A 56,286-nucleotide genomic window follows, 5' to 3' on the forward strand; every position below is an offset into this window, starting at 1 on the left:
AGTCGGCAAAGCGCTCGGGGTGGCTGGCCACGAACAGCAAGCGGCCACGGGAATTGAGTTCCGACCACGGCGAACCAACCAGCGCAGGCTGCACGTAGAAACTGGTGAGCAGGCTGTTGCCGGTGAGGTCATGGCACTGGGAAAGCACGTGGATCTTGTTGTGGATCTTCAGCTCGCGGGAAGCGTGCACGAAGGTCTCGTTACGAAAGCTGTAGAACGGTTCGGAGTAACCGGCCGACGCGACGATGGCCGAGCAGCCGGCGAGCTTGCCGGTCTCGGTGTCTTCGAGCACGAAGAAATAGCTTTCTTCACCGTTGAAACTCACCTCGGCCGCGAAAGACGCTTCGCTGGCAGCGATTTTATCGCTCAGGCGTTCCACATCGTCCGGCAAGGAGGTGACACCAATCGGGCTGTCCGCAGCCAGACGCTGTACCTCGCCCAGATCAGCCATTTGCGCGGGGCGCATCACCAGCATGGTGTCACTCCTTAACTCGAAAAACTCATAGGGGAAAAAATGCCGGACAGGTTTTCAATCAGAGAGGGCTTGTGTGGCGAGGGAGCTTGCTCCCGCTGGGCTGCGTAGCGGCCCCAAGATTTTGGGAGCGCTTCGCACTCCAGCGGGAGCAAGCTCCCTCGCCACACAAGCGGCTCCCACATTTGATCCGGTCCGGCCTTTAGAATTTTTGTTCGACGCCCGGATCACCAGGCGCCAAGCGGTCCATCAAGCTTGCGTCAACGTCTTCACAGCACGCTCGAAGCGGTCCAGGCCTTCGTTGATATCCGCCTCTTCCACCACCAGGCTTGGGGCGAAACGCACCACGTCCGGGCCGGCTTGCAGGATCATCAGGTTTTCTTTTTCGGCCGCGTTGAACACGTCCTTGGCACGGCCTTTGAACGCGTCGCTCAGCACGCAACCAATCAGCAGGCCCATGCCGCGCACTTCGGTGAAGATCCCGTATTGCTTGCCGATCTGCGTAAGACGCGCCTTGAACAGGTCGTGCTTGGCGTTCACACCGGCCAGTACTTCTGGGGTGTTGATCACGTCGATCACCGCCTCGGCGACCGCACAGGCCAGCGGGTTGCCGCCGTAAGTAGTGCCGTGGGTGCCGACCACCAGGTGCTTGGCCAGGTCTTCACGGGTCAGCATGGCTGCGATCGGGAAACCACCGCCCAGGCTCTTGGCGCTGGTGAGGATGTCCGGCGTCACGCCGTAATGCTGGTAGGCGAACAGGTGGCCGCTGCGGCCCATGCCGGTTTGCACTTCGTCGAACACCAGCAGCGCATTATTGGCGTCGCACAGTTCGCGGGCGCCTTGCAGGTAAGCCAGTTCGGCTGGCAATACGCCGCCTTCGCCCTGGATCGGCTCCAGCACCACGGCGCAAGTCTTATCCGACACGGCCGCTTTGAGCGCGTCCAGGTCGTTATAAGGCACGTGGGTAATGCCGGTGATTTTAGGCCCGAACCCATCGGAGTACTTGGACTGGCCACCGACGTTGACGGTGAACAGAGTACGGCCGTGGAAGCTGTTCAACGCGGCGATGATCTCGTACTTCTCGGTGCCGAAACGGTCGAACGCAACGCGACGGGCCAGCTTGAATGCGGCCTCGTTGGCCTCGGCGCCGGAGTTGCAGAAGAACACGCGTTCGGCAAAGGTGGCGTCGATCAGCTTATGGGCCAGGCGCAACGCCGGCTCATTGGTGAACACGTTGGAGACGTGCCACAGCTTGTTGGCCTGTTCGGTCAGTGCACCGACCAGCGCCGGGTGGGCATGGCCCAATACGTTAACCGCGATGCCGCCGGCAAAGTCGATCAGCTCGCGACCGGCCTGGTCCCAAACGCGCGAACCTGCGCCACGCACGGGAATGAAGGCGGCAGGTGCGTAGTTGGGCACCATCACCTGGTCGAAATCGGCACGTTGCACCGGGGCTTGCTCAACGGACATCGGAGTCTCCTGAAGAGGAACGCCTGCCTGGAACTGGCGGGCGATGCAGGGATTGTAAGGACAGTTTTCAGCGCGGCCTTGCCGCCAAGCGACAACTTCTTATAGCGCCAACCCGCGTTTTTGGCGGGTTTACGCCAATGCGACAAATAGCGTCGCAATGGCGCAGTTTAAACGTTGCATCGTTTGAGAGGCAGGGGCATCGCCTGCTGATTTCGAAGGTTGTATTAACTATCTGCCCCCTGTACGCCAATCAGACTTGCTGTGATGACGGTGACTCAACCCACTGAAGGATCAGCCACGTGCCTCCCCTGACTCAAACCACGCTCACCCAACACCTGACACTCACCGCCAGCAGGGTGCCCGCCGGGGCTCACACCCGCCTGCCGCAATGGCTGGGCAACGCCTCAAGCGCGCGGCGCGAGACTTTGAAAAACACCCGGCTTGAGTTTGCCGATTGGCAGGCCGACACCCGCCGCCAGCAACAAGCCCCCCTCCAGCAAGCCATGGCCGAGAGCTGGGCCACGCAAAACCAGCTCGACACCGCCCTGGCAGCGCTGCAAGCGCCCCAAGCGTTCGCGGCACCCTTGCTGCAACAGGGTCTTACTTCCCGCTTTGGCATTGAGCTGGATGTCACCGCCACTTACCTGCGCCTTTACGCCCCCGTGACGGTTCCGCTGTTCCCTGTGGACTTGGGAGGCGTCAAGGCCTGGACCGTGTCGCTGGTGGACGCAGCGCTGCACAATTTCGACGCCGCCGAAGGCGAAAAAGCCGCTTACACCACCGACTCCACCTTCATCACCCAACCCTCAGCCGCTGGGCAATTCGACACCCTGCCCGCTGTGAGCGAAAAAATCAGCATCGCGCAATTCGTCGGACTGTGCCGCGAGCTGGACATCGGCGCGCAGTACCAACGCTACCTCAAAGGCTTTTTCGGCTTCCAGAACGCCACGCTGCAGGCATCGCTGCGCAGCAAGGTAATCGCCAATCTCAAAGCCGAGGCGCAAACCTGCGTGCACATGGCGCGCCTGAAAAAAGACGCGAGCGAATCGACGCTGCGCACACTCCAGGCGCAGCTCGACGGCCTCAGAGGCTTGACACTCCAGGGCAAGGTACTGCTCAACCACGACCTGAGCCTGATGGGCGCACCGCTGACCGGCATAGTGCTGTTCGCCGCCGACCTGGAGCAGCACCGAAGCGCAGTCCCCATAGTGGCGTACATTCCCGGCGACCCACTGGCGCCCCTCAAGTATTACCCCGACGGCACAGCATTCATGCGCGACCTGGCCGACAAGCTGCGCGACGCCGACTACCAGGCGTTTTTCAGCCGCTTCGTCAACCAAGAATACCGCGGCTACTTCTTTGCAGACCTCAACAGCCGGCTATCCAAAGTCGTCTGGCACTCGCCGCAGCCCGGCGACTCACGCCCCGCCTGGCGCGACGAACCGGTGGTCAACCCGAACCTGCAGTTCTATGCAACGAAAATCACCGGTGATCTTTACGAACACCTGTACGAGACCAAGCTCGACAAGCTGCTCAATGACGCTCGGGTAACCGCCATCTCCACCGCAGACGCCGACAGCAAGGCACGCTGGCAACGCTGGGACATTGTGCAGAAGGTTGCTAACGCCATTCTCGAAGTCGCCGCCTTCATCGTGACCCCTTTCCTTCCACCACTGGGCGCGCTGATGCTGGGCTACACCGCTTACCAACTGCTCGACGACGTATTCGAGGGCATCATCGATTGGGCTGAGGGCCTCAAGCGTGAAGCCTTCGGGCACCTGATGTCGATCCTCGAGCAAATGGTGCAACTGGGTATGTTCGCAGTCGGCGCACCGATTGCCGAAGATTTGCTGCGACAGGCACTGCCCAACGAACTGTGGCGCTTTTTTGAGCGGCTCACCCCGGTCACAACTGACGGCAAGACCCGCCTGTGGAAGCCCGACCTGGCGCCCTACACCCATGACATTCAACTACCGCCCGAGTCACGCCCCAATCACGAAGGGCTATATGCCCATGCGGATAAACAGATCCTGACACTCAATGGACGACACTTCTCCATCAAGCAGCAATTGGGTAACACTTTCCTTGCCCACCCTACCCGCGCGCACGCTTACCGCCCGCAAATCATCAGCAACGGCAAGGGCGCCTGGCTGACAGCAACAGATCGCCCACTGACCTGGGATCGCAGCACCTTGCTGCGTCGACTCGGCCCACCGGCTGACACACTCAGTGAGACGCGCCTGGAATGGGCGCATCGCATCAGCGGCGCCGACGATGCCGCCCTGCGCAAGCTGCATATGGACCGCCAACCACCGCCTCCACTATTGGCCGACACCCTCAAGCGCGTCGCCATTGATCAGCAACTGCAAGACTTTATCGACCAGATGAACAGTGACGACCCTGCGCAGTATCAAAAAGCCGACCCGCAAACCCAGCTTTGGCTGTTGAGTCAGACCGGCCTGTGGCCCGAGTCCAAGACCTTGCGCTTTCTCAACGCGAAAGGTGAGACCGTCTGGGAGCATAAAGGCCAGGAAAACTCGGCGGTGGCGCAGATACATGAAGCCCAGATGAAAAATGGTGATTTTCTCAAAACGCTGCTGGAAACCCTGGACGAATCAGAACGCAAAATCCTGCTTGAGGAAGAATTCGGCACCCCCGCCACCCAACTGCACGTGCGCGCGGCCAAATTGCGTAAACAGCTGGCACGCCAAGCCCAGGCCAAGCGCGCTTCATTGTTTGACTCCCGCTACCGAGGGCTGGAAACCACCGATGACCCGCGCCTGCAAAAAATCATCGACAGTGCGCCCGGCCTGCCCACCAGTGCGGCGCACGAGGTGCTGTTCGGCGCCAGCGGCCAAGACCTGCTGGCCATGGATCAAGGTAGTCTGCCAACGCATCTGGTGGAGCGCGCACGCTGGGCTGCGCATCAGGTCAGGATCAGTCGAGCGTATGAAGGGTTGTACATGGATGCCCTGGAAAGCAACGACACAGAACAACTCGCGCTGCATTCCCTGGAAAAGCTGCCGGGGTGGTCGCCGCAGGTACGCCTGGAAGTGCGCGACTTCAGCCGCACCGGTACGGTACGGGACACCATCGGCCCGTTGCAGGCACCGATCCAACGCACCTTGGTGCGCGCCATTGATGGCGGTTACGTTCCCGAAGACGGCAAGGGCACCCTGTTCGGCGAAACCGACCTCTATACCGCTGTGCTCCAGGCACTGCCCGACGCGCAACGCGACGCGCTGGGTATCCACATTGGCCAAGGCCCACTGCTGAAACAGACCTTGCGCCAGTACGCGCTGGCCCGTGAGCCGCTGGGGGAGCTGCTGGCAACTGCGCCAGTGCGCAAGCCCTTTTACGACCCCAAGCTGATGCGCTTGCCCGGCGGCATGGAGGGTTACGACGCGAGTGCCCCTGGCAACACAAATAACCTTGAGGCGCTGTTAGTACACGAACTGTATCCCCGCCTCGCCCCAGCAGAAGTGGACTATGTACTGAACGCCATGCGAAGCCACCCTGGCTCGCCCTTACAGACGCTTCATTATTTGAAGGCTGAATTTTCACGACTGGAAACCGACCTCGCGACCTGGCGCTCCAACCTCTCTCAAACCTTCCTCAACACCGAAGTACCGCTTTTCTCCTCAACCGTTGCCGAAGAGAAACTTAATCGCTGGATCTGGACCCACCAACTGCTCCGTGCCTGGCGGCACGAGACCCCGGAGGACGGCGAGTTTTCTCTTGGCCGCCAATTGCACCTCGACGCCCCCTTGCAAAGCGAACTGCCCACCATCAGTGCCAACTTCGACCACATCTGCAACCTGAGATTGAAAGGTTATCCCACCACCCAAGGCGTACCCGCCTTTTTGGCCCACTTCCCCAACCTGCGCACGCTGGATATCAGCGACATAGCACTCAACACACTGCCTCCCGAAGTCATGGCGCGCACCCAGCTCAATCGGCTGACGCTGAGCAATTGCAACCTTAACCTGACCACACAAAGCCGTGCACAGCTTGCCACTTTGAGCCAATTGAGAAGCCTGGACCTTTCCCGCAACTACCAGCTGTCACTTTCTCCCAACCTTGGGCAAATGCCTGAGTTGCAGACGCTGAACCTTAGCCAGACGCATATTTCGCTATTCCCCGAACACCTGATCAATCGCCCTCAGCTCACGAGCGCCGACCTCAGCGGCAACTACCTGAGCAGGCTACCCGACGCGCTGTTCAGCCTGCCCGCCGAACGGGCTAGAGCGTTTGATTTGTCGGGCAACCCCCTTTCACGCGCCACCCTGGAAAAGATCAAACGTTACTGCCAGAGAACCGGCGAACACTTCGGCGCAGACGCCAACCCATTCGAGCGTCGCTTGGTTCATGAGCTTTACCCCACCTTCACTGACGACGAGGCGAATAACTTTATCTTCAGGTTGCCCGGTGAGCTGAATGACTCAATGCCCGCACTCCTGCGCTTGAAAACCGACTACGAGCGACTGCAAACAGACTTGCAGGAGTGGGCATTGGATATACCTGAACGGTACCCGTTCATAGACACGCCCATGGACGAAGGCGTACGAGCGCAACAGCAACTGCTTCGCCACCAGCTCAAGGCCTTGCTGGAGGAGAGCTGGCGACGGGAGACCGGTCTGGATTCAAGCCAGGAGCCGCCGACCACCGATCATGAAATGGCGCTGAAACTGCCTTTACTCGGCGATTTACCGGTGCTGAATATGGACTTTAAACATGTGTCGAAACTGGAGTTGAGCGCAGAGCAAGCCACCTCAATTCCCGAAGGCTTTCTTGTGCGTTTTCCCAACCTGGAAACCCTGCATATTCATCGTTATGCCCTGCCGGACATTCCCGCCGATGTGTTCAAACTGACCAAACTCAAGACACTGATCCTGTCCCATAGCCGTATGCGGTTGACCGCAACCAGCGCCGACGCCTTGAGCGACCTGCAAAACCTTGAGTACCTGGACCTCAGTGGTAACCCACTGGGCATCACGCCCGACGTCAGCAAGATGTCCGGGTTATCCACCCTGATCATCGAAAATGCCGGTCTGACCGAGGTACCCAACGGGACGTTCAACTTGCCATCCCTCGATCAACTGGACCTGAGAAACAACCGGATAACCGAACTTCCCACCGACCTGCTTGAGGTGGCGCCGGACAGGGCCGATGGGTTCGTTCTTGGCGGCAACACGTTCTCGCCTGAAACGATCGCCCTGCTGGTGCCGTATTACAACCGCACCGGAGTGGACTTTGGCATCCCGGAGGTCAGGCAGCGCGCGCAACTCAGCCCAGCGTCGTCAACCGACGTATCAGAAGAAGAAACCGAACAATAAAGGCCACTCAACCACGCTCGGACGGCACCGACGACAATTCAAACGGGCTGCTGCTACGCCGCTGGTTACGGTCTTCACGCGGGGTGGCGCCAAAGAAGTTGCGGTAAGCGCTGGAGAAGTGCGGCCCCGAGGAGAAGCCGCACGACAGGCCGATCTGGATGATCGACTTGCTGGTTTGCATGAGCATCTGGCGGGCCTTGTTCAGGCGCAGTTCCAGGTAATACTGGCTGGGAACGCGGTTGAGGTATTGCTTGAAGATCCGCTCGAGTTGTCGTCGTGACACGCACACATGCTGGGCGATTTCGTCGGTGGTCAGCGGCTCTTCAATATTGGCTTCCATCAGCAGCACGGCCTGGGTCAGCTTCGGATGGCTGGAACCCAGGCGGTTTTGCAGTGGGATGCGCTGGCGCTCGCCGCCTTCGCGGATGCGCTCCACCACCAGTTCTTCGGAGACAGCACCGGCCAGTTCGGCACCGTGATCACGGGCCAGCACCGCCAGCAGCAGATCGAGTACCGACATGCCGCCACAGGCGGTCAGGCGGTCGCGGTCCCAGTCAAACAGATGGCTGGTGGCGATCACCTTGGGGAAGCGCTCGGCGAAGTCGTCCTGCCAGCGCCAGTGCACGGCGGCGCGGTAACCGTCGAGCAAACCCAACTGAGCCAAGGGATACACACCGGCCGACAACCCGCCGATCACGCACCCGGCGCGCACCAACTGCTTGAGTGCAGTACTGAGTTGGGACGCAATGACGGTAGGTGGCTCGTCCGCCAGCAGGAACAGCTTCTGAAAGCCTTCAAGCTTGCCGGCCCACGGTTCGCCCGGTAATTGCCAGGCACCTTCGGTGCGCGGCTCGGCCTGCAAGAACGACAGTTCGTACACAACGTCCGGATGCACCCGTTGAGCAACGCGCAAAGCCTCCTCAGCCAGCGCAAGCGTGAGTGCTTTTGTGCTGGGCCAAATTAGGAAACCAATTTTATGGGCGGTCATTTAGGGGCTATCCGAAGCGAGTAACAGTAATGAAGACAAGGGCCAATGCTAGCCGGTAAACGAACACAAATCTCAAAACATATGGAGAACCAATGTGGGAGCTGGCTTGCCTGCGATGGCGGTGGGTCAGTTGCCACACTGGTTACTGATATATCGCTATCGCAGGCAAGCCAGCTCCCACAGGGAACGAGGCGACCTCAAGGCTGCGAAATATGCACTATTTGAGTGCACAAAAGCAGTCTTGATTATTTCAAGCTACCGGAAAGAAACTGCTGCAACCGCTCGGACTGCGGGTTCACCAGCACTTCACGCGGGTTGCCACGTTCTTCGACGATGCCTTTGTGCAAAAACACCAGTTGGTTCGAGACTTCACGGGCAAAGCCCATTTCGTGGGTCACCACCACCATGGTGCGGCCTTCCTGGGCCAGGTCCTGCATCACCTTGAGCACTTCGCCGACCAGTTCCGGGTCGAGGGCCGAGGTCGGTTCGTCGAACAGCATCACCTCCGGCTCCATTGCCAGGGCGCGGGCGATGGCCACGCGCTGCTGCTCGCCGCCGGACATGTGGCCGGGGAACGCATCCTTACGATGGCCCACACCAACTTTGGCCAGGTAGTGCTCGGCCTTTTCACGCGCGTCTTTTTTCGACATGCCCAGCACGTGCACCGGCGCTTCCATCACGTTTTCAAGCGCAGTCATGTGCGACCACAGGTTGAAATGCTGGAACACCATGGACAGGCGCGAACGCATGCGCTGCAGCTGTTTCGGGTCGGCGGCCTTCATGGCGCCGTCCTTGTTGGCCACCAGTTTCAGCTCTTCGTTATTGAGCAGAATCTTGCCGGCGTGGGGTTGCTCCAGCAGGTTGATGCAGCGCAAAAAGGTACTTTTGCCCGAACCACTGGAACCGATGATGCTGATCACATCACCGGCCGCGGCGGCCAGGGACACGCCTTTGAGCACTTCATGACTGCCATAGCGTTTATGCAGGTCTTGGACTTCAAGTTTGTACATGCGGTCGGTTCTCACAAAAACAGGTGGTCAGTCGTTGAGCAAGCGCCCGTGGCGCAGCGCTTCGCGCCCCGCCACCTTGGCCAGCCAGAAACCCGCTTGGGCATAACGTAGCCGTTCAACGGCAAACAACACCCCGGACGTCCCCGCGCAAACAATGCTGACGCGGTCGGTCAGAGGGTCAATCACTTCAAAAATCTCATCGCCCGCCTCTACCCGGTCACCGGCTTTACGCAGGTAACTGATCACACCGGCATGGGGCGCAAACAGCAACTCGGTACCTTCGAAGGGCAAGCCTTCGCACGCGTCGTATTGCGGCGCCGGCCATTGGCCGGTGATCAAGCCTTGCTCGGCGAGGAACGCGAGGATGCCTTCGGCGTGGAAAATCGCTTCATCACGGCCGGTGTCGGCCTGGCCGCCCAATTCCAGGGTAGTCGCCAGGCACGCCAGCGGAACCTGTGCTTCGGGGAACGCCTGTGACAGACGCAACCACGGCAGCGAGCAGGCTTCATCAAACGAACTGCCGCCGGAGTCTTCCGCCAGCAGGCCGACTTTCACACCCAGGTGCGCCGACAACGAGCGCCACTGCGGCCAGTGCTGGGGCAACGCATACATGTGCAACGCGGCTTCGGCGTCGCAATGCAGGTCCAGGACGATATCGGCGGTGCAGGCGTGGCTCAGCAAGATGCGCTGCATGCCTTGCAGCTGGCTGCTCGGCGCGGGCAATGCATTGAGTGCGTCGGTCATCGCCTGGCGGATCATGCGCACATTCGCGTGCGGGTCATCGCCTAGCTTGCCCTTGAGCAACTCGGCAACCGGCGCGCTCAGCTCGACGAAATCACGGTTGAAATTCTTGCCGCTGCCGACTTCGAAACGCCCCTGGTGGCTGCCTTGCAGCAATTGGCCCAGGCCCATCGGGTTGGCCACCGGCACCAGCTCGATCACCCCGTTGAGGGCGCCTTGCTGTTCCAGTTCAGTGAGGCGCTTTTTCAGCTCCCACGCGGCGCGCATCCCCGGCAATTCGTCGGCGTGCAGGCTGGCCTGGATATAGGCCTTGCGCTCGCCACTGCCAAAACGAAACACGCTCAGTTGGCGCTCGCAGCCCAGGTGGCCCCAGGGCAACAGGTGATCGATACGTTCCATATCAATGCTTCCGTGGAGCCAGGTAGCTCAGCCAGCGGCGCTCGGCCAACTTGAACAGGCGCACCAGGATAAAGGTCAGGCACAGGTAGAACACGCCGGCGGTGATATAGGCTTCGAACGGCAAGTAATACTGGGCGTTCACGGTGCGTGCAGCACCGGTGATGTCGATCAAGGTGACGATGGACGCCAGACTGGTGGTCTGCAGCATCATGATCACTTCGTTGCTGTACTGCGGCAGCGCGCGGCGCAAGGCCGACGGCAGCAGGATGCGGCGGTACAGCTTGTAGCGCGACATGCCCATGGCCTTGGCCGCCTCGATCTCCCCGTTCGGCGTGGCCTTGAGGCTACCGGCGATGATTTCGGCGGTGTAGGCGCTGGTGTTGATCGCAAACGCCAGGCATGCGCAGAACGTAGCGCTCGACAGCAGCGGCCACAGGAAGCTTTCGCGCACGGCTTCGAATTGCGCCAGGCCGTAGTAGATCAAAAACAGCTGCACCAGCATCGGCGTGCCGCGGATCACGTAGGTGTAGAGCCAGGCCACACCGTTGATGACCGGCTGCTTGGACACGCGCATCAAGCCCAGCGGCAAGGCGGCGAGCAGGCCAAAGAACAGCGAAATAGCCAACAGTTTCAGGGTGGTTACCAGGCCGCCAAGGTACAGCGGCATGGCTTCCCAGATGACGTTGTAGTCGAAGATCATAGATCAGCCGCCCTTACGCCTACCGAGTAGCGCTTCTCAAGATAACGCAGGGCCAGCAACGACACGCTGGTGATCACCAGGTACATCGCCGCCACTGCGAGGAAGAAGGTAAAAGGCTCACGGGTGGCGTCTGCCGCCTGCTTGGCCTTGAACATCATGTCTTGCAGGCCCACCACCGAGATCAGCGCGGTGGCCTTGGTGAGTACCAGCCAGTTGTTGGTGAAACCAGGGATCGCCAGCCGGATCATCTGCGGCACCATCACCCGGAAAAACACCTGGAAACTGCTCATGCCATACGCAAGGCCGGCCTCGGCCTGGCCCTTGGGAATGGCCATGAAGGCGCCACGGAAGGTTTCCGAGAGGTAGGCGCCAAAGATGAAACCCAGGGTGCCGATACCGGCGGCCAAGGGGTTCAAGTCGATATAGTCGTCATAGCCGAGCATCGGCGCGACGCGGTTTAACAAGTCCTGGCCGCCGTAGAAAATCAGCAGAATAAGCACCAGGTCGGGGATCCCGCGGATCACCGTGGAGTACAAGTCACCCAGCCAAGCCAACCAGCGCACCGGCGACAGGCGTAACGCGACCCCGATCAGACCCAGAACAATGGCCAAGGCCATGGACGACAAGGCGAGCTGAAGCGTCAACCATGCGCCATCGAGGATGACAGCCCCGTAGCCGTTCAACATGATTCAGGTCCTCGAAAAGGGGGATGAAAAAATGGCGCAAACTTCAGAATCTTCTGTTGCTTGCGCCATTTAGGACAGACAGCTGCGACGAGTTACTTAGGGTCAGCGCCGTAAATATCGAAGTCGAAGTACTTGTCCTGGATTTTCTTGTATTCGCCGTTGGCACGGATCGCGGCAATCGCAGCGTTGATCTTGTCCAGCTCGGCCTTGTCGCCTTTACGCACAGCGATACCGATGCCGTCACCGAAGTACTTGGCGTCGGTGAACTGTGGGCCCACGAACGCGTAGCCTTTACCGGCAGGGGTTTTCAGGAAACCGTCTTGCAGCAGGGTGGCGTCGGCCACGGTGCCGTCAAGGCGACCGGCTTCCACGTCCAGGTAGATTTCGTTCTGCGAGCTGTAAGGCACAACCGTGACGCCTTTAGGGGCCAGGACTTCCTTGGCGAAACGATCGTGGATCGAACCGCGTTGCACGCCGATTTTCTTGCCTTTGAGTTCATCCAGGCTGTCGCTGACGGTGGTGCCTTCCTTCATCACCAGCTGCGCTGGGCTCAGGTAGTAGCGGTTGGTGAAGTCCACAGACTTCTTGCGGTCTTCAGTGATGGACATGGACGACAGGATCGCATCGATCTTGCGCACTTTGAGCGCAGGGATCAGGCCGTCGAATTCTTGCTCGACCCATACGCACTTGACCTTCATCTCTGCGCACAGCGCGTTACCGATGTCGTAGTCAAAACCAACGATGCTGCCATCCGGCGCCTTCGAGGCAAACGGAGGGTAAGCCGCTTCGATACCAATCTTCAGGGGCTTTTCATCAGCGAAGGCCTGCATGGACAGCACGGACAGCGCCAGGGCGCCCAACAGCACAAGTTTCTTCATCTTGGGACTCCATCGGTATAGGGCAAAAAGCAGAATGAGCCGTGGCCCACGATGCGACTTAAGTGAAACCGAATAGCGGTGCTGCGTCCTACCCTGAATTGATACAGGAGACGACGAGCGAGTGATCGGCATTCTAACGACAGGCCGGAAGCCGATATTTCCTCAATGCGACAACAATTTACAGAAGCACTGAGAAAGCGGTTCCAGCACATTGACAGCCTCTGGATTTTATGCAGAGACAAAAGATATTAAACCTGTTGATGCTGCAAATTGCGGGCCTATTATTCGCAAACCCTTCTAGCACGGCAAGTCTGGCGTTTAATCTTATTTCTGAGGGTGTCTAAAACGCGGGTTTTCGGGGCGCAGGCGTAGCACATTGCCTCAGGATTGGGCGTGGGGTTACACATTTAGGCTGGACGGTAACATTCAGAAACCTCCTACGAAAGAAACCGATATTTATTGGCCTACACACTGATCGTTCCCACGCTCCGCGTGGGGATGCATCCTGTGACGCTCTGCGTCACGCCTCAAGAGCAGACGCGGAGCGTGGGAACGATCAGACTCCGGCCATGAAACACATTCCAAATGTGGGAGCTGGCTTGCCTGCGATAGCGGCCTGTCAGCTAACCCACCTGCGCCTGATACGCCCTCATCGCGGGCAAGCCAGCTCCCACAGTGATCCGGTTTCGCCAGTGCTATCGAAATCAAACCCCACAAAAAAGCCCCACCCGGCTCACGCCGAATGGGGCTTTATCTGACCCAAGCCCGCCTTACGCGACGTTCATGGTCTTGTGCGTCTCAATCAAATGCGCCACCACACCTGGGTCGGCCAGGGTGGAGATATCCCCCAACCCGTCATACTCGGCCGTGGCGATCTTGCGCAGAATCCGGCGCATGATTTTACCCGAACGTGTTTTCGGCAAGCCCGGTGCCCACTGGATCACATCCGGCGAGGCAATCGGCCCGATCTCTTTGCGCACCCAGTTTTTCAGCTCCAGGCGCAGCGCTTCGTTCGGCTCTTCGCCATTCTTGAGCGTGACATACACATAGATGCCCTGCCCCTTGATGTCATGGGGCACACCCACCACCGCCGCTTCAGCGACTTTCGGGTGCGCAACCATAGCGCTTTCAATCTCGGCGGTGCCCATGCGGTGGCCGGAGACGTTCAACACGTCGTCCACGCGCCCGGTGATCCACCAGTAGCCGTCTTCATCGCGACGCGCACCGTCGCCGGTGAAGTACATGCCACGGAAGGTCTTGAAGTAGGTGTCGACAAAACGGTCATGGTCGCCATACAGCGTACGCGCCTGGCCTGGCCACGAATCGAGGATCACCAGATTGCCTTCGGCAGCGCCCTCGATGATGTTACCGAGGTTGTCCACCAGCGCCGGCACCACGCCGAAGAATGGGCGTGCCGCCGAGCCAGGCTTGAGTGCGTGGGCACCCGGCAGCGGGCTCATCAAGGTGGCGCCGGTTTCGGTCTGCCACCAGGTGTCGACGATCGGGCAACGGGATTGGCCGACGTTCTTGTAGTACCAGTCCCAGGCTTCCGGGTTGATCGGCTCACCCACCGAACCGAGCAGGCGCAGGCTGCTGCCATCCACACCTTCACAGGCGGCGGTGCCCGAAGCCATCATCGCGCGGATCGCGGTCGGTGCGGTGTAGAGGATATTGACCTTGTGCTTGTCGACGATCTTGCCCACCCGCGTGATATCCGGGTAGTTCGGCACGCCTTCGAACAGCAGCGTGGTCGCGCCGTTGGCCAGCGGTCCGTAGACAATATAGGTGTGGCCGGTGACCCAGCCGACGTCGGCGGTGCACCAGTAGATTTCGCCCGGGCGGTAGTCGAACACACGTTCATGGGTCAGGGCGGCATACAACAGATAGCCGCCGGTGGTGTGCTGCACGCCTTTAGGCTTGCCGGTGGAGCCCGAGGTGTAAAGGATGAACAGCGCTTCTTCGGCGCCCATCTCTTTAGGCGCGCACACAGTGCCCGCCACTTTCATCAGGTCTTCGTACCAGATGTCGCGATGCTGGTTCCACTTGATGTTGCCATTGGTGCGCTTGCACACAATGACTTTCTGGATGCTGCTGGTTTCCGGGTTGGTCAGCGCGTCGTCGACGTTGGCCTTCAGCGGAATTTTCTTACCGGCGCGGATGCCTTCGTCGGCGGTGATCACCACCTTCGACTTACAGTCGATGATGCGACCGGCCAGGGCTTCCGGTGAAAAACCGCCAAACACCACGGAGTGAATCGCACCGATGCGGGTACAGGCCAACATGGCGACCACGGCTTCGGGGATCATCGGCATATAGATAGTCACCACGTCGCCGCGATGCACATCCTGGCCGCGCAGGGCGTTGGCGAACTTGCAGACTTCTTCATGCAGCTCGCGGTAGGTGATGGTGCGGCTTTCGGAAGGGTCATCGCCCTCCCAGATGATCGCAGCCTGATCACCACGCTCGGCGAGGTGGCGGTCCAGGCAGTTGTAGGAAACGTTGAGGGTGCCGTCGGCAAACCATTTGATGTCGACATGGTGGTCGTCGAAAGAGGTCTGCTTGACCGCAGTGAAAGGCTTGACCCAGTCAAGGCGCTTGGCTTGCTCGCGCCAGAAGCCATCCGGGTTGACCACCGACTGCTGGTACATGGCCTTGTAGGTCGCCTCGTCGGTCAGCGTGTTGGCTGCTACTTCGGGGCGAACGGGGTACAGGGAAGCCGCACTCATCTTTCTTACCTCGGTGACAATAGTTGTTTTTGTATGCCCTGTTGTAGCCGGGGCGCCCCCATAGAACCATTCGACGATGGTAGTAACAAGCCCCTACAAAATGCCCTGCTATGCCCTTTCAGGGCTCTGGCCCACGGCCTGCGCGGCTTTGGCGCCTGATGAAAAAACCTTTACCACGGGATTGTTACAAAAACCGCCAATAGTGTTTATCAAAAGCACGGGTATATGAATAAAACCCACAGGCCTAAAATCAACTCCGCCAACAAGGCAACGTGATTAACACCGTAACAGCCCCCACGAAGGCAACGTTAATCCGAACTTCCCAACTCTTAAGTTACACACGCGGCCTCATAAGGGCCCCGTGACCCCTTTCGCCCTGAAGAAGGTAAATACAGTAATGAAAGCTCTCGTAGTTATGGCCCTCAGCAGCTTGTGCGCCACCGCCGCCCTGGCCGATGAGGCCCCGACCGAGCTGGCCGGCCAGAACGCCCCGATTGTTGAAGATTACACCTACAGCACACACTTGGATGTGGCCAAAGTATTGTCCATGAGCAACATCCCTGATGTCTGCAACGTTGTACCGGTACAAATGGAATATGAAGACTCGCAAGGTCAGCGTCATATTCTTAATTATCAAGTGATGGGCAATGGTTGCTCTAACGGGTAATAACTTTTTCAGTAAGATTTAAACCCGGATCTTGGTCGCCGCAAGAAATCGTTCTTGCGGCCAAGAACCGCCCTCTGGCCCACCGCCACCCCAATGTGGGAGCTGGCTTGCCTGCGATGGCGATCTCAGCCAAACACCCCCCCTACAGCCCTCCTCAATTCCCCCTCCCACAGCCCTACAAAAACTATCCCACCGCCCGTCAAAAAATTCCTACCCCAGCAAAGCCTTGCAAACACACGCTCTGGCCGAAAACCACAGCATTTTGGCCCTCCATCGTGACCATCGGCCGCAACACAAAGCCGATTTTTTCCCTATAATGCGCGGGTAAATCGGGCCTGCAATATCCCTTTACACCGGGATGAAGAGCCAGACCTGAGGCCTTCGCGCAAGCACGCACCTGTCGCTGCGCACCTCAAGCCTCAAGCAGAACCCGTAACCCTTATTCCGTTTAATTGCCTGCGCGAGCTGTTGCAACAAACGATTCCTTAAGATCCACCGCGGCCTCTGGGCCGTGTGAACACCCAACCATCCGGTTTCACACGGGCACCTTTGAGCCCTCACGCAGGAGACGACACGTCATGCTGAGCTGGGACGAATTCGACAAAGAAGAAGAAGGCGAAGTAGCCGCTAAAGGCGCCAACGCCGGCCACGCCACCGAAGCCAACATGGACCGCCTCGACGGTGCCGGCGCCGCCGCCGCCATCGAAGCCCGCGCCGTCACCGCCAACGACTCCGCCGCCATCGTGCGCGCCAAGGCCGCCCTGGACAAACTCGACGTCGCCGAAGGCCTCGCCGAGCTGGAAGGCTCCGCCGCCCGCGTCGCCGTTGACGAAAAGCGCATGATCAACTGCCGCGCCGACCTCAACCAACTCGTGCCCTTCAAGTACGACTGGGCCTGGCAAAAGTACCTCGACGGCTGCGCCAACCACTGGATGCCGCAAGAGGTCAACATGACCGCCGACATCGCCCTGTGGAAAAACCCCGAAGGCCTCACCGACGACGAGCGCCGCATCGTCATGCGCAACCTCGGCTTCTTCTCCACTGCCGATTCGTTGGTCGCGAACAACCTGGTGCTGGCCGTGTACCGCCTGATCACCAACCCGGAGTGCCGCCAGTACATCCTGCGCCAGGCCTTCGAAGAAGCGATCCACACCCACGCCTACCAGTACTGCATCGAATCGCTGGCCATGGATGAAGGCGAGATCTTCAACATGTACCACGAGATCCCATCGGTGGCTAAAAAAGCCGCCTGGGGCCTGAAATACACCCGTTCGATCTCCGATCCGAAGTTCGAAACCGGCACCGTCGAAACCGACAAAGAACTGCTGCGCAACCTGGTCGCCTACTACTGCGTGCTGGAAGGCATCTTCTTCTACTGCGGCTTCACCCAGATCCTGTCCATGGGCCGTCGCAACAAAATGACCGGCGTGGCCGAGCAGTTCCAGTACATCCTGCGCGATGAGTCGATGCACCTGAACTTCGGTATCGATGTGATCAACCAGATCAAAATCGAAAACCCGCATTTGTGGGATGCTGAAATGAAGGAAGAAGCGACCCAGATGATTCTGCAGGGGACGCAGCTGGAGATTGAATACGCGCGGGATACCATGCCGCGTGGGGTGTTGGGGATGAATGCGGCGATGATGGAGGATTACCTCAAGTTTATCGCGAACCGTCGTCTGTCGCAGATTGGCTTGAAAGAAGAGTATCCAGGCACCACCAACCCGTTCCCGTGGATGAGTGAGATCATGGACTTGAAGAAAGAGAAGAATTTCTTCGAAACCCGCGTGATCGAGTATCAAACCGGCGGCGCGTTGAGCTGGGATTGATTCCTAAGCCAAGCAACATTAAGAAGCCCTGAATTATTCAGGGCTTTTTTATGCCCCCTTGATCTGTATAGGAGCCGTCTTACACCAAAATCATCCATAGAAAGGTTGATACGAATTTCGATGCTGAATAGTCTCGTCTACCGGTGCCTAAGAAACGCCCAACGTAGCTGCTAGCCTCACTCACACAGTCAAGAAATCGCATGGCTAATCATGCGGAATGAATACTGTATCGAGGCCAAGCAAGTTGGAGTTTCTTAAAACCCGCTCTCTACGTTGGGTTCCCACCCTTCTGTAAATCACGTAGAGGTCATAGGAAGTGTCTAGCCAATATCTACTCAACTTGCCTAACGCTGAAGGTATGCTCACATCCGAGCTTTCAATCGCCTTAGTTTTTACTCGTCATAATCTTCAATTACATGCCCTCCTTCTAGAAAACCAAGCGTGGTTCTGTGCGCGTGACCTTGGACGTTTGATGGGGTGGTTCTTAGACGAGCGCACGACTCGCAAGCTCGATGAAGACCAACGAAGAACTCTAAAACTGCTGTTCCACGGTCAGCCCGAAGAAATGCTGATGATCAGCGAATCCGGTGCTTACGCGCTGTTGGTCTATCACTACACACCCGGAAACCGCCTGCTGCGTAGTTGGCTCACTCATGAAGTGGTTCCAATGTTGAGGGACGAGCGTCAGCCACGAACGGTGGAACGACCGTTGTTGAGCATGTTGGATTGGCCGGAGATGTCGTTGAACCTGCTGCATTGGCAAGATGAAGGCTGGATAAGGCTTCGGGATATGCCGTATCTACTGGTTAACCGGACGTACCGGAGGGAGACCATAAAGACTCCATGGTGGCGAAAGCTCACCCAAGTTTTCCGAATAAAGCAGCGAATGTACTGACGCAAACGAACGGCAAGTCCCACCGACTCGTAGGAAATTTCGTAGACGCAATAATGGCTACTCAGTATCGTCCGAGGGTTTTCTACCCTCGGCGGCTGTATGGATACGAAAAAAAGTAATACCGGATGGAGCGACCAGGAGCTTGAAGCGTCCGTCGATGCCTATCTGAAAATGTGGACCCTTGAACGAAGTGGTCAAGCCTTTAAAAAATCAGATGAGAACCGGTTACTGCGAGAGGGGCCACTCAACCTGCGCAGCGCTTCGTCAATTGAATATCGCATGCAGAATATCTCTGCGGTATTTGAACAGCTGGGTTTGCAACGTATCACTGGCTATATGCCTGCGAAAAACATCGGTGCCGGAGTGAGTGAGCGTATTCGCAAGGTGCTAGCAACAAAACCTGGCCTGCACGCTGAGCTTGGTCTGGCAGCCGTAGATAAGCCACTGCCCGACGAGCGCCCCATTTTTTCGAAGCCTTTCCTTGTAATCGAGCCACAAGGCATTCTGAATCCACGGCAGTTGTTTACTGTCAGTCTTTCTTACGCACGCGCCGAGCATGTGCGTAAGCTGGTTCGACAGTTTGCGAATGGGGTCTGCGAAGGCTGCGATTTGCCAGCGCCATTCGCCGGAATTGATGGCCAGCCATTTCTTGAAGTACATCACGTCAAGCACCTCGCCCAGAAGGGTTCGGATCGCACGACCAATGCTGTAGCCTTGTGCCCCAATTGCCATCAGCGTTGTCACCGGTCGAGTGACCGGGAGGCTTTCACTGAGGAGCTTTACTCCAAAGTCGGAAGATTGGCACGGGAGTAAACTCCAGTGGTCACACCTGATGAACGCTCAAAAAACACTAGATAGGACCGAGGCCAACCCGTGAACCCAGACATGCTCGAAGCCGGCCCCATCGACGCCAAAGTACTCTCCGTCTTTGACTTCGACGGCACCCTCACCCACCACGACAGTTTCGTGCCCTTCCTCAAATTCGCCTTTGGCCCCGGCGAGTTTTACGGCCGGATGGTCAAACTCGCCGTGCCTGGGTTGCGCTTTTTGCTGCAGCAGATCAGCCGGGATGAGTTGAAGGCGCAGTTGATCCGCACCTTTATGACGGGCGTGGAGAAGGCGTGGGTGCAGCAGCAGGCTGAGGCGTATTGCCAGCGTTATTGGACCAAGTTGATGCGCCCCAAGGGCTTGCAGTCGGTGGAAGATGAGGTGAAGTCCGGGGCGGTGGTGACGCTGTGTTCGGCGTCGCCGGCGTTGGTGTTGCAGCCGTTTGCGAATCGGCTGGGGATCAAATTGATTGGCACTGAGCTTGAGGTGGTCGACGGCGTGTTGACGGGCAAGCTCACGGGGAATAATTGCCGTTGTGAGAACAAGGTGCTGCGGCTTGAGGCGGTGTATGGGGATTTGGGCGAGTATCGGCTACGGGCCTGGGGCGATACGCGTGGGGATCGGGAGTTGTTGGCGGCGGCGCAGGATGCGCATTTTCGGCATTTTCATTCGAAGAAGAAGCGCGCCAAGTTGCAGCGGTGATGCGGGTGGGTGGGGTCGGCGGGTGGACCGAGGCGATCCTATCGCTGCCTCGCTGGGGCTCGAGAGCTCCCACAGGTTGATCGGCGTCAGGCTGGACGCACTTAGCATGGGTGCCAAGAGGTCAGCTCACACCCAATCTTCTACCCGCAATCCTGGCACGCGGTCGAACTCGCGTCGATTATTCGTGACCAAAATCAGACCCTGCGAACGGGCATGCCCGGCGATCATCTGGTCATAGGGACCTATAGGAGTACCCGCTCTAGCCAGCTCTGCGCGAAGCTGCCCAGTATGTATCGCGGCGTCTTGGTCGTATTTTAAAACCTCCAGGCGCGCAGCAAACCCTTCTACGTCGGCGAGGTTTCGCTCCGGGTTAGCTGATTTTTCAGCACCGTAAATCAACTCCATCAGGGTCACTGTACTAATACCCAGTTGGCCATGGTGCCTTTTGAAGGTTTCACGCACCTGTTGGGGTTTGTTTTTGATGGTGAAGATGCAAATGTTGGTATCTAGCATGAACTTGAGCATTAAAAAGATTCCCGCTCTTGTTCCGCTGGTTGCTCGCGGTCGGTCATGAAGTCAGGCGTGACCCCCTCGCCATCAAACCAGCTGTCCCATGACTCACCGGCTGGGGTGATGATTCTGGCTCTTCCGATAGAGATAACATCTACGCGCTTTACATCGTCCGGCATGGCAGCAGCTTTTGGCAAACGTACCGCTTGGCTGCGGTTGCTTTGGAATACAGAACCTTGGTCCATGATGGCCTACCTCTAGTGATCGTTTAATATCGCAACGCTACACCACAGCCTGGATATGTCAACGGGATATACATTTCGTTACGGGTCGAACCGCTGGTCATACCCTGCATTCACGAAAACACCAAAGAGCATTTGAATTTGATAAAAAATTCACTCTTCGCGCCAAAAACGTTAATGGCTTACTGAGAGGTGATGCAGGTAGGTGGGGTCGGCAGGTTGACCGAGGCGATCCCATCGCTGCCTCGCTGGGGCTCGAGAGCTCCCACATTTGAGCTTTGTTGAGGCTTAGGCCGGCGTCTTCAGGTCCACGCCCAGCGCTGTTGCAAAGGCTTTCACCATCGGGCTTCTCGGCGCGTTGTGGCGCAGGATCAGGTTGAATGCCGTGCTCAGGTAAACCTGTTCCGGGCACAGTGCGCGCAGGCGCCCTTCCCTTACCAGTGGCGCTGCGTAATGTTCCGGCAGGAAGCCCAGGAAGCGGCCGGTGAGGATCAGGATGGCGACGGCTTCCACCTGTGAGGCCGAGGCGGACTGGCTGTCGTAGGTGACGAAGTTGGCTTTGTCGCGATGGATCGCGTACCGGTGGTTGACCACTTCGTACTGGCGCAGCACGTCTGGGGTGATGTCACTCGCGTTGAACAGCGGGTGTCCTACGGCGCAGTAAGCGTGGGCTTTTTCTTCGTAGAGGGGGAAGTAGTCGAATTCTTCACGGCGCTGGTACACCGGCACGATGCCGACAATCAGGCGGCCTTCCACCACGCCGCGTTCAACTTCGTCGAGTTGCGAGGCATGTAGGCGCAATCTAATTTTTGGCGATTCGCTGTGTAGTTTCCCCAGCGCGGTAATTAGCGGGGAATTAACGTCGGACACGGTGTTATCAATTACGCCGACACTAAGGTCACCAATAAGCTCGTTTTGCGCCGAACTAAGCTTGTCGCGAAAACTGTCCACCGAGGTAAATAACTCGATGGACGCTTGATACACTAACTTGCCTTCTTCGGTCAGGCCGAACCCTTCGCGGCCCCGCGTACACAGGCGCATGCCAATGCGAATTTCAAGGTCGGAGATCTGTTTGCTGATGGCCGCCAGGCCCACGTTCAGCTCGTTTTGCGCGGCGCTGAAGCCGCCGGCTTCGACCACGGCCATGAACACGCGCAGCAGTTTGAAGTCCAGCCCGCTCAGTTGCAGGGGCGGTCGTGTGCCGGGTTTTGGCGGTATGTTTCCAGAAGTGGAAAGTGGGGTTTCCATAATACGCGTTGACCTCAAGTGCCATATTCAACAGGCTTCAACCCAGTCCTTGAACATAGCCAGGCGGCGATAATGAACATAAACATCCGCCCTTGGCAACCTTGAATACGGCGCGTCAGACGCTGGTTCAGTCTAGTTGAAATCTTATTTTTACTGCCTCCGACTCTTCTAAAAACAAGCGTGAGGAATACCGATGTCCCAGCCCACCGATCGCCTTTGGGGCGCTCGTTTCAAGACCGGCCCGTCTGCTGCTTTGGCCGCGTTGTCGCGTTGCCCTGAGCGCTATTTCCGCCTGACGCCCTACGACCTCGCTGGCTCCCGTGCCCATGCCCGTGAGTTGCAGCGCGCCGGTTTGCTGGATGAGTCGGAGACCTTGCGTACCCTTGAGGCCCTGGACCGTATCGGTGAGGATTTCGCCGCCGGGCGCCTGCATCCAACCCTGGATGACGAGGACGTGCACACCTTTATCGAACGCGTATTGACCGAGCGCCTGGGCGCCTTGGGCGGCAAGTTGCGCGCCGGGCGTTCGCGTAACGATCAGACCGCCAATGACCTGCGCCTTTTCCTGCGCGACCATGCGCGCACCCTCACCACCGAGGTGTTGGGCTTGCAGCAGGCGCTGGTGGAGCAGGCCGAGCAACACATCGACAGCATTTGCCCAGGGTTCACCCATTTGCAGCAGGCGCAACCGATTGTGTTTGCCCATCACTTGTTGGCCCACGCCCAGTCGATGTTGCGTGATGTGCAACGGTTGGTGGATTGGGATGCGCGTACGGCGTTGTCGCCGTTGGGTGCGGCGGCAATGGCCGGTTCCGCAATTGCACGCCAGCCTGAGCATTCGGCCAAGGAAATGGGCTACACCGGGCCGTGCGAAAACTCCATTGATGCTGTTGCCAGCCGTGACCATGTGGCGGAATTCCTGTTTGTGGCGGGCATGCTCGGGGTGAATATTTCGCGGCTGTCGGAGGAGTTTTGCCTGTGGTCGTCGCGCCAGTTTCGCTGGGTGGTGCTGGACGATGCCTACGCCACCGGCAGCTCGATCATGCCGCAGAAAAAGAACCCGGACATTGCCGAACTGGCGCGGGGCAAGGCTGGGCGTTTGATTGGCAACCTGACCGGGTTGATGTCGACGCTTAAATCCTTGCCGCTGTCGTACAACCGCGATTTGAGTGAAGACAAACACAGCGTGTTGGACAGCGTCGACACCTTGCTGCTGGTACTGCCGGCGATGGCCGGGATGGTGGCGACCATGAAGGTGCAGGTCGAGGAGCTGCGACGTCAGGCGCCGATGGGCTTCACCTTGGCGACCGAGGTGGCGGATTGGTTGGCCACCCGTGGCGTGCCGTTTAAAGAGGCGCATGAGATTACCGGCGCGTTGGTGCAGGCCTGTGAGAAGCATGAGATTGAGTTGTGGGAAGCCTCGCCGGCGATGTTGGCGCAGGTGGATGCGAGGTTGCTGCCTGAAGTACGTGAGTGCCTGACCCTGGAGGCCGCGATTGCGGCGCGCAGTGGGTGGGGTGGCACGGGGCCGGAGCGGGTGCGGGAGCAAATTGGGCGGTTGAAGGTGGCGTTGGCAGCTCAGCAAAAATGGGCTGAGAGTTACACCGGATTCCGAATCTGATCGTTCCCACGCTCTGCGTGGGAATGCCGCCCAGGACGCTCCGCGTCCCGTTGCATGGCTCCAATTCTGCGCAATGGTGACGCGGAGCGTCACGGGATGCATTCCCACGCAGAGCGTGGGAACGATCGTGCAACACCTATATTTTTTGGAGTAGCACCATGAACCAAACCCCGGCGGAGCGCTTGGAAGCCGAGCGCAAGTTGTCCGAGAACAAGTTCGATATTACGCAGTACGAGCATGTGCCGCGGCGGTATTACGGGCGGATGTTTTTTGCCACGTTGATCGTGATCGCATTGGCCGCGCTGTTGCGCGCATTTGCCAATGGCCAGATCGAATGGTCTTACATCGGCCAGTTCCTCACGTCTGAGGCCATCCTCTGGGGGCTGGTGAATACCATTGTCATGTCGATTTTGGCGATGGCGCTGGGCGTGGTGATCGGGGTGATCACAGCGATCATGCGCATGTCGGCCAACCCGATCCTGCGTTATGTGGCCATCACTTACACCTGGCTGTTCCGCGGTACGCCACTGATTTTGCAACTGCTGCTGTGGTTCAACCTGGCGCTGATTTTCCCGGTGATCGCGATTCCCGGCCTGTTCAGCATCGACACCGTCGACCTGATGACGCCGTTCGTGGCCGCCCTGCTCGGCCTCAGCATCAACCAGGGCGCGTACACCGCCGAAGTGGTGCGCGCCGGTTTGCTCTCGGTCGACACCGGCCAGTACGAAGCCGCCAAGTCTATCGGTATGCCGAGCCTGCAAGCATTGCGTAGGGTGATTCTGCCGCAGGCCATGCGGGTGATCATTCCGCCTGTAGGTAACGAGTTCATCAGCATGGTGAAAATGACCAGCCTGGCCAGCGTGATCCAGTACTCGGAGCTGCTGCACAACGCGCAAAACATCTACTACGCCAACGCGCGGGTCATGGAGCTGCTGATTGTGGCCGGCATCTGGTACCTGGCGGTGGTGACTGTTCTTTCATTTGGTCAGAGCCGCCTCGAGCGTCGTTTTGCCCGCGGCGCCGGCAAGCGTTCGTAAGTTTGGGTTGAGGAGATTTGCCCCATGAGAAGCATCGTCAAGGCCGTCAACCTGAACAAGTATTACGACCAGTATCACGCGCTGCGCGACATCAATATTGAGGTCGAGCAAGGCGAAGTGATGTGCATCATCGGCCCGTCCGGCTCGGGTAAAAGTACGCTGCTGCGTTGCGTCAACCAGCTGGAAAAAATCGACAAGGGCGGCCTGTGGGTCGACGGCGAGCTGGTCGGCTACCGGGTGGTCGGCAACAAGCTGCATGAGATGAATGAATCGCAGATTGCCCGCCAGCGCCTGGCCACCGGCATGGTGTTCCAGCGTTTCAATTTGTTCCCGCATATGACCGTGTTGCAGAACATCATCGAAGGCCCGGTGCAGGTGCTCAAGCGCTCACCCAAGGAAGCCATCGAAGATGCGCTGGAGTTGCTGGCCCGCGTGGGTCTGGCGGACAAGCGCAATGCATACCCGGTGGAATTGTCCGGCGGCCAGCAACAACGTGTGGCTATTGCTCGCGCCTTGGCGATGCGCCCCAAGTTGATGTTGTTTGACGAACCCACGTCAGCCCTCGACCCGGAGCTTGTGGGAGAAGTGCTGTCGGTGATGCGTGATTTGGCCACCACCGGCATGACCATGATCGTGGTCACCCATGAGTTGGGCTTCGCCCGCGAAGTCTCCAACCGCATGGTGTTTATGGATGCTGGCCAGATTGTGGAAGCCGGCAGCCCCGAAGAAATTCTAATAAGCCCACAAAACCCGCGTACCCAAAGCTTTATTTCTGCCGTTCGCACTTAACTAAAAAACTAACGAGAACGCCCCCATGAAAAAATTGTTTATCCCCACGTTGCTCGCAGGCCTGATGGCCTCCACCTGTGTATTCGCGGCATTGCCGGCAGCAATCAAGGAAAAAGGCGAGATCAGCGCGGCCATCGTGCCGAACTACCCGCCGATGGATTTCAAGGACACCGCCACCAATAAACTCACCGGCCTGGACTTTGACCTGGGCAATGCCCTGGCTGAGCGCCTGGGTGTGAAGATCAAATGGCAGGAAACCGGCTTCGAGCAGATGCTCAGCGGCCTGACCACCAAGCGCGTCGACATTGTGCTGTCGGGCATGAGCGACACCGCCGAACGCCAAAAGGCCGTGACCTTCATCGACTACTTCACCAGTGGCCCGCAGCTGTACACCCTGGCCAAGCGTGAAGACCTTCAGGCATTGACTGACCTGTGCGGTAAAAAAGTCGGCACCAGCCGCCGTACCACCTGGCCGTCGGAGATTGCCGCATGGAGCAAGGAAAACTGCGAAGCGGCCGGTAAGCCAGCCATTGTGGTGATCGGCACCGAAGGCTCGGCAGATGCGCGCGCGCAGTTGCAGCAGAACCGTCTGGATGCGGCGATGCAGGGCAGCGAGACCATTCCTTATCTGATGGCGCTGGACAAGGGTAAGTACAAGCCGGTGGGCCTGGCGATTTCCAAGCAGTTCACGGGGCTGGGGATTGAGAAGAGCAACACGGAGCTGGTGACGGCGATCAGTGAGGCGCTGCAGGGCATGATTGAGGATGGCACCTACGGCAAGATCCTCAAGAAGTGGGATCTGGAGCAAGGTGCGGTGGAAAAAATCAGCATCAATGCCGGCCAATAAACACAGGATCTAAAAATGTGGGAGCTGGCTTGCCTGCGATAGCGGTGGGCCAGTAAGAAATATTCAAGCTGACCCACCGCTATCGCAGGCAAGCCAGCTCCCACATTAGCTCTGTGTTCACATTGGTTCTGTGTTCACATTGGCTTTGTTTTCACACTTTATCTGTGTTGTCTTGAAGCAATAACAAGGACGCTCGCCCCCACCGTGGCCACCTATTCCCTGGTAATTCGCCGCCTGATGATCTGCTCGGTGACCATCGTGGTCAGCCGCGCCATGACCAGCCCCTTGCTGGCCTTGCTCTTGAGTACCCGACTGGGCCTCAACCAGCAGGACATCGGCCTGTTGATGGGCATTGCCGTGTTTATCGCCACGTTGCTGGGCCTGTATGGCGGCTACATCATCGACCGCCTGGAAAAGCGCAAGCTGCTGATCCTGGCCATGCTCTCCAGCTCCATCGGTTTTCTGTTGCTGACGTTTGCCAGCAACCTCTATCTCACCACCCTGACCCTGGTCATTACCGAAGCCGCCTCGGCGCTGTTCCTGATTGGCTCCAAAGCCATCATCAGCGAGAACCTGCCGGTGGGTGATCGCGCCAAGGTGTTTTCCCTGCGTTACACCCTGACCAACGTTGGCTACGCCACTGGGCCGATGATCGGTGTAGTGATTGCCGGGCATATGCAACTGGCGCCGTTCTTGATCGCCAGCGCCATTGCGTTTGGCAGCCTGTTCCTGATGATCGGCATCCCACCGACCCAACGTGATGACAGCCACAAACCCTTGAGCTTCCTCAGCACGCTGCGCACGTTGCGCAGCGACCGCACGCTGATCCTGTTCACCAGTGGCAGCCTGTTGAGCACCATTGTCCACGGGCGCTACACCCTGTATCTGTCGCAGTTTTTGCTGGTGGCCTACAAACCCGCCGAGGCGCTGAAGATTCTGTCGGCAGTGCTGGCCTGCAACGCCATCACCGTGATTGTGATGCAGTACCAGATTGGCCGGTTTCTCAAGCGCGAACAGTTGCGTTACTGGATCGTGCTGGGCACGTTGCTGTTCATTGCCGGGCTGGTCGGTTTCAGCCAGGCTCACAGCCTGCTCACGTGGTGCCTGGCGATGTTCGTGTTTACCCTGGGCGAGATGATCATTTACCCGTCGGAATTCCTGTTTATCGACACCATCGCCCCAGACGCATTGCGCGGCAGTTATTACGGCGCACAAAACCTGGCGGCGTTTGGCGGAGCGATGAGCCCGGTTATTTGCGGCTATTTGCTGATCAACGCTGCGCCGACCAGCATGTTCTATGCGTTGGGCGCACTCACTGCGATGGGCGGCACTTTGTGTTTCTTGAGCGGCCGCCGTGTAGCTGGCACACCGCTTATCTAAGGTGGGAGCTGGCAAGCCAGCTCCCTCATTTTGCTCTCCGTAATCTCTGGTATTTGCGTAGTATCCAGCTATTCATCTCACGGACCCGAGCCCCATGAAATTCGACACGGCCTACAGCCTGAGTCTCGACGACAAGCTGTCGATCTACGACGTTCGAGACCTGAATTTCGACGAAACCGCCGACTTCGACTCCGATAAGGACAGCTTCCTGTGCCCCAACGATGAATGCCGCGCAGCATTCGAAACGGGCAATACGCTGAGCACGTTCAACGCGAAAAACGTCAATTATCAGCGCACGCCCCACTTCAAGAACAAGACCAGCACCCGGCATATCGACGGCTGTCGCTATGCCAGCACGCATAAGACGGCAACCGGTGAAAGTGACGACGAGCGCGAAGACAATTTCCCATCGGAATTTGTACTGACCCGGCGTCAGTACCCGCGCAACACTGCGCTTGTCGGCAGCGAGGGAAGCGTCCCACAAGATTCAGCGAAGGCGCCTTCGACAAGTACCCGCTCATCCCGCGTCACCAGTGACACAACCCCAGACAAAACCAGCGTCTTCGCACACCCGGTCGAGTGCTATGTGTCCAATATCGACGACAAGGACAAGCTCAAGTCCATGCCGCTGAAGGTTGGCGAACACTCCGCGAATTACTGGACGTTTTTCAAGAAAATCGAATACCTGCAAGACAACAAAGGCCTGATTTACTGGGGCAAGATCAAAGCGATCAAGGATTACACCAGCAGCTTTCGCATCGACTTCGAAAAAAAGGTGTGGCTCGACAAAAAGCCTTATTCAGTGAATGTCTACCTGAGCAAAAAACTCATCGAGAACTACCGCAAGCGCACGGCGTTCCTGGAGCAGATCAAGGCGGCAGCGAGTAGCGAACGGGCCTTGTATTGCTTCTTTTACGGCGTGACGCCGGAGCTCAAACAGGTGCCGAGCAAGAAGAACCCCGAGCAGACATTCGGGGTGTTCAGCGCCAATATCGAGAACCTGGACCACTTGATCATTCGTGAGGCACCGGGAATGCAGGAGCATTAGGCAAGGGCGCGTGATCGCTGAGCTTGCCGGTATTGTTCGCGTGCAGCTCGGGCGGTGGCCGCGTCTATCCCGCCAAATGCTGTCAGCCAGTGAATCAGCATTTCTTCCTCTGGCCAACCATAGCCCTTTATCCCGGGAATGGTTCTGGGTGTACGATTGATGGCTTCGTCATAGCGTCTCGCACTCCACGGCTGCTTCACAAAGTCGAAACCTTCAGCGTCCCATTTAAACACGCGCAGGATTTCATTGATTTGGCCCTGGCTGCTGCGGTCGCTGCGCTGGTACAAGCAATAAGTGCTCCCCAAGCCGCTCAGCAGCGGATCACAAACGGACGGCGAGAGTATGTCCAGCACGCCACACTTCAGCGCTACATTCATCACGCCATCGATCCAGCGATGGGCAAATGTCTTCACAAAACCCGCGTCATCGGCCTTTTTCATATCGAAGAACAGCATGCTATAGCGCGTCTTCAAATGCGTCGCCACCAGCACATGCTTACGCTTAACTATTGCCGCATGGACCAGCCACTGGTTAGGGTCTGTGTGCAGCGCAAGACCCTCGGCGCTCGGTATCGGTGGTTTTTCAACTGGGGTAATTTTCTTACCCTTGTGAATACGGCTGAAAAAGTCGCTGCCGGCTTGTGAGCAATTAAATGTCAGCACACTGTGTTCCTGCGCAAAGTGATCAACGCCAAGTGTGCCCTATTTACTCGCCGGGCAATTGCTCCTCAACCCACTCAAGTTCATAAGGCTGCCTGACGGCATAGCTGATGGCATCAAGCGTTTCTTCGCTGAGTATTGCCAACTCGGCGTCGGTCAACAGGTCATGGTGCACCATCAATGCCAAGCACGGATAGGTTGATGAGCGACTGTAATAGTCGAACATATCGGCCATATCCTTGTTGCGGGCATGAATCACGCCATACAGCATTCCGTACCGGGCGTGAGCGGACAAGGCACCGTGCTCACTGATAGTCCTGGCATCCGCCAGGACACCGAGGCAAAACCGATCAAGGGCCAATGCCCTCAAGCCTTTGAATTTCTTCCAATCACTTTCGGAAATAGACATAGCGTCGTTCTCTCGTCAGCTCAATCGGTCCGCAGATCTTGCTATCGGCCTGCGAGCTTTGCAACGTCCACTGTCCTTCTGGGTAGGGCAAGTGAACCCCCGATAAAAAATCCAGTTGATGAGCGGTACAAACAACTGTACAAAAACACAGTATAGTTTGCCTTCCCCCGTCGAACCTGGAGAAACCCCATGTCCTCTCTGGCAATGAGCTCTTTCGTAGAACAGCAGATCGTCCTGCACCAATTCACCGCCAAACACAGCGCACAGGCCCGCGTGATGCTGGGCTGGAGTCGTGAAGACCTGGCCCGCCAGGCCGGGCTGGCGGTGGAGGTGGTTCAGCGTTTTGAAAGCCTGGGTGAGGTGGAGGATGAAGCTCGGTTAGCCCTCGCGTTCCGGCTGGAGGCTGAAGGCCTGGTGTTTTTTCCAGGGTTTGCCCCGGGCTGGGGGATGAGCGCACGCAAGTTTGCAGCCGCCCCTGCCGAGCTCGCGGCGCCTGGCCTCATCTCGCGGTTGATGGGCTCAGCAGCGGCATCAAATGACTCACCAACGCCTCAGCCGAATGGTGCGTAGAGTCCAACCGAAGCACCGGGCAGGTCAGCGGTTTCAACCAGCTTTCATGCCGACGCAGGCTGCGTAGGCTGTGGTTGCCGCCGTCGTAACGGGCGGCCCAGGCCAGGAATGCGATGCTGTTGGCGTGGCGGCTGCCGCCCTCCAGGATCTGTTCGCCGTAGCGTTGCACTTCGCGCAGTTGCAAGCGGTGCAGGCGCACATGTGGGTCCAACCGCAGGAAGACTACATGGGTGAACTGCGGGATCATCGCATCGCCCCAGCCGCACAGTGAGCCGGACAGTACCCAGCCCTCAAGGCCGGCACTCTGTTCCTGCAACAGGCGGATGCGTTCATCCTTGGGCCGGGCGACCGTGAAAGGCTCTGACGTTTGTTGCCAGTAGAAATAGTCAGAGTCGAAATAGGCGACGCCCAGGCGTTTGGCCAGAGCCTGGCCCAAGGTCGAGGTACCGGCCCCCGCAGCGCCGAGAATGTGTATTTTGTAGGCCATGCTTGCTCTCCATGGCTTTGAGTGTAATACGCGAGGTTTGCAGCACGCAGCACGTCATTTAAAGCTCGGGTTTACACCGGCTTGGGCCGCCTGCTCGTACCCATAAGCCACTGCCAGCAAGGTGGGTTCCGACCAGCGAGTACCGAAGAAGTAGGCACTGGTAGGCAGGCCGTCCTCACTCGTCCCAGAAGGTACGGTGACCCCTGGGTAACCTGCTGCGGCAACCCCGAAGTAACTGTTGGTATCGTAGTCCGACACTATGGCATGCAGGTTTTTCTCCTTGATCGGGTCATCCACGCTGCTGCGAAAATCCTGGATAAGCGCGTCCCACAGCGTTTTGCGTTGCTGCGGTGTGAGAGTGGCTGCGTTGACCTTCTTGAGTACAGATTGGTGATCCGTCTCAGTACCATCACGGGTTTCATTGAATGTTATCAACTCGGCCAATGATGTGACCGGCAGGCCCGGACGCTTGGCCAAGTAGGCATTCAGTTCTTCCCTTACATCCGAGAGCAACAGTTCGTCGTAGCGTGAAGCATCTGCCAGCCGCAGGTTGATCGGTAACAACGTAGCGCCTTGCTCACGAAGTACTTGCAGTGTCTTGCTAAATTGCGGGCTGTTGTCCACCGGCAAACTTTCACCGTTGAACGTAAAGGTCGCGGGATAACCGATACGCTTGCCCTTCAACGCGCCTGGCACCAGCAGTTTGGTGTAGTCGATGCCTTGAGGGGCGCCCAGGCTTTCGGGATCGCCAGGGTCACTGCCGGACATGGCATTGAGCATCAACGCAACGTCATACACCGAACGAGCCATGGGGCCGGGTGTGTCTTGTCGGCGGCTGGCGGGAATAATCCCGTTGCGATCCAACAAGCCAACGCTGGGTTTGAGCCCCACCACACCATTGAGCGCCGCCGGTACGATGATCGAACCATTGGTTTCTGCACCGACCGCCAGGGGTGCCAGCCCGGCCGCTATCGCTGCGGCAGACCCCGAACTGGAGCCACCGACGTCGGCACCCGCACGGTGAGGGTTAAGGGTTTGCCCTCCCCGGCTACTCCAGCCATCGGGGCCACCGCGAAAGCCAGCCAGTTCGCTCATGTTGGTTTTACCCAGGATCACCACCCCTTGCTGGATGAGGTAATCGACAAGAGCAGCATTCTTGCCGGCAGCCGCCCCCACAAGACCAAACGCACCTGCACTGGTTTGCATGCCAGTCGTTTCGATGGTGTCCTTGAGCAAAATGGGTACGCCATGCAACGGGCCACGCACCTTGCCACTGGCGCGTTCACGGTCCAGTTCGCGCGCGACCTCGAGTGCCTCAGGGTTGAGTTCGATGACGGAGCACAGTTGAGGGTCCAGCGTGCGGATACGCTCTTGCAGGAAGTTCACCAGATCAACCGCCGTAAGCCCGTGCGGCCGAGCCATTTGTTCGCCCAGCTCGCGAACGCTTGCGTATGCAGTCTCTGGCGCCACGGGCTTTGCAGCCATTGGTGTTTCTACTACAGGCGAGGTCTGCGCCGGCAAGGTTTGCGCAGCCTGGCGGATCATCGAATAGATGCCGTAAGCAACCGTCATAAAGGTCTCTCCTGAGTTCAGAATTCATGCGGGATCAAGTCCGCCATTCTAAAAACCCCAGGTGTTAAAGACCCTCAGGCAGTCTCTGCTCACATCGTAGGAGGGTTCAGCACTTCCTGTAGTTGTTACGAGTTCTTTGACGCGCAGGCGCTGACCTGGCGATAGGCATGCAACAACAGCGGCAATGCATCACGCGACCATTGTGCGCCGTAAAACCACAGTTTCGCCCCATCTCCCAACGGTTCGCAAAGCGACGGATAGCCGTTGATGCAGGCACGATGAAACGCAACGCTCTCGCTGCCAGAAACCAGCGCATCCAGGCGATGCGCGGTCATGAGGTCGTCGATTTCATTGCTTTGCAGGGAAAATTGCAGGCTGCTGTCTTCACGACGCGCGTCCACTGGCACCAAGTGCGCACCTGCCTGGCGCAGAAGGTCGAAGGCTGCACACAAGGCTTCGCTGTGTTCGACGGCCTCGCGATGACCACCTTGCACATAGCGGTCAGCGAACCCGATACGCCAACCCGATAGCATCTGTGAAGCGGTAAAGCTGGTGTTGTTCAGTACCAGGGGGACTTCCACCATGACCGGCCCAGTAGGGTCGATACCGCTTAAAGCTGCGAGTGATAACGCGGGATCCCGCGCAGGTCTTGCCGGTAGGGCCGGCGCGTTGTAGCCAGGAATGGGCGCCGCGCCAACCACTTGCGCCGCGCCGAAGACGATACCTGCGCGGCTCAGATTCTCGGGTTTAGCATGAACGGACTCAGCCGCGGGCTCTACGCTGCCCGCCTCCTCCGTCACAGGCAAGGAAAGCCCTGGGCGACACTGCATCCCTGATCGCCAATGCGCCCTACAGTTTTTTTCCATCAAAACCCGACCTCCGACAATTGATTGCGCGGGATCATCGCACTCTCATCTGGCGTTTGTCGCAGTCCTGAAACACCCTGAAAATCCTTTTTCCAGGTGGCAACGTTTCAACCCGCTGCGTGTTCTTTTACACCTTGAGTTTCCACCTCCAGCCACCACGCATGCCCGCGCTCCGGCTGGCTAAGGCTGAACGCCTGCCCCATCGCCGGCGTGGTAATCGCCACGTTGCGCTCCCAGGCCAGGGCCATGATGCGATCGAACGGTTCGTGCCAGGCGTGGAAGGCCAGGTCGAAAGTGCCGTTGTGAATCGGTAGCAGCCAACGGCCTTTGAGGTCGATGTGTGCCTGCAGGGTTTGCTCAGGCTGCATATGCACATGGGGCCAGTCGACGTTGTAAGCACCTGTTTCCATCAGCGTCAGATCAAACGGGCCGTATTGTTCGCCGATGCGTGTGAAGCCGTCGAAATAACCGGTGTCGCCGCTGAAAAAGATCCGCCGCGCGCCGTCGATCATCACCCAGGAACACCACAAGGTCTGGTTACCATCAAACAGGCCACGCCCGGAAAAATGCTGGGCCGGTGTGGCGATAAACCGGATGCCCTCGACTTCGGTGCCTGCCCACCAATCCAGTTGCCGGACTTTGCTGGCATCCACACCCCACTTGACCAGCGTGTCGCCCACGCCCAGCGGCGCAAGAAAATAGCGGGTCTTGTCGGCCAGTTGGATCACCGCATTGCGGTCAAGATGGTCGTAGTGATTGTGGGAAAGAATCACCGCTTCCAGAGGCGGTAACTCTTCAAGGCTGATCGGCGGCTGATGAAAGCGCTTTGGCCCAGCCCAACTGAAAGGCGAGGCACGTTCGGCAAATACCGGGTCGGTGACCCAGAACTTGCCGCGCATTTTCAGCAGCACAGTGGAATGCCCCAGGCGAAACACACTGTGATCGGGTGCTGCCAACAACTGCTCACGCGTCAGCGGTTGCACCGGGATCTTGCCTACCGGGCGTGTGCTGCGTGGTTTGTTGAACAGCATGTTCCAGAAAATGCGCAAGGTTTTGCCAAAACCACCGTGCTGCACTGGAGCATCGTTGCTGAATTGCCCTGGCGTATGCTCGGCAGCCTTTGGCGCAGCCGGCGCGGGGTCGAGACGGGTTGAAATCGTGGCCATTGCAGAGTGACTCCGGGGTCGGCTCATAAAAGACACTGCGAAGACTAACTACACTGCACAGTGTAGTTTCTAGATTGCAACAAAACCCTGAGCAAGTAAACTACCGAGTGTAATTTCCTTTTAGAGCCTTAGAGCCGACCATGACTGCACCTCTGCGCCTCACCGATCGTAAACGCGAAGCCATTGTGGCTGCCGCTATTACCGAGTTTCGCGCGAATGGATTCGAGGTCACCAGCATGGACAAAATCGCCGCCACCGCCAGCGTTTCCAAGCGCACGGTGTACAACCACTTCCCCAGCAAGGAAGAGTTGTTTGCCGAAATCCTCCACCAGTTGTGGGCCAGCAGCGTTGCCCAACTGGACGTGAGCTACGCCAGCGACCGCCCGCTGCGCGAGCAATTGCGCGGGCTACTGGAGGCCAAGATGCTGATGATGTCGGACGCCAACTTCCTCGACCTGGCCCGTGTCGCGATTGCCGCCACCATCCATTCGCCGGAACGCGCACAAGACATGGTCAACCGCCTGAGCAAGCGCGAAGAAGGCTTCACCCAGTGGGTGCGCGCCGCGCAGGAAGACGGCCGGCTGTCCTGCACCGACCCCGCCTTCGCCGCCCACCAGATACAAAGCCTGCTCAAGGCATTCGCGTTCTGGCCGCAGATCACCCTGGGCCAACCTGTGCTCGACGCCGCCTGCCAGGCCAGCGTGATCGAGTCAGCCATCGACCTGTTCCTGGCCGGTTACGAAGTGCGCACACCAAGGCCGCAGTAAACCCTGTTACAGACGCGACATTCCAGGTCGCTTTTGGCGTATTCCCACGCTGTGCTGCGCAAATGGCCTGGAAGGACACTGATTATTCCCACGCGAATAACTGACAATATTCACCGTTAATATCCGATCAACGGTTCTACCCGCTGACGCACGTTGTCGTACCCGCAAAACAGAGCTGACCCGGAACACTATGGAAAACAGACGAGGCAAAGGGCTTTCATTTGCCAGACGTATCTACAAGCCAAGGATCATCGGCCTGGGTATCGGTTGTATCAGTGTGGCCGGCGCCCTTTATCCCCTGGCGATGCCGGGCTGGGTGTGGGCGTTCCTGCTGTTCAATGGCTATGCCTGGGCGCATGTGGCGTATCAGCTCTCGACCCGTTCGCAGTTTCCCTATCAGGCTGAACAGCGCAACCTGCTCTATGACTCGTTGTTCGGTGGTTTCTGGGCCGCCGCCACCCAGTTCACGCCCCTGACGGCCGTGACCGTGCTGTCGATGATGACCATGAACAATGTCGCGGCCGGCGGCAAACGCCTGTTTCTGCGCGGGCTGCTGGCGCAAGCGGCAGGTACCGCGGTGGCGTGGGGTTTGTTCGGGGTCAAGTTCAACCCCAATGTCAGCCTAAGCCAGGTCTACACCTGCCTGCCGATGCTGACGCTCTACCCGATGGCCATCGGTATGGTCTGCTACCAACTGGCGATCAAGCTCTCGGAACACAAACGCGCCCTCAGCGCCCTGAGCCGTATCGACAGCCTCACCGGCCTGCTCAACCATGGCTCGTGGAAAGACCTGTTGAACCTCAAGTTCCATAAGTGCCAGCAGCAAAGCAGCCACGCCACTATCGCGCTGATCGACATCGACCACTTCAAGCAGATCAATGACACCTACGGCCATATCGTCGGTGATGCGGTGTTGCGCCAACTCAGCCAAGAGTTGCGCCTGCACCTGCGGGAAAACGACTTGGCCGGCCGCTATGGCGGCGATGAGTTCTGTGTGATTTTGCCGCAAATGCCGCTGGAAGAAGCCGCAAAAGTCATGGAACGCATGCGCGAAACATTCGGCAACTATCGTAATGCCCAGATCCCGGAGTTGCGCGTGAGCCTGAGCATTGGCCTGGCCGACTTCCAGCCACTGTTCAGCGATGCCGCGATGTGGCTCAACGCGGCGGACCGTGCACTGTACACAGCCAAGGAAACCGGGCGTAACCGGGTTAATGTCAGCGATTACGTGGTCGCCCATTCCGCTTGAGTTGTCCGATAACACCTCGTCTGAATCTTCCGCCCGCGCCTCGCAGCGATAGCATAATGCCGCCACTGGTCGCCTGCCCAAAAATGGTCCTGCCCTAACGGCGAACTTCTTGGCAGGCTGATCACTCTGAACCCCTTGTTCCGCCCCCTCTGTCAGCACCAGGAAGCTGACAATGAGCAAGTCAACCGTAAGGCCCAGGGCCATACGGGGTCAGGCGCCTATTCATGGATACCTCTGACGCGTGCTTCCCCGAGCTCTCGAACATGCTATTTAACGCCCATAAAAAAACCATCAGTACCCTGCAATACACCAATGCCCAGCAGGCCAGCCTTCTCGACGCGATTGAGCGCTCCATGGCCGTTATCGAGTTTGACCTGCAAGGCAGCGTGCTGCGTGCCAATGACAACTTCCTCAAGACCATGGGCTACCGCGCCGAGCAGATCCTGGGCCAGTCACACCGGATGTTCTGCACACCCGCGTTCGCCCGCAGCGCCGAGTACAACCAGTTGTGGACGCACTTGCGCAATGGCCAATTCCAGTCCGGCACCTTTGAGCGGCTGGCCGGCAATGGCCAGTCAGTATGGTTGGAAGCGAGCTATAACCCGGTGCGCGATGACACGGGCCAAGTGATCAAAGTGGTGAAGTACGCCATGGATGTCACCCCGCGCCTGCAGGCCGAAAGCGAAGCCAACGCCAAGCTGGGCGCCATCGACCGTGCCATGGCAGTGATCGAATTCAACCTCGACGGCACCATCATCACCGCCAATGACAATTTTCTGCAGCGCATGGGCTACAGCCTGGCGCAGATCCAGGGCAAACATCACCGCATGTTCTGCACACCGGAGCTGGCCAACAGCGCGGCGTATACCGAGTTCTGGAAACGCTTGAACCAGGGCGAACTGTTCAACGGCCAGTTCGAGCGCGTTGATAAACACGGCCAGACCCTGTGGCTCGAAGCCAACTACAACCCGGTGTACGACGCCAGCGGGCGCCTGTGCAAAGTGGTCAAGTTCGCCTCTGACGTCACCGCCAGGGTGCAACAGCACGCAGCCGACGCCGCCAGCGCGGCCCAGGCTTACCATATTTCCCTGAATACCCGGGATGTGGCCGAAAAAGGCGCCGACGTGATTCAGCAAACCGCCAGTGGCATGCGCGAAATCGCTGCAGACATCGACACCTCCTCGCAACTGATCGCCAAGCTGGGTGAGCGTTCGCAGCAGATCACCGCCATCGTCAACACCATTCGCGGGATCGCCGACCAGACCAACCTGCTGGCCCTCAACGCCGCCATCGAGGCGGCACGCGCGGGTGAGCAAGGCCGTGGTTTTGCCGTGGTGGCTGACGAGGTGCGGCAACTGGCAGCCCGCACCAGCGGCTCGACGGCGGAAATCTCCAGCATGATCGCGATGATCCAGGACGAGACCCGCCAAGCCATCGAGAGCATGGACAGCACCCGCGACCGCGCGGCGCTGGGGGTCGACCTGGCCAACCGTGCGGGCACGGTGATCCTGCAGATTCGCGAAGGCACCACCGAGGCGGTGCAAGCGGTGAGCGCGTTCGCCAACGAGCGCGGCAACACCTGACCGGTTCTTCATGTGTGTGTCGGGGGGCGCGGTCTATAGTGCTAGCTTGTCTTAACGCTTAGGATTCGAGCCCGCCATGACCCCCGACAAGCCAGACGCCGTACCTGTCGATCACCTGCGCTTCCACCGCGGCCACGCCCATCTGGCGCCGACCTTTGGCAACGACACCTTTGCCCTCAAGGCCGAAGCCTTCGCACGCTTCTTTGGCACGCCGACCTTTCTCGGCGCGCAAACCGCGATCGTGGTGGTGTGGGTGGTGCTCAACATCACCGGCGTCACGCATTTTGACGTGTACCCGTTCATCCTGCTCAACCTGGCGTTCAGCCTGCAGTCGGCTTACGCCGCGCCGCTGATCCTGCTGGCCCAGACACGCCAGGCCGCCCGCGACAAAGCCCAGTCCGATGCCGATGCGCAACACCGCGAAGCCCTGGCCATTGCCAATACCGAACGCCAGGCCCAGGCCGCGCAAACCACCAAACAGTTACTGGAATTGCTGGAGCAGAACACCCGGCTGACGGAAATGACCAAGCAACTGACCGAGCGTATCGAGACGTTGACGTGCGAGATGCATGAGCAGTTTGTGCGAAAACCCTGAGACGTTTACCCAGAGGAACTCTTCTGGGGCTGGCAAGCGGGCTTGTTGTGGCGAGCGGGCTTGCCCCGCGTTGGGCTGCGCAGCAGCCCCAGTAAAGTCGATGCGGTACTTAAAGCAAAAACCGCGGCGTCTGGTTTTGGGGCCGCTGCGCGCCCCAACGCGGGGCAAGCCCGCTCGCCACAACAAGCCCGTTCGCCACAATGCTCAAGGCAGCCGAATATGCCGCCCCAACTCATCAAACAAGGTCACCACCGAGCGCAGTGCCCGGCAGTCCGGGCGTGTCAGCAGCCATAGCGCCGTATCACGCCCCGCCAGCGCGGGGCCGAGTGGTTGCAAACCGTCCTCCAACAGAAAGTCCGGCAGCGCCGCCACGCCCAACCCTGCCCGCACCAGTTCGGCGACCGACAACATGCTGTTACAGCGATAACTGGGACGCACACCCGGCAGGTGTTCACGCCGCCAGGCTACGGTGGAGTGATCGGGCAAGAAGTCATCCGGCGCGATCCACGCCAGCTCGGCCAACTCACGCCCCTGGTTTTGGCGGGCATAACCCGCGCTCGCGCACACCTGATAGGCCACGGTGCCCAGTCGACGGCCAACCAGATGCTCCGGCGGCGTCTTGGTCAGGCGCAGCGCAATGTCCGCGTCGCGGCGGCTGAGGTTGGCAAAATCATTGGACGTGCTCAACTCCAGGGTCAACGCCGGGTAGGCCGGCATGAACTGCGCCAGCGCCGGTAGCAGCAACCCCTGTAGCACCGAGTCGGTGCAGGTCAGGCGCACGGTGCCGCTGATTACTTCACCACCCTGCTCCACCCCGATGCGCGCCGCTTCCAGCGCTTGCTCGGCCTGTTCGGCCTGCTGCGCCAGGTGGCTGGCCAAACTGGTGGGCAGGTAGCCGGCACGGCTCTTTTCGAACAGGGTCTGGCCCAGGGCCGCCTCCAGCCGTCGCACGGCACGGAACACCGTGGACACATCCACCCGCAGCAGCGCCGCCGCCCGCGCCAAGGTGCCGCCACGCACCAGCGCGAGAATCAGCGACAGGTCCGGGTAATCGAGCTGATAGTGCGTGGCTGCATTGAGCATGTGGGCAAACGCCAATTTTGATTGCGTGAGCGCCAATCTATAGTGCGCCTCAGGACACCACAAGCCATGGGAAGTACACAATGAAAACCACCCCTCTGCACCTCGCCCTGATCGGTGATTACAACCCCGACGTAACGGCCCACCAGGCCATCCCCATGGCGCTGCAACAGGCTGCCGGCGCCTTGGGCCTGAACGTGCAGTTGCACTGGCTGGAGACCGACTCGATCACCCCGGCCACCGAACTGCATGCCTTCGACGGCTTCTGGTGCGTGCCCGCCAGCCCCTACCGTGATGCCGACGGCGCACTGCGGGCGATTCGTTTTGCCCGCGAGCAAAAACGCCCATTCCTGGGCACCTGCGGTGGTTTTCAACACGCGGTCATCGAATATGCCCGCAACGTGCTGGGCTGGGCGGATGCGGAGCATGGCGAACTGGCGCCCGAGGCTAGGCGCGCGGTTATCACGCCGCTTGCGTGTTCCCTGGTCGAAGCCACCGGCAGCATCCGCCTGGCGCCCTACACGCGTATCGCCGAGGCTTACGCCAGCCTGGAAACGGAGGAAGGCTACCGTTGCAGCTACGGCATCAACCCCGAGTTCGCCCAGGCATTACTCGAGGGCGACCTGATCCCCAGCGGCCACGATTCGGCGGGCGATCTGCGTGCCGTCGAACTGCTGGGCCATCCGTTTTTCGTCGCCACCCTGTTTCAGCCCGAACGCGCGGCACTTAAAGGAATTACGCCGCCACTGGCGGTTGCCCTGCTCAAAGCCTGCCAGGCGCAATCGGTATGATCGCCACCACACCCGCCCCGCCCTATTACGCCGTGATTTTCAGCTCGTTGCGTACCGAAGGCGATCAAGGTTATAGCCAGGCCGCCAACCGTATGTTGGAACTGGCGCGCGGACAACCGGGGTTTCTGGGTGTTGAGTCGGCGCGGGAAGACGGCATGGGCATCACCGTTTCCTACTGGGAAAGCGAAGCGGCGATTTTGGCCTGGAAGCAACAAACCGAACACAGCCAAGTGCGCGAGCAAGGCCGCGCCAGTTGGTATTCGGCGTTTCACACCCGCGTGTGCAAGGTCGAGCGGGCTTACACCTTCGAGCGTTGAAACACAGCCTCAAGCCCCCTGCAAAAACCTGTGGGAGCTGGCTTGCCTGCGATAGCATCAACTCTGTGTGCCTGATACACCAAGGTGTCTGCATCGCAGGCAAGCCAGCTCCCACAATTAGACCGAAGTGTCTCAGGACAATGGTGATCGAGCAGGTGGCCGCCTTAGCGAGCAAGCCCCACAGGTTGCTCTCCACTTGCCTGGACCTGACTCACCAAACTGCGCAACGCACTGATCTGCGGGATCTCCACCCGGCGCATATACACGCGCAACGGCTCGGTGATGTTGATACGGTCATCGATATTCTGGTCCAGCAGCAACTGCAGGCGTTCGCGCGACAGGGTCATAGTGTGGTCGGCGGCCGGCAGCCAGACAAATTCGGCAGTGGGGATGATGCCGTCATCGGCCACGTCCATGCCGAAGGCGTCTTCGCTGAAACGCACGATGTAGTAGCCGGTTTTGCGGTTAAGGCCGACAAAACCCTGGAGTTGGTCGGCGGCCTGGCAGATAAGCTCGGAAGTGATGCGCATGGTAAACCTCACTGAAAAGTCCCACAGGGACTGGAAAGATGGTTTACACGCGTGGCAGAAATTACTGCCCTCTAACGGGGCAGCTTTGGCCAAGAATACTGCAACGCAGCACAAAAAAACCCACAAAAATGCCTCGTGAGTACCTTAATGTCGGTTTGGTGATAGCGCCTTTCGCAATCAATTGTTAAAAAGGACGCCTTCTCAAAGTTACCTCCACGAAAGGACTTCGCATATGCCTGTCACGTTTACCAAGAGCGCCCTGCTGCTCGCTCTGATGCTCGGCCTTGGTCAGGCACAGGCTGCCGACCCGATCAGCCCGGCTGAATTGGCGACAAACGAAGGCATTCCGTACCCGGCTGTCATTGCTCACCGTGGCGCATCCTACGACGCCCCCGAATCCACCGCGGCGTCCTACAAGCTCGCCCGCGACCTGGGTGCCGACTACCTGGAAATGGACCTGCAGCGCAGTAAAGACGGCGTACTGTTCGCCCTGCACGACAACAACCTGCAACGCACCACCGACGTGGCCACCAAGTTCCCCGAGCGCAAAGACGCTCCGGCCAACGAGTTCACCTGGGCCGAACTGCGCACCCTGGACGCCGGCAGCTGGTTCAACGCCGCTTACCCGGACCGTGCCCGCCCGGCGTTTGTTGGCCTGAAAATCCAGAGCCTGGACGAGATCATCAAGATCGCCGAAGGCAACCCGCAGCACAAACCAGGCCTGTACATCGAGACCAAGGAGCCCAAGCAGTTCCCGGGCATCGAAGCCGACCTGAAAAACAAGCTGCTGGATAAAGGCTGGTTGAGCTCCGCCGGTTCCAAGCTGGGCAAGAGCAACACCGGCGTGGGCCAGGGCAAAGGCCGCGTGGTGCTGCAGACGTTTGAAAAAGACAGCTTGAAAGAGCTGCAGAAAGAAATGCCCAACACCCCGAAAATCCTGCTGTTGTGGGTTGGCCCAGGCAGCATCGAGCCTAAATCGGCACAAACCTTCGCTGAGTCCGGCGAAACCACCAAGGCCGCCTACTACGCCAAGCAAGAGCCAAAAGACGCCGCCGAGTTCGAAAAGTGGGTGGACGAAGCCAAGAGCCTCGGCGCCATCGGCACCGGCCCTTCGGCCGAGCTGACCAACCACGGCGACCAGAGCTACACCGACCTGGTGAAGCCTGAGATGAACAAGCTGACCCACGACAAAGGCCTGCTGGTGCACGTCTACACCGTCGATGAGCCCGTGGACTTCGAAAAAGTCATGAAAGCCGGCGTTGACGGCATCTTCACCAACCGCGCCGCCGAACTGCTGAAGTTCTACAAGCGCTGGCCTTCGTCGAGCGTGCAGGACCTGCTCAAGGACAACGGCTACTGAGTAATTGGTGGGTGTCATTGCGCCATTAAGGATGAATTAAGTTGCGCTGGTTAATCTGGCGCCACTTAAACAGCTCACCGAAGAAGGACACACACCATGAAAACCCTGACCGCCCTGTTCGCCGCTACCGCCTTGACCCTGACTGCCGGGTTGGCCCAGGCGGATGTTCGCCCGGACCACATTGAAGGTTTGCTCAAGTCCGGCGCCGTGATGCCGTTCGAAAAACTCAACGCCGCCGCCGTGGCCAAACACGCCGGTGCCAGCATCACTGACACCGAGCTGGACCACAAAAATGGTGTGCTGGTCTACGAAGTTGACCTCACCGACACCGCCGGCAAACGGTTTGAAGTGAAGCTCGACGCCAAGACCGGCGCCGTGCTGGAAGACAAACTGGACACCTGAGTCATCGTTTAAAAAAACCGCGCCACGTTTAAAGTGGCGCGGTTTTTTTATGCCTGCTCGCCAGCCATCACGGAGGGTTGATCAAATTACACCGACAAAGCGCAGGCCTGCGCCTGGAAACCCGCTGAGCGAGTTTTCAAACTGTCACAAAATCGTCATCCCGCCTTGCAATGATTCGCCCACGCGAACCTGTGAAACGTCCTACAGGCGCTTTCTCTGCGAGCCTCCATGAACCACAGCATCGACCACAGCCACCAGGATCCCGATCTGTTTGGCTTGCTTTACGGTTTTCGTTTTCGGCCCGGTGAAAAGGGCGAGCAAATTGATTCAGCGACCGCGCTGGCCGCGCTAAAAGCGCCGCAAGACCCGGAAGAATTCCTGTGGCTGCACCTGAACCTGGCCCACGCCGCCTGCGAGCGCTGGATGCAGGCCAACCTGTCATTGCCCGACGAGTTTTTCGAAGCCCTGCACGAAGGCTCGCGCTCCACGCGTATCGAACACGTCGACTCGGCCTTGCTCGCAGTGGTCAACGACGTGGTGTTCAACTTCAGCAGCATGGTTTCGTCGGATATCTCCACGCTGTGGGTCTGCGCCCGCAGCCGTTTGCTGGTGAGTGCACGCCTGCAACCGCTGCACTCGGTGGATAAATTGCGCTCGTCGGTGAAGGCCGGTGAACGCTTTCGTTCGCCCCTGGAACTGCTGGTGCATCTGTTGCGCGACCAGGGTGAGGTGCTCACGCAGATCGTGCGTAAAACCAGTATCAGCGTCGACCATATCGAAGACCAGTTACTGTCCTCGCGCCTGTCCACCAACCGCGCCGAACTGGGTGCCGCACGCCGGGTGCTGGTGCGCCTGCAACGTCTGCTGGCACTGGAGCCGGGCTCGCTCCTGCGCCTGCTCAACCGCCCGCCGCAGTGGCTGCAAAAGGAAGACGTGAAGGAGTTGCGCAAATCCACCGAGGAGTTTGCGCTGATCATCAACGACCTCACGGCCCTGGGCGAACGCATCAAGCTGTTGCAGGAAGAAATCGCCGCCAACCTCAACGAACAAAGCAACCGCACGCTGTTTACCCTCACCGTGGTGACGGTGCTGGCGCTGCCGATCAATATCATCGCCGGTTTTTTTGGCATGAACGTGGGCGGCGTGCCGCTTTCCACCGACCCGGAAGGGTTCTGGATCCTGGTGGCGCTGGTGGCGACGTTTACCCTGATTGCCGGGCGCTGGGCGTTCCGTAAGCGCAAAGACTATTGAATTGCAATACAGTCAAATTGTGGGAGCTGGCTTGCCTGCGATGGCTATCTACCAGCCAACTGTTCATTGCCTGATGCACCGCTAACGCAGGCAAGCCAGCTCCCACATTGATTGCACTCTGACATTAGCCTTCTGGTGTTTTATAGATCAGCGGTAGGCTCAATTCCTTAAACACTGACCTACCGCAGCATCTCTGTAACATTCTGCAATGATCATCAAGACCATCCTCCCCACACTGGATGCTCCGGCATGGCCACCCCTTCCCTGACCGCTTCCAACACCGCCACACACGCAGACCCCAAACCCCGGCTGGATACAAAACCCGGCCTGCTCACCGTGATCATTTTCTTCGCCGTGCTCGCCATGGGCTTGTTGTTTACCGCCTACAGCCTGATGCACGACATGACCGAACTGGGCACCGTGGTCACCACCTGGACGCCGTTCCTGCTGCTGGGCGTGGCGCTGTTGATTGCCCTGGGCTTTGAGTTCGTCAATGGTTTCCACGACACCGCCAACGCCGTGGCGACGGTGATCTACACCAACTCGCTGCCGCCGCACTTTGCGGTGGTATGGTCGGGCTTTTTCAACTTCCTCGGCGTGCTGCTGTCCAGCGGCGCGGTGGCGTTCGGCATCATCGCCTTGCTGCCGGTCGAGCTGATTTTGCAGGTCGGTTCCTCGGCCGGCTTCGCCATGATTTTTGCGCTGCTGATCGCGGCGATCCTGTGGAACCTCGGCACCTGGTGGCTGGGCTTGCCAGCCTCGTCATCGCACACCCTGATCGGCTCGATCATCGGCGTCGGCGTCGCCAACGCCCTGATGCACGGGCGTGATGGCACCAGCGGTGTGGATTGGAGCCAAGCCACCAAGATCGGTTATGCCCTGCTGCTGTCGCCGCTGATCGGTTTTGCGTTTGCCGCCCTGCTGTTGCTGGCGCTGCGCGCCTTTGTCAAAAACCGCTCGCTGTACAAGGCCCCCAAGGGCGACACCCCGCCGCCATGGTGGATTCGCGGTGCGTTGATCGCCACCTGCACTGGTGTGTCGTTCGCCCACGGCTCCAACGACGGGCAAAAAGGCATGGGCCTGATCATGCTGATCCTGGTGGGGACGCTGCCGATGGCGTACGCGCTGAACCGCACCATGCCGGCCGAGCAGTCCTTGCAGTTTGCTGCGGTGGCTGAAGTGACCCAAGTGGCACTGGTGAAAAGCGCACCACAAGTATTACCGGGCGACCCACGGCCGATTCTCTCGACCTATGTGCGCACCAAGGAAGCCACCCCGGAACTGGTGCCGGCCCTCGCCGCCCTCGCCGGCCAGATTGGTGACGAAGTAAAAGGCTACGGTTCCCTGGCCAAAGTCCCCGCTGAAGCCGTCGGCAACGTGCGCAACGACATGTACCTGACCAGTGAAACCATTCGCTTGATGGACAAGGGCAAGGTCGGCAACTTCGACGCCGACACCCAAGGCAAGCTGAAACTGTTCAAAGACCAGATCGACGCGTCCACACGCTTTATCCCGCTGTGGGTGAAGATCGCCGTGGCCATCGCGCTCGGGCTGGGCACCATGGTCGGCTGGAAACGCATCGTGGTCACGGTGGGCGAAAAAATCGGCAAGACGCACCTGACTTACGCCCAAGGCGCCTCGGCCGAGACGGTGGCCATGCTGACCATCGGTGCGGCGGATATGTTCGGGCTACCGGTGTCGACGACCCATGTGTTGTCGTCGGGTGTGGCAGGCACCATGGTCGCCAATGGCGGTGGCTTGCAGATGAAGACCATCCGCAATCTGCTGATGGCCTGGGTGCTGACCTTGCCGGCGGCGATTTTGCTGTCGGGCAGCCTGTACTGGCTGTTCACCAAACTGTTCTGACCTCGGTGGGAGCTGGCTTGCCTGCGATGGCGTCACCTCGGTTCAACTGACAGACCGAGGCGCTTGCATCGCAGGCAAGCCAGCTCCCACACAAACCTGCTCCCACATGGGTTTTAGGGTGTGTCAGTGATTGAACAATCCAGCCATGGCCTTCAAGCGCTTTTTGTAGATTCGCCGCGCCTCCAGTGCTTCCTCCAGTGTCACCGCCACAAACCCCGCCCGCTGGTTCGGCTGCATCTGCCCGATCAAGTCCAGGTCGGCACTGATCACTGTGCCGATCATCGCGTAGCCGCCACCCGACACCGCATCGCGGTGCAGCACAATCGGCTCCAACCCCGCCGGCACCTGGATCGAACCGATCGGGTAGCAACTGTCGACGATATTCGAGGGGTCCGAGCCAGCACCAAACGGTTGTTCGCGTGGTTGAAAACTCAAGGCGCTGCCGCCCTTGAAGCGATAGCCGATGCGATCCGCCTCGGAGCCCACCGTCCACGGCTCAGCAAAAAAACTGCTTTTTGCCGCATCCGTCAGGCGCTCGTAATACAGCCCTGGCACCACGCGCAGGGTCACGTCGCCACCGACCGAACGGCGCAAGGCCATCGGTAAGCTATTGCCCGCGCGGCCTGTTCCACTGGCCTCGCCGATCGGCAGCTCATCGCCTTCCTGCAAGCGCCGCCCTTCAAACCCACCGAGCGCACCAAGGGTGTACGTCGAGCGGCTGCCGAGCACCCGCGGCACGTTGATGCCACCGGCCACCGCCAGGTACGTGCGCGCGCCGGCCTTGGGAAACTCAAAGCGCAGCACTTGCCCGGCGCGGACCTGAAAGGCGGTGTCCTGATGCACCACTTCACCATCCAGACGCGGCGACATCAGCGCACCACTGAGCGCCACCAATGCGTCCTGGCGAAACTCCAGTTCAGGGCCGATCAGTGTGCATTCCAGGCCCGCCGCACCGGCTGGGTTGCCAACCAAGTGGTTGGCCGCACTCAATGCGTACTGGTCCAGGGCGCCCGAAGGAGGAATGCCCAAGTGGTAATAACCTTCACGACCCAGGTCTTGCACAGAAGTGGCGAGGCCGGGTTTGAGGACCTTGATCATGCCAGCGCCTCCTGCAGGGTTTTCGGGTAGCCGATGGGGTCGGCGAGAAACGCATCGAGGGAAAATTCCACCGGGCGGATACGCAAATCAAAACGCCCTGCCTCCACTTCGGCCACCGCCAAATCGTAGGCGTCGCGGTCCATCGGTTTGAACTGCACGATGTCACCCGGGCGGAAAAACACCATGTGTTCCTTGAGGTACGCCAACTGCTGCGCCGGGTCGTAGATTGGCGCCGGGGTTACGCCAAACATCTGGTAACCACCCGCGCCGCGCACTGAGTAAATGCAACCGAAACAGCCGCCATGGCCGAGGGTCAGTTTGGGCGTGTCGGTGCGCGGACGCAGGTACTTGGGCACCTGCAATTGCCGCTCGCGCTCGACCATCTGGAACATGAACGGCAAGCCCGCAACAAACCCGACCATCGACACAAACCACGGCGCGCCACTGTGGGCGGCGATAAACGCGTCCACATCGGCCAGGCCGTTGATGCGTGCGGCGTATTCCAGGTCGGTGCCGCTGGGGTCTTGGTGGCGGTCGCGAAAGCGCATCAGGGTTTCGTGGGTCCAGGGGTCGTTGTAGAGCACCGGGATTTCGATGATGCGCGTGTGCAAGGTGCGCTCGGCCACGGCCTGGGCTTCGGCACTTTGCACGGCGTCGAGCAGCACATGCGGCGCGATACGGTCGGGGTCGAAACGAATCTGGAACGATGCATTGGCCAGGCACACATCCAGCACGCCCTCCAACGCCAGGCGCTCCACGGCGCGGGTCACGGCCATGCCTGTGAAAAAGGCCTCCAGGGACATGCTGTCGCTGACCTCGGCAAACAGGTGTTCATCACCGCCGAAGCTGTAGCGGATGGGGGTGGTTTCAGCCATGTCTGTTCCTCTTGGAATCATTGTAGAAAGGCAGGCAAAAAGTGCTGTTGCGATATTTTTATTGGGGTGCTTATTGAGGTGATCTGACTTCAATCCCAGCCTGGTCCAGGGCTTCGCGGGTGGCTTCCACCAGTTCCAGCGCGCCAGGCGTGTCGCTGTGCAGGCAGATGGAGTCGAATTCGATCAACAGGTCTTCGCCTTCTACGGTTCGCACCCGGCCAGTCTGACAAGCACGCAGGACGCGCGCCGCAACGGTTGCAGGGTCCAGTGCACGCACATTGCGGGTAAACACAATGGACCCGCTCAGGTCGTACTCACGGTCGGCGTAAAACTCGCGCACCACCGGTTGCCCCAGTTCCTTGGCCACGCGCCAGATCACCGAGTTGGGCATGCAATACAGCAACAGCGTCGGCTCGATGATTTGCAGGTTCTGCACCAGCAGCCGAGCGGCTTCTTCGTCGCGGGCCAGGTGCATATAAAGCGCGCCGTGGGGCTTGATATGTTGCAATGTCAAACCTTGGGCACGCGCGATTTCGCGCAGCGCGCCGAGTTGGTAGAGGATGTCATCCACCAGTTCCTGGGCCGGTGCGTTGATGTGCCGACGGCCGAACCCCACCAAGTCACGAAAGCCCGGATGCGCGCCGATGCCCACACCCAGTTGCTTGGCGCGTTCGACGGTGCGGCGCATGGTGCCGGGGTCGCCGGCGTGGAAGCCGGTGGCGATATTGGCCGAGCTGATGTAGGCCATCAGGTCAAAGTCGACGCCATCGCCGATGGTCCAGGGGCCGAAGCCTTCGCCCATGTCCGAATTGAAATCCACTGCCTGCATCGAGGTCGCTCCGCCAAAAGAAGATGACTGAAAGTAGGCTGGGGCTTGACCCCTTGGGAAGATCTATTATCAGATGGCCCATCTTCTGAAAATCAGATACCCAAAGATCGTTCCCACGCTCCGCGTGGGAATGCAGCCCAGGACGCTCCGCGTCCCAAAGCGTGACGCAGAGCGTCACAAGAGGCGTTACCACGCAGAGCGTGGGAACGATCGGAGAAAGCCATGTCCCTGACCTTGCGCCAAGTGCGCTACTTCGTCGCCACCGCCGAAATCGGCCAGATTTCCCAGGCCGCCATTCACCTGAACATCTCCCAGTCGGCGGTGACCACCGCGATCAAGGAACTGGAGGCGATGCTCGGCGTGCAGTTGTTCGTGCGCTCGGCCCAGGGCATGAACCTCACGGACGCCGGGCGGCATTTTCTCAACCGCGCCTATGTGATCGTGCGCAGCGTGGACGACGCCCTCAACAGCCCACTGCCCGACTACCGCGCCAGCGGCGTATTGCGGGTAGCGGCCAGCTACACAGTGTTGGGTTACTTCCTGCCGCATCACTTGCAACGCATGCAACACTGGCACCCGGACGTGACCATCGACGTCTTCGAGCAGGAGCGCCAGGCCATTGAACACGGCCTGCTCGACGGCCAGTTCGACATGGCCGTGGTGCTCACCGCCAACCTGACTCACGCGGATATCGTCTCGGAAATCCTGTTCAACTCCGAACGCCGCCTGTGGCTGCCCAGCCATCACCCGTTGTGCGAGCGCGGTGCCGTGAGCCTGGCGGATGTGGCGCAAGAGCCTTACATCCTGCTGACCGTCGACGAAGCCGAGCACAGTGCCATGCGCTACTGGGAACAGGCCGGGCAAACGCCCAACGTGCGGCTGCGCACCAGTTCGGTGGAGGCGGTGCGCAGCATGGTCGCCAATGGCAGCGGCGTGGCGATCCTGTCAGACCTGGTGCACCGGCCGTGGTCGCTGGAAGGCAAGCGCATCGAAACCCTGACCGTCACCGACCCGGTCACGCCCATGAGCGTCGGCCTGGCCTGGCACCGCGAGCGCGCGTTTACCCCGGCGATGCAAGCGTTCCGCGATTACTTCCACGACGCCTTCCTGGCACCGCAACAGTTGTCGGCTCGGCGTTAAATACGCGCCTGCAAGGTAGCGGCCAGCCACTCCATGAACACCCGCACCCGCAACGGTAAATGCCGCTGGCCGGCGTAGAGCATGGAGACGTCCAGCGGCGGTGCGAGGTAGTCCGGCAACACCGAAACCAACTCGCCACTGGCCAATAAATCGCGAATGCCGAGCAGCGGCACCTGGATAATCCCCAAGCCGCCGAGACAGGCCGCCTGGTAGGCATCGGTGCTGCTGACGGTCACGCGCCCGGCCATGGCCACGCGCTGCACCTTGTTACCCAGCAGGTATTCAAACCCGGCCGAGCGCGCACCCAGCGGGCGCACGTAGTGCACCAGTTGATGCTGCGCCAGATCGGCAATGGTTTCGGGCACGCCATAACGTTGCAGGTACGCGGGGCTTACGCAGTTGACCATCGGCATGCTGCACACCTTGCGCGCAACCACGCTTTGATCGGGTTGCGCGCCCACGCGCACCACGCAATCAAAGCCTTCAGCAATCACGTCGACCTGGCGATCCGAACTGCTGATTTCCATCTCCACCAACGGGTGGCGCGCCATGAACGAGGGCAGCTGCGGCATCACCAGGCCGCGCGCCATGGCGTTGGGCATATCCACCCGAATGCGCCCGGCCAATTGCGCTTCGTCCTGGCGAAACAGGCCTTCGAGCTCTTCCATGTGCGCGAGCAAATCCTTGCTGCGCTCATACAACACGCGGCCGTCCTGGGTGGCTTGCACAGTGCGCGTGGTGCGCTGCAACAGGCGCGCACCCAGCAATGCTTCCAGCGCCTGCACATGCTCGGACACAGTGGAGCGTGGCAGGCCCAGGCTCTCGCCGGCCTGGGTGAAACTCGACAGCTCGGTGACGCGCACGAAGGTGCGCAACAGCTCAAGTTTGTTCATGGGATTGTTCGCCTTATCCGGCCAGTGATTCCGATATCAGCCTGTTTATCACGTTATAGGCGGACAAATACACTCAGTCCCACTGATCACCCATGAGGACTACCGCATGACTCGTAAAATCGCACTCATCACCGGCGCCAGCCGTGGCCTTGGTAAAAGCGCCGCTTTGCACCTTGCCGCACAAGGCGTGGATATCATCGGCACCTACCACAGCGCCGCCACTGAGGCCCAAGCGGTGGTGGCACAGGTTGAAGCGCTGGGCGGCCGCGCCGCCATGCTGCAACTGGACGTCAGCCAGAGCGGCAGCTTCGATGCTTTTGTCGGGCAAATCGCTACGGTGCTCAAGGACGTTTTCGCCCAGCAACATTTTAATTTCCTGATCAACAACGCGGGCATCGGCGCTCACGCAAGCTTTGCCGAAACCACCGAAGAGCAGTTCGACAAGCTGGTGGCCATTCACTTCAAGGCGCCGTTTTTCCTCACCCAAAAACTGCTGCCGCTGATCAGCGATGGCGGGCGCATCATCAACATCTCCAGCGGCCTGGCGCGGTTCAGCCTGCCGGGCTACGCCGCCTACGCGTCGATGAAAGGCGCCGTGGAAGTGCTGTCGCGTTATCAGGCCAAAGAACTCGGCCCGCGTGGCATCACCGTCAACACCCTGGCACCCGGCGCGATTGCCACCGACTTCAGCGGCGGCGCAGTGCGCGATAACCCACAGGTGAATGCGATGGTGGCCGACAACACCGCCCTGGGCCGTGCCGGTTTGCCGGACGATATTGGCGGTGCAATTTCGATTCTGCTGGCCGATGGCAGCAACTGGATCACCGGCCAGCGCATCGAAGCCTCGGGCGGCATGTTTCTGTAAGCATTCTGCGCTAGCATCAATGCCTTCAGATCACTGACGGGCAATCACCGATGAGTTTTGATCCAGGCTTGGCCGGCGGCATGGGCGTATTGGCCGCCGTAGTCGACAGCGGCAGCTTTGCCCGCGCCGCCAACAGCCTGGAGATGACGCCTTCGGGGGTCAGCCGGGCGATTTCCCGCCTGGAAAAACGCCTCGGCATTCGCCTGTTCGACCGCACCACCCGCTCGGTGCAATTGACCGACGAAGGGCGACGTTTCTACCAGCAAATCGCCCCGCTGTTGGCCGGGCTGGAGGAGGCCGCCCATTCGGCGGCCGACAGCGCCCTCACCGTGCGCGGGCGTTTGCGGGTGAACATCGACCCGTATTTTTCGCGGCTGGTACTTGGCCCTGTACTCGGCGACTTCATGCGCCAATACCCGCAACTGCAACTCGACCTGCACACCCGTGACCAACTCGGCGACCTGGTGGCCGACGGCTTTGACTTGGCCATTCGCTTCGGCATCCCACAGTCCTCCTCGCTGATCGCCCGCAAACTGATGGAAGTCCGCGTGCTCACCGTGGCCTCTCCCACTTACCTTGAACAATACGGCCGACCAGCGATCCCGCAAGACCTGGAAACCGGGCACATGTGCCTGGATTTTCGCGACTCGCAAACCGGTCGCCCGTTTGCCTGGGAATTCCACCGGCCCGGCGAGCAAGTGATTGTGCGCACCAGCGGCCGCTTGGTGGTCAACGACGCCAGCACCTTATACAGCGTGTGTGAACACGGGCATGCCGTGGCGCAGATGCTCAACCTCGGCCTGGACTCGGCGATCCAGGCCGGCAGCCTGGTGGAGCTGTTCCCCGATTGGCCGGACGAGCGTTTCCCGTTGTACGCCTATTACCCGTCGCGGCACTTGCCCGCCGCCAAGGTGCGGGCATTTCTGGAGTTTGTGGCCTCGCTCAAGCTTGGCTAGGCAGCCGCTGCTGTACGATTTTTTCCCGCAGCACGTCATAACCCCAGTGGTACACATAGGTGTACGGCAGGAAGAACAACAGCACGCCAATATCGAGAATAAAGGCTTCCAACAGGCTGATCTTCATCAACGCGGCAATCAATGGCACCGCCAGGATGATCAGGCCGCCTTCGAACAACAGCGCATGCACCACGCGGGTCCAGCCGCCGCTGGTCAATTGCAGGCGGGCTTTGAAGCGGTCGAACAGGCTGTTGAAAATGACGTTCCAGCTCAGTGCCAACAGGCTGATGCCCAGCGTCACCGCGCCCATTTCCAGGGCCGGCCGGCCGGTGATCCAGACCAGCAGCGGCGTACAGATCAATAAGGCCAGCCCTTCAAAACCAATGGCCTGGCAAACACGTTCAGTAATCGACTTGGTAGGGTTCATGACCCGGCTCCTTGAGTGACGATGGTTGCCATGATTACCCTTTGACTCGATACTTCATAACTAATAACCATCGATAAAGGCGATAGTCATGGCCTCCAATGAAGTGCTGCAGGCGTTTGTGCAGGCGGCTACCCAAGGCTCGTTTTCGGCGGCGGCGCGCAAGCTGGGTAAAAGCCAGTCCACCGTCAGCGCGGCGGTGGCGAGCCTGGAGATTGATCTGGATGTGGTGCTGTTTGATCGCAGCAGCCGCAAGCCGACGCTTACGCCAGCCGGCCATGTGTTATTGCAACGCGCCGAGCAGGTGCTGGAGGCCAGCAGCCGCCTGGAGTTGGCGGCGAGCCAGTTGTCACAGGGTTTGGAACCCAAGCTGACCATCGCCATGTCCGATACTTACCAGTCCGACCGCTTTGAAATCGCCCTCAAGGCCTTTGAACAGCGCCACCCGGACCTTGAGCTGGAATGCCTGATCGCCGAATGCGAAGACCTGATCGCACTGGTGCAAAGCGGCCGGGCGCAGATTGCGTTTATCGAAAAACAAGACACTTACCCGCCCGACCTGACCGGCGCGCCGGTCGAAGAACGTACCGAAATTGCCCTGTTCGCGGCGCCCACGCACCCGCTGGCCAAGCTGAAGAACATCCCGGCGCAGACCTTGCAGCAACACCGCGAATTGCGCCTGGCCAGCATCATCAACCCGACTGAAACCCGCCCCAGCGGGCGGGTTTGGTCAGCGCCCAGTTACTTGATGTTGATGGAGATGGCACAGCTGGGGTTTGGCTGGGCACCGATTCCGCGTTGGTTGGTGGAGCGTTTTGGTGGCGACCACTTGGTCGAACTCAAGGCGCGCAGTTGGCCGCGCTCGGTGGCGGTGGATGCGCTCTGGTCAAGGCACCACCCACCGGGGCCGGCGGGGAGTTGGTTGCTGGGCAAGATGCTGGAGTGATCCTGGCCAGACACTGAGCTCCCACAGTTTTGATTTTCATTGTAAGGGAAGTTTGAGTTCGGCGAGGCGGCGTTCGAGGAAGCGTTTTTCTGGGGTTTGCTGGGTGAGTGAGAGCGCTTTTTCATAGGCTTCCCGAGCCTCTTCCACCCGCCCCAACTGCCGACAAAACTCCCCGCGCGCCGAATGCGCCAGGTGATAATCGCGCAACTCCCCACGCTGCAAGATGCCCTCCACCAACTGCAACCCCGCCAATGGCCCCTGCCCCATCGCCACCGCCACAGCGCGGTTCAGCTCGATCACCGGCGACGGCACTTCGCGCAACAACACATCGTAAAGCCCGACAATCTGCAGCCAGTCCGTGTCCTCTGCCTGGGGCGCTTCGGCATGCACCGCCGCGATCGCCGCCTGCAGGCAATACGGGCCAAAACGCCGTGTGTTCAACGCCTGCTCCACCAGTGCGCAGCCTTCAGCAATCAAGGAGGCGTCCCACACTGCGCGGTTCTGTTCATGCAATAACACCAACTCACCGTCGGCCGAGGTGCGCGTTGCTCGGCGCGACTCATGCAGCAGCATCAGCGCCAGCAAGCCCATGACCTCCGGCTCTGGCAGCAACTCCAGCAGCAAACGCCCCAAACGAATGGCTTCGCGGGTCAGGTCTTCGCGGGTGAGGTCGGCGCCCATGGACGCCGAATAGCCTTCGTTGAACACCAGGTAAACCACGCGCAGCACGCTGTCCAGACGCTCGGGCAACGCGTCCAGGGTAGGCACCTGGTAGGGGATTTTTGCTTCGCGGATCTTGCCCTTGGCGCGCACGATGCGCTGGGCGATGGTGGTGGGCGTGGCCAGAAAGGCGCGGGCGATTTCTTCGGTGGTGAGGTCGCAGATCTCACGCAAGGTCAACGCCGCCTGGGCGTCGGGTGCCAACGCCGGGTGGCAGCAGGTGAAGATCAGGCGCAGGCGGTCGTCTTCCACGTCTTCCTCACTCCAGTCAGCCGCTTCCAGCGCGTCGGCCTGCTCCTGCAGTAACGGGGTAAAACGTGCCTGTCGGCGTAGGCGGTCGATGGCTTTGAAGCGGCCGGTGGAGACCAGCCAGGCCCGTGGGTTATCCGGAACGCCGTCTTGCGGCCAGCGCTGCAGCGCAATAAAAAACGCCTCGTGCAGCGCCTCTTCAGCCATGTCGAAATCACCCAGCAGGCGAATCAGCGTCGCCAGTACGCGGCGTGATTCGCTGCGGTAAATCGCCTCGACCTGCGGGGTCAATCGGGCATGCCCTGGGTCACCAAAGCCACCAGGCGGTCGAGGCTCTGGCCCCAGCCGTCATGGAAACCCATGGCTTCGTGGGCCTGCTTGTCAGCTTCGCTCCAATGCATGGCGCGGGCGGTGTACTGGGTCTTGCCGTCGACGGCTTCGAAGGTCACTTCGGCGGTCATGAACGGCTTGCCCGACGGTACCCAGCCCGGCGCAAAGGCATCGGTAAACACCAGCCGGTTCGGCGCCTTGATTTCCAGGAATACGCCGGAGGTCGGGTATTCGGCGCCATCCGGCGCGCGCATCAAGGTACGAAACAGACCACCGACCCACAGGTTCATTTCGCACTCCGGCGTGGTCATGCCGTGTGGCCCCCACCATTGCTGTAACAGCTCGGGCGTGGTCCAGGCGCGAAACACCTTGCTTGGCGGTGCGTCGATCAA

Annotated in this window: 53 protein-coding genes and 2 pseudogenes (2 of these 55 cut by a window edge); 28 read left to right on the forward strand and 27 right to left on the reverse strand. The window is 59.4% G+C overall.

Annotated elements, in window-relative coordinates; translation table 11 throughout:
* Nucleotides 1-475, reverse strand: partial view of an arginine/ornithine succinyltransferase subunit alpha gene (gene aruF / locus HX790_RS09240; RefSeq protein WP_017138424.1) — the start only. 545 nt of this gene lie to the left of the window's left edge; the window shows 475 of its 1,020 coding nt (coding positions 1-475); its start codon is at nucleotides 473-475; its stop codon lies off the left edge, out of view.
* A 246-nt stretch (nucleotides 476-721) separates the two neighbouring features.
* Nucleotides 722-1,942, reverse strand: a complete 1,221-nt coding sequence (locus HX790_RS09245) for an aspartate aminotransferase family protein (RefSeq protein WP_017138425.1) — start codon at nucleotides 1,940-1,942, stop codon at nucleotides 722-724.
* 299 nt (nucleotides 1,943-2,241) lie between these two features.
* Here HX790_RS09245 and HX790_RS09250 point away from each other — a divergent pair, with 299 nt between their 5' ends.
* Nucleotides 2,242-7,278: a leucine-rich repeat domain-containing protein gene (locus HX790_RS09250; RefSeq protein ID WP_176991457.1), complete on the forward strand. Its 5,037-nt coding sequence runs from the start codon at nucleotides 2,242-2,244 to the stop codon at nucleotides 7,276-7,278.
* A 7-nt stretch (nucleotides 7,279-7,285) separates the two neighbouring features.
* Here the strand turns inward: HX790_RS09250 and HX790_RS09255 are convergent, their stop codons facing one another.
* From HX790_RS09255 to acs, 7 genes are all read right to left on the reverse strand, one after another.
* A complete protein-coding gene (locus HX790_RS09255; RefSeq protein WP_017138427.1) occupies nucleotides 7,286-8,266 on the reverse strand; it encodes a GlxA family transcriptional regulator in 981 nt (326 codons plus the stop codon).
* Between the two features lie 245 nt (nucleotides 8,267-8,511).
* Nucleotides 8,512-9,276: an ABC transporter ATP-binding protein gene (locus HX790_RS09260; protein WP_003214336.1), complete on the reverse strand. Its 765-nt coding sequence runs from the start codon at nucleotides 9,274-9,276 to the stop codon at nucleotides 8,512-8,514.
* Between the two features lie 27 nt (nucleotides 9,277-9,303).
* Nucleotides 9,304-10,416 carry a succinylglutamate desuccinylase/aspartoacylase family protein gene (locus tag HX790_RS09265; protein WP_099548199.1) on the reverse strand — a complete coding sequence of 371 codons (1,113 nt, stop codon included), beginning with the start codon at nucleotides 10,414-10,416 and terminating at the stop codon, nucleotides 9,304-9,306.
* A gap of 1 nt (nucleotide 10,417) precedes the next feature.
* The gene (locus tag HX790_RS09270; RefSeq protein WP_176991458.1) at nucleotides 10,418-11,116 is read right to left on the reverse strand and encodes an ABC transporter permease; all 699 of its coding nucleotides are present in this window, start codon (nucleotides 11,114-11,116) and stop codon (nucleotides 10,418-10,420) included.
* Complete coding sequence (locus HX790_RS09275) at nucleotides 11,113-11,802, reverse strand: ABC transporter permease (RefSeq protein ID WP_017138431.1); 690 nt, start codon at nucleotides 11,800-11,802, stop codon at nucleotides 11,113-11,115. Before HX790_RS09275 ends, HX790_RS09270 begins: the two co-directional genes overlap by 4 nt.
* 92 nt (nucleotides 11,803-11,894) lie before the next feature.
* A complete protein-coding gene (locus HX790_RS09280) occupies nucleotides 11,895-12,680 on the reverse strand; it encodes an ABC transporter substrate-binding protein (protein WP_017138432.1) in 786 nt (261 codons plus the stop codon).
* A gap of 770 nt (nucleotides 12,681-13,450) precedes the next feature.
* The gene (gene acs / locus HX790_RS09285; protein WP_056861684.1) at nucleotides 13,451-15,406 is read right to left on the reverse strand and encodes an acetate--CoA ligase; all 1,956 of its coding nucleotides are present in this window, start codon (nucleotides 15,404-15,406) and stop codon (nucleotides 13,451-13,453) included.
* 397 nt (nucleotides 15,407-15,803) lie between these two features.
* Between acs and HX790_RS09290 the strand changes: the two genes are divergently transcribed.
* From HX790_RS09290 to HX790_RS09310, 5 genes are all read left to right on the forward strand, one after another.
* Nucleotides 15,804-16,073, forward strand: coding sequence for a DUF2790 domain-containing protein (locus tag HX790_RS09290; RefSeq protein ID WP_017138434.1), 270 nt, complete (start codon nucleotides 15,804-15,806; stop codon nucleotides 16,071-16,073).
* Nucleotides 16,074-16,651: 578 nt separating this feature from the next.
* Nucleotides 16,652-17,902 (forward strand): ribonucleotide-diphosphate reductase subunit beta, encoded by a 1,251-nt coding sequence (locus tag HX790_RS09295; protein WP_017134657.1) that lies wholly within the window; start codon nucleotides 16,652-16,654, stop codon nucleotides 17,900-17,902.
* A gap of 358 nt (nucleotides 17,903-18,260) precedes the next feature.
* Entirely contained in the window at nucleotides 18,261-18,797 is a 537-nt protein-coding gene (locus HX790_RS09300) for a Bro-N domain-containing protein (protein WP_017134656.1), read from the forward strand.
* A gap of 99 nt (nucleotides 18,798-18,896) precedes the next feature.
* Nucleotides 18,897-19,610: an HNH endonuclease signature motif containing protein gene (locus HX790_RS09305; protein WP_176991459.1), complete on the forward strand. Its 714-nt coding sequence runs from the start codon at nucleotides 18,897-18,899 to the stop codon at nucleotides 19,608-19,610.
* Between the two features lie 72 nt (nucleotides 19,611-19,682).
* Nucleotides 19,683-20,327 (forward strand): HAD-IB family hydrolase, encoded by a 645-nt coding sequence (locus HX790_RS09310; protein ID WP_099550488.1) that lies wholly within the window; start codon nucleotides 19,683-19,685, stop codon nucleotides 20,325-20,327.
* Between the two features lie 126 nt (nucleotides 20,328-20,453).
* Here the strand turns inward: HX790_RS09310 and vapC are convergent, their stop codons facing one another.
* From vapC to HX790_RS09325, 3 genes are all read right to left on the reverse strand, one after another.
* Nucleotides 20,454-20,852: a tRNA(fMet)-specific endonuclease VapC gene (gene vapC, locus HX790_RS09315; RefSeq protein ID WP_017134653.1), complete on the reverse strand. Its 399-nt coding sequence runs from the start codon at nucleotides 20,850-20,852 to the stop codon at nucleotides 20,454-20,456.
* Nucleotides 20,852-21,082 (reverse strand): type II toxin-antitoxin system VapB family antitoxin, encoded by a 231-nt coding sequence (vapB, locus tag HX790_RS09320; protein ID WP_017134652.1) that lies wholly within the window; start codon nucleotides 21,080-21,082, stop codon nucleotides 20,852-20,854. The genes vapC and vapB overlap by 1 nt, the downstream gene beginning before the upstream one ends.
* Before the next feature lie 285 nt (nucleotides 21,083-21,367).
* Nucleotides 21,368-22,327, reverse strand: coding sequence for a LysR family transcriptional regulator (locus tag HX790_RS09325; protein WP_176991460.1), 960 nt, complete (start codon nucleotides 22,325-22,327; stop codon nucleotides 21,368-21,370).
* 193 nt (nucleotides 22,328-22,520) lie between these two features.
* Between HX790_RS09325 and argH the strand changes: the two genes are divergently transcribed.
* From argH to HX790_RS09355, 6 genes are all read left to right on the forward strand, one after another.
* Nucleotides 22,521-23,948 (forward strand): argininosuccinate lyase, encoded by a 1,428-nt coding sequence (gene argH / locus HX790_RS09330; RefSeq protein ID WP_176991461.1) that lies wholly within the window; start codon nucleotides 22,521-22,523, stop codon nucleotides 23,946-23,948.
* Between the two features lie 158 nt (nucleotides 23,949-24,106).
* Entirely contained in the window at nucleotides 24,107-24,985 is an 879-nt protein-coding gene (locus HX790_RS09335; RefSeq protein WP_176991462.1) for an amino acid ABC transporter permease, read from the forward strand.
* A 24-nt stretch (nucleotides 24,986-25,009) separates the two neighbouring features.
* Nucleotides 25,010-25,774 (forward strand): amino acid ABC transporter ATP-binding protein, encoded by a 765-nt coding sequence (locus tag HX790_RS09340; protein ID WP_017134648.1) that lies wholly within the window; start codon nucleotides 25,010-25,012, stop codon nucleotides 25,772-25,774.
* 25 nt (nucleotides 25,775-25,799) lie between these two features.
* Nucleotides 25,800-26,621, forward strand: a complete 822-nt coding sequence (locus tag HX790_RS09345) for an ABC transporter substrate-binding protein (RefSeq protein WP_170039808.1) — start codon at nucleotides 25,800-25,802, stop codon at nucleotides 26,619-26,621.
* Nucleotides 26,622-26,825: 204 nt separating this feature from the next.
* Complete coding sequence (locus HX790_RS09350; RefSeq protein ID WP_058422241.1) at nucleotides 26,826-28,001, forward strand: MFS transporter; 1,176 nt, start codon at nucleotides 26,826-26,828, stop codon at nucleotides 27,999-28,001.
* 94 nt (nucleotides 28,002-28,095) lie between these two features.
* Nucleotides 28,096-29,049 carry a hypothetical protein gene (locus HX790_RS09355; RefSeq protein ID WP_176991463.1) on the forward strand — a complete coding sequence of 318 codons (954 nt, stop codon included), beginning with the start codon at nucleotides 28,096-28,098 and terminating at the stop codon, nucleotides 29,047-29,049.
* Here HX790_RS09355 and HX790_RS09360 read toward each other — a convergent pair.
* Both HX790_RS09360 and HX790_RS09365 read right to left on the reverse strand, forming a co-directional pair.
* Nucleotides 29,046-29,711, reverse strand: a complete 666-nt coding sequence (locus HX790_RS09360) for a hypothetical protein (protein WP_099550482.1) — start codon at nucleotides 29,709-29,711, stop codon at nucleotides 29,046-29,048. The two genes, HX790_RS09355 and HX790_RS09360, sit on opposite strands and share 4 nt — an antisense overlap.
* A gap of 43 nt (nucleotides 29,712-29,754) precedes the next feature.
* Nucleotides 29,755-30,117 carry a hypothetical protein gene (locus HX790_RS09365; RefSeq protein ID WP_017137865.1) on the reverse strand — a complete coding sequence of 121 codons (363 nt, stop codon included), beginning with the start codon at nucleotides 30,115-30,117 and terminating at the stop codon, nucleotides 29,755-29,757.
* Between the two features lie 189 nt (nucleotides 30,118-30,306).
* On the opposite strand from HX790_RS09365, the gene HX790_RS09370 reads away from it, so the two are divergent.
* On the forward strand, nucleotides 30,307-30,687 hold the full coding sequence (locus HX790_RS09370; RefSeq protein ID WP_017137866.1) for a hypothetical protein: 381 nt from the start codon (nucleotides 30,307-30,309) through the stop codon (nucleotides 30,685-30,687).
* Here the strand turns inward: HX790_RS09370 and HX790_RS09375 are convergent.
* The 4 genes from HX790_RS09375 to HX790_RS09390 form a co-directional block, all read right to left on the reverse strand.
* Complete coding sequence (locus HX790_RS09375) at nucleotides 30,617-31,174, reverse strand: AAA family ATPase (protein WP_017137867.1); 558 nt, start codon at nucleotides 31,172-31,174, stop codon at nucleotides 30,617-30,619. The genes HX790_RS09370 and HX790_RS09375 overlap by 71 nt on opposite strands.
* 54 nt (nucleotides 31,175-31,228) lie before the next feature.
* Nucleotides 31,229-32,746 carry an amidase family protein gene (locus HX790_RS09380; RefSeq protein WP_176991464.1) on the reverse strand — a complete coding sequence of 506 codons (1,518 nt, stop codon included), beginning with the start codon at nucleotides 32,744-32,746 and terminating at the stop codon, nucleotides 31,229-31,231.
* A gap of 125 nt (nucleotides 32,747-32,871) precedes the next feature.
* The gene (locus HX790_RS09385) at nucleotides 32,872-33,546 is read right to left on the reverse strand and encodes a hypothetical protein (RefSeq protein WP_369683587.1); all 675 of its coding nucleotides are present in this window, start codon (nucleotides 33,544-33,546) and stop codon (nucleotides 32,872-32,874) included.
* A 173-nt stretch (nucleotides 33,547-33,719) separates the two neighbouring features.
* On the reverse strand, nucleotides 33,720-34,778 hold the full coding sequence (locus HX790_RS09390; protein WP_176991465.1) for an MBL fold metallo-hydrolase: 1,059 nt from the start codon (nucleotides 34,776-34,778) through the stop codon (nucleotides 33,720-33,722).
* 140 nt (nucleotides 34,779-34,918) lie between these two features.
* Here HX790_RS09390 and HX790_RS09395 point away from each other — a divergent pair, with 140 nt between their 5' ends.
* The 5 genes and pseudogenes from HX790_RS09395 (at nucleotide 34,919) to HX790_RS09410 (ending at nucleotide 38,972) form a co-directional block, all read left to right on the forward strand.
* Nucleotides 34,919-35,545: a TetR/AcrR family transcriptional regulator gene (locus tag HX790_RS09395; RefSeq protein ID WP_099550477.1), complete on the forward strand. Its 627-nt coding sequence runs from the start codon at nucleotides 34,919-34,921 to the stop codon at nucleotides 35,543-35,545.
* Between the two features lie 190 nt (nucleotides 35,546-35,735).
* Nucleotides 35,736-36,794: a diguanylate cyclase gene (locus HX790_RS09400; RefSeq protein WP_017137872.1), complete on the forward strand. Its 1,059-nt coding sequence runs from the start codon at nucleotides 35,736-35,738 to the stop codon at nucleotides 36,792-36,794.
* A gap of 263 nt (nucleotides 36,795-37,057) precedes the next feature.
* Nucleotides 37,058-37,828 (forward strand): annotated as a pseudogene (locus HX790_RS29805) (PAS domain-containing protein); the annotation flags it as partial.
* Nucleotides 37,829-37,942: 114 nt separating this feature from the next.
* A pseudogene (locus HX790_RS29810) lies at nucleotides 37,943-38,377 on the forward strand (methyl-accepting chemotaxis protein); the annotation flags it as partial.
* Nucleotides 38,378-38,453: 76 nt separating this feature from the next.
* Entirely contained in the window at nucleotides 38,454-38,972 is a 519-nt protein-coding gene (locus HX790_RS09410; protein WP_099550475.1) for a DUF1003 domain-containing protein, read from the forward strand.
* A 204-nt stretch (nucleotides 38,973-39,176) separates the two neighbouring features.
* Here the strand turns inward: HX790_RS09410 and HX790_RS09415 are convergent, their stop codons facing one another.
* Nucleotides 39,177-40,055 (reverse strand): LysR family transcriptional regulator, encoded by an 879-nt coding sequence (locus HX790_RS09415; RefSeq protein ID WP_176991466.1) that lies wholly within the window; start codon nucleotides 40,053-40,055, stop codon nucleotides 39,177-39,179.
* An 80-nt stretch (nucleotides 40,056-40,135) separates the two neighbouring features.
* Between HX790_RS09415 and HX790_RS09420 the strand changes: the two genes are divergently transcribed.
* Both HX790_RS09420 and HX790_RS09425 read left to right on the forward strand, forming a co-directional pair.
* The gene (locus HX790_RS09420; RefSeq protein WP_176991467.1) at nucleotides 40,136-40,843 is read left to right on the forward strand and encodes a CTP synthase; all 708 of its coding nucleotides are present in this window, start codon (nucleotides 40,136-40,138) and stop codon (nucleotides 40,841-40,843) included.
* Nucleotides 40,840-41,160: an antibiotic biosynthesis monooxygenase gene (locus tag HX790_RS09425; RefSeq protein WP_176991468.1), complete on the forward strand. Its 321-nt coding sequence runs from the start codon at nucleotides 40,840-40,842 to the stop codon at nucleotides 41,158-41,160. Before HX790_RS09420 ends, HX790_RS09425 begins: the two co-directional genes overlap by 4 nt.
* Before the next feature lie 164 nt (nucleotides 41,161-41,324).
* On the opposite strand, the gene HX790_RS09430 is transcribed toward HX790_RS09425, so the two are convergent.
* Nucleotides 41,325-41,690, reverse strand: a complete 366-nt coding sequence (locus HX790_RS09430) for a DUF2025 family protein (protein WP_176991469.1) — start codon at nucleotides 41,688-41,690, stop codon at nucleotides 41,325-41,327.
* Nucleotides 41,691-41,922: 232 nt separating this feature from the next.
* On the opposite strand from HX790_RS09430, the gene HX790_RS09435 reads away from it, so the two are divergent.
* The 4 genes from HX790_RS09435 (at nucleotide 41,923) to HX790_RS09450 (ending at nucleotide 46,569) form a co-directional block, all read left to right on the forward strand.
* Nucleotides 41,923-43,050 carry a glycerophosphodiester phosphodiesterase gene (locus tag HX790_RS09435; RefSeq protein WP_017137879.1) on the forward strand — a complete coding sequence of 376 codons (1,128 nt, stop codon included), beginning with the start codon at nucleotides 41,923-41,925 and terminating at the stop codon, nucleotides 43,048-43,050.
* Between the two features lie 96 nt (nucleotides 43,051-43,146).
* Nucleotides 43,147-43,452, forward strand: coding sequence for a PepSY domain-containing protein (locus HX790_RS09440; protein WP_017137880.1), 306 nt, complete (start codon nucleotides 43,147-43,149; stop codon nucleotides 43,450-43,452).
* Between the two features lie 228 nt (nucleotides 43,453-43,680).
* Nucleotides 43,681-44,703: a transporter gene (locus tag HX790_RS09445; RefSeq protein ID WP_017137881.1), complete on the forward strand. Its 1,023-nt coding sequence runs from the start codon at nucleotides 43,681-43,683 to the stop codon at nucleotides 44,701-44,703.
* 249 nt (nucleotides 44,704-44,952) lie between these two features.
* The gene (locus HX790_RS09450; RefSeq protein ID WP_017137882.1) at nucleotides 44,953-46,569 is read left to right on the forward strand and encodes an inorganic phosphate transporter; all 1,617 of its coding nucleotides are present in this window, start codon (nucleotides 44,953-44,955) and stop codon (nucleotides 46,567-46,569) included.
* 123 nt (nucleotides 46,570-46,692) lie between these two features.
* Here the strand turns inward: HX790_RS09450 and HX790_RS09455 are convergent, their stop codons facing one another.
* The 3 genes from HX790_RS09455 to HX790_RS09465 all read right to left on the reverse strand — a co-directional run bounded on the left by HX790_RS09455 (nucleotide 46,693) and on the right by HX790_RS09465 (nucleotide 49,371).
* Nucleotides 46,693-47,667, reverse strand: a complete 975-nt coding sequence (locus tag HX790_RS09455; protein ID WP_017137883.1) for a biotin-dependent carboxyltransferase family protein — start codon at nucleotides 47,665-47,667, stop codon at nucleotides 46,693-46,695.
* A complete protein-coding gene (locus HX790_RS09460) occupies nucleotides 47,664-48,542 on the reverse strand; it encodes an allophanate hydrolase subunit 1 (protein ID WP_017137884.1) in 879 nt (292 codons plus the stop codon). The genes HX790_RS09455 and HX790_RS09460 overlap by 4 nt, the downstream gene beginning before the upstream one ends.
* A gap of 70 nt (nucleotides 48,543-48,612) precedes the next feature.
* Nucleotides 48,613-49,371: a 5-oxoprolinase subunit PxpA gene (locus HX790_RS09465; RefSeq protein ID WP_017137885.1), complete on the reverse strand. Its 759-nt coding sequence runs from the start codon at nucleotides 49,369-49,371 to the stop codon at nucleotides 48,613-48,615.
* 222 nt (nucleotides 49,372-49,593) lie between these two features.
* Here HX790_RS09465 and HX790_RS09470 point away from each other — a divergent pair, with 222 nt between their 5' ends.
* A complete protein-coding gene (locus HX790_RS09470) occupies nucleotides 49,594-50,511 on the forward strand; it encodes a LysR family transcriptional regulator (RefSeq protein ID WP_017137886.1) in 918 nt (305 codons plus the stop codon).
* On the opposite strand, the gene HX790_RS09475 is transcribed toward HX790_RS09470, so the two are convergent.
* A complete protein-coding gene (locus tag HX790_RS09475; RefSeq protein WP_017137887.1) occupies nucleotides 50,508-51,404 on the reverse strand; it encodes a LysR family transcriptional regulator in 897 nt (298 codons plus the stop codon). The genes HX790_RS09470 and HX790_RS09475 overlap by 4 nt on opposite strands.
* Nucleotides 51,405-51,510: 106 nt before the next feature.
* Here HX790_RS09475 and HX790_RS09480 point away from each other — a divergent pair, with 106 nt between their 5' ends.
* Both HX790_RS09480 and HX790_RS09485 read left to right on the forward strand, forming a co-directional pair.
* A complete protein-coding gene (locus tag HX790_RS09480) occupies nucleotides 51,511-52,269 on the forward strand; it encodes an SDR family NAD(P)-dependent oxidoreductase (RefSeq protein ID WP_017137888.1) in 759 nt (252 codons plus the stop codon).
* Between the two features lie 50 nt (nucleotides 52,270-52,319).
* A complete protein-coding gene (locus tag HX790_RS09485; RefSeq protein WP_176991470.1) occupies nucleotides 52,320-53,225 on the forward strand; it encodes a LysR family transcriptional regulator in 906 nt (301 codons plus the stop codon).
* Here HX790_RS09485 and HX790_RS09490 read toward each other — a convergent pair.
* The gene (locus HX790_RS09490) at nucleotides 53,212-53,652 is read right to left on the reverse strand and encodes a multidrug/biocide efflux PACE transporter (protein ID WP_176991471.1); all 441 of its coding nucleotides are present in this window, start codon (nucleotides 53,650-53,652) and stop codon (nucleotides 53,212-53,214) included. The two genes, HX790_RS09485 and HX790_RS09490, sit on opposite strands and share 14 nt — an antisense overlap.
* Before the next feature lie 88 nt (nucleotides 53,653-53,740).
* Between HX790_RS09490 and HX790_RS09495 the strand changes: the two genes are divergently transcribed.
* Entirely contained in the window at nucleotides 53,741-54,595 is an 855-nt protein-coding gene (locus HX790_RS09495; RefSeq protein ID WP_099550467.1) for a LysR family transcriptional regulator, read from the forward strand.
* Nucleotides 54,596-54,631: 36 nt separating this feature from the next.
* Here HX790_RS09495 and HX790_RS09500 read toward each other — a convergent pair whose 3' ends face one another.
* The gene (locus tag HX790_RS09500; RefSeq protein WP_176991472.1) at nucleotides 54,632-55,855 is read right to left on the reverse strand and encodes an RNA polymerase sigma factor; all 1,224 of its coding nucleotides are present in this window, start codon (nucleotides 55,853-55,855) and stop codon (nucleotides 54,632-54,634) included.
* A protein-coding gene (locus HX790_RS09505) for an SRPBCC family protein (protein ID WP_017135435.1) crosses the window boundary here: on the reverse strand, nucleotides 55,852-56,286 show its 3' portion. Its footprint extends 42 nt past the window's final position; only the last 435 of its 477 coding nucleotides appear in the window; the start codon falls outside the window, past its right edge — the gene reads right to left on this strand; the stop codon is at nucleotides 55,852-55,854. The genes HX790_RS09500 and HX790_RS09505 overlap by 4 nt, the downstream gene beginning before the upstream one ends.

Source organism: Pseudomonas sp. IPO3747, from assembly GCF_013385245.1.
Lineage (GTDB): Bacteria > Pseudomonadota > Gammaproteobacteria > Pseudomonadales > Pseudomonadaceae > Aquipseudomonas > Aquipseudomonas edaphica.

What these genes read in the sequence shown, in the direction of transcription:
- HX790_RS09270 (WP_176991458.1), bottom strand. Translation starts at nt 11,116, where the DNA reads ATGATCTTCGACTACAACGTCATCTGGGAAGCCATGCCGCTGTACCTT.
- HX790_RS09490 (WP_176991471.1), bottom strand. Translation starts at nt 53,652, where the DNA reads ATGAACCCTACCAAGTCGATTACTGAACGTGTTTGCCAGGCCATTGGT.
- HX790_RS09455 (WP_017137883.1), bottom strand. Translation starts at nt 47,667, where the DNA reads ATGATCAAGGTCCTCAAACCCGGCCTCGCCACTTCTGTGCAAGACCTG.
- HX790_RS09425 (WP_176991468.1), top strand. Translation starts at nt 40,840, where the DNA reads ATGATCGCCACCACACCCGCCCCGCCCTATTACGCCGTGATTTTCAGC.
- HX790_RS09470 (WP_017137886.1), top strand. Translation starts at nt 49,594, where the DNA reads ATGTCCCTGACCTTGCGCCAAGTGCGCTACTTCGTCGCCACCGCCGAA.
- HX790_RS09460 (WP_017137884.1), bottom strand. Translation starts at nt 48,542, where the DNA reads ATGGCTGAAACCACCCCCATCCGCTACAGCTTCGGCGGTGATGAACAC.
- acs (WP_056861684.1), bottom strand. Translation starts at nt 15,406, where the DNA reads ATGAGTGCGGCTTCCCTGTACCCCGTTCGCCCCGAAGTAGCAGCCAAC.
- HX790_RS09300 (WP_017134656.1), top strand. Translation starts at nt 18,261, where the DNA reads ATGCTCACATCCGAGCTTTCAATCGCCTTAGTTTTTACTCGTCATAAT.
- HX790_RS09440 (WP_017137880.1), top strand. Translation starts at nt 43,147, where the DNA reads ATGAAAACCCTGACCGCCCTGTTCGCCGCTACCGCCTTGACCCTGACT.
- HX790_RS09265 (WP_099548199.1), bottom strand. Translation starts at nt 10,416, where the DNA reads ATGGAACGTATCGATCACCTGTTGCCCTGGGGCCACCTGGGCTGCGAG.
- HX790_RS09375 (WP_017137867.1), bottom strand. Translation starts at nt 31,174, where the DNA reads ATGGCCTACAAAATACACATTCTCGGCGCTGCGGGGGCCGGTACCTCG.
- HX790_RS09485 (WP_176991470.1), top strand. Translation starts at nt 52,320, where the DNA reads ATGAGTTTTGATCCAGGCTTGGCCGGCGGCATGGGCGTATTGGCCGCC.
- HX790_RS09370 (WP_017137866.1), top strand. Translation starts at nt 30,307, where the DNA reads ATGTCCTCTCTGGCAATGAGCTCTTTCGTAGAACAGCAGATCGTCCTG.
- vapC (WP_017134653.1), bottom strand. Translation starts at nt 20,852, where the DNA reads ATGCTCAAGTTCATGCTAGATACCAACATTTGCATCTTCACCATCAAA.
- HX790_RS09480 (WP_017137888.1), top strand. Translation starts at nt 51,511, where the DNA reads ATGACTCGTAAAATCGCACTCATCACCGGCGCCAGCCGTGGCCTTGGT.
- argH (WP_176991461.1), top strand. Translation starts at nt 22,521, where the DNA reads ATGTCCCAGCCCACCGATCGCCTTTGGGGCGCTCGTTTCAAGACCGGC.
- HX790_RS09280 (WP_017138432.1), bottom strand. Translation starts at nt 12,680, where the DNA reads ATGAAGAAACTTGTGCTGTTGGGCGCCCTGGCGCTGTCCGTGCTGTCC.
- HX790_RS09445 (WP_017137881.1), top strand. Translation starts at nt 43,681, where the DNA reads ATGAACCACAGCATCGACCACAGCCACCAGGATCCCGATCTGTTTGGC.
- HX790_RS09260 (WP_003214336.1), bottom strand. Translation starts at nt 9,276, where the DNA reads ATGTACAAACTTGAAGTCCAAGACCTGCATAAACGCTATGGCAGTCAT.
- HX790_RS09390 (WP_176991465.1), bottom strand. Translation starts at nt 34,778, where the DNA reads ATGGCCACGATTTCAACCCGTCTCGACCCCGCGCCGGCTGCGCCAAAG.
- HX790_RS09395 (WP_099550477.1), top strand. Translation starts at nt 34,919, where the DNA reads ATGACTGCACCTCTGCGCCTCACCGATCGTAAACGCGAAGCCATTGTG.
- HX790_RS09495 (WP_099550467.1), top strand. Translation starts at nt 53,741, where the DNA reads ATGGCCTCCAATGAAGTGCTGCAGGCGTTTGTGCAGGCGGCTACCCAA.
- HX790_RS09380 (WP_176991464.1), bottom strand. Translation starts at nt 32,746, where the DNA reads ATGACGGTTGCTTACGGCATCTATTCGATGATCCGCCAGGCTGCGCAA.
- HX790_RS09400 (WP_017137872.1), top strand. Translation starts at nt 35,736, where the DNA reads ATGGAAAACAGACGAGGCAAAGGGCTTTCATTTGCCAGACGTATCTAC.
- HX790_RS09355 (WP_176991463.1), top strand. Translation starts at nt 28,096, where the DNA reads ATGAAATTCGACACGGCCTACAGCCTGAGTCTCGACGACAAGCTGTCG.
- HX790_RS09325 (WP_176991460.1), bottom strand. Translation starts at nt 22,327, where the DNA reads ATGGAAACCCCACTTTCCACTTCTGGAAACATACCGCCAAAACCCGGC.
- HX790_RS09450 (WP_017137882.1), top strand. Translation starts at nt 44,953, where the DNA reads ATGGCCACCCCTTCCCTGACCGCTTCCAACACCGCCACACACGCAGAC.
- HX790_RS09345 (WP_170039808.1), top strand. Translation starts at nt 25,800, where the DNA reads ATGAAAAAATTGTTTATCCCCACGTTGCTCGCAGGCCTGATGGCCTCC.
- HX790_RS09465 (WP_017137885.1), bottom strand. Translation starts at nt 49,371, where the DNA reads ATGCAGGCAGTGGATTTCAATTCGGACATGGGCGAAGGCTTCGGCCCC.
- HX790_RS09365 (WP_017137865.1), bottom strand. Translation starts at nt 30,117, where the DNA reads ATGTCTATTTCCGAAAGTGATTGGAAGAAATTCAAAGGCTTGAGGGCA.
- HX790_RS09420 (WP_176991467.1), top strand. Translation starts at nt 40,136, where the DNA reads ATGAAAACCACCCCTCTGCACCTCGCCCTGATCGGTGATTACAACCCC.
- HX790_RS09435 (WP_017137879.1), top strand. Translation starts at nt 41,923, where the DNA reads ATGCCTGTCACGTTTACCAAGAGCGCCCTGCTGCTCGCTCTGATGCTC.
- HX790_RS09415 (WP_176991466.1), bottom strand. Translation starts at nt 40,055, where the DNA reads ATGCTCAATGCAGCCACGCACTATCAGCTCGATTACCCGGACCTGTCG.
- HX790_RS09275 (WP_017138431.1), bottom strand. Translation starts at nt 11,802, where the DNA reads ATGTTGAACGGCTACGGGGCTGTCATCCTCGATGGCGCATGGTTGACG.
- HX790_RS09245 (WP_017138425.1), bottom strand. Translation starts at nt 1,942, where the DNA reads ATGTCCGTTGAGCAAGCCCCGGTGCAACGTGCCGATTTCGACCAGGTG.
- HX790_RS09255 (WP_017138427.1), bottom strand. Translation starts at nt 8,266, where the DNA reads ATGACCGCCCATAAAATTGGTTTCCTAATTTGGCCCAGCACAAAAGCA.
- HX790_RS09340 (WP_017134648.1), top strand. Translation starts at nt 25,010, where the DNA reads ATGAGAAGCATCGTCAAGGCCGTCAACCTGAACAAGTATTACGACCAG.
- HX790_RS09335 (WP_176991462.1), top strand. Translation starts at nt 24,107, where the DNA reads ATGAACCAAACCCCGGCGGAGCGCTTGGAAGCCGAGCGCAAGTTGTCC.
- HX790_RS09305 (WP_176991459.1), top strand. Translation starts at nt 18,897, where the DNA reads ATGGATACGAAAAAAAGTAATACCGGATGGAGCGACCAGGAGCTTGAA.
- HX790_RS09430 (WP_176991469.1), bottom strand. Translation starts at nt 41,690, where the DNA reads ATGCGCATCACTTCCGAGCTTATCTGCCAGGCCGCCGACCAACTCCAG.
- HX790_RS09295 (WP_017134657.1), top strand. Translation starts at nt 16,652, where the DNA reads ATGCTGAGCTGGGACGAATTCGACAAAGAAGAAGAAGGCGAAGTAGCC.
- HX790_RS09290 (WP_017138434.1), top strand. Translation starts at nt 15,804, where the DNA reads ATGAAAGCTCTCGTAGTTATGGCCCTCAGCAGCTTGTGCGCCACCGCC.
- HX790_RS09475 (WP_017137887.1), bottom strand. Translation starts at nt 51,404, where the DNA reads ATGAACAAACTTGAGCTGTTGCGCACCTTCGTGCGCGTCACCGAGCTG.
- HX790_RS09310 (WP_099550488.1), top strand. Translation starts at nt 19,683, where the DNA reads ATGCTCGAAGCCGGCCCCATCGACGCCAAAGTACTCTCCGTCTTTGAC.
- vapB (WP_017134652.1), bottom strand. Translation starts at nt 21,082, where the DNA reads ATGGACCAAGGTTCTGTATTCCAAAGCAACCGCAGCCAAGCGGTACGT.
- HX790_RS09410 (WP_099550475.1), top strand. Translation starts at nt 38,454, where the DNA reads ATGACCCCCGACAAGCCAGACGCCGTACCTGTCGATCACCTGCGCTTC.